At 42.3% G+C, this 57,671-nt stretch carries 37 protein-coding genes (1 of these 37 only partly in view); 16 read left to right on the top strand and 21 right to left on the bottom strand.

All coding sequences use genetic code 11. The annotated features are described in order from the left end of the window. Together PQO05_RS20365 and PQO05_RS20360 are read right to left on the bottom strand one after the other, a co-directional pair. Positions 1-851: the beginning of a response regulator gene (locus PQO05_RS20365; RefSeq protein ID WP_273629287.1), read on the bottom strand. 1,504 nt of this gene lie to the left of the window's left edge; the window shows 851 of its 2,355 coding nt (coding positions 1-851); the start codon lies at positions 849-851; its stop codon lies beyond the left edge, outside the window. Positions 852-856: 5 nt separating this feature from the next. Further along, the gene (locus tag PQO05_RS20360; RefSeq protein WP_273629286.1) at positions 857-1,444 is read right to left on the bottom strand and encodes a DUF6436 domain-containing protein; all 588 of its coding nucleotides are present in this window, start codon (positions 1,442-1,444) and stop codon (positions 857-859) included. A gap of 473 nt (positions 1,445-1,917) precedes the next feature. Here PQO05_RS20360 and PQO05_RS20355 point away from each other — a divergent pair, with 473 nt between their 5' ends. The 4 genes from PQO05_RS20355 to PQO05_RS20340 all read left to right on the top strand — a co-directional run bounded on the left by PQO05_RS20355 (position 1,918) and on the right by PQO05_RS20340 (position 8,874). Beyond that, positions 1,918-2,505 (top strand): RNA polymerase sigma factor, encoded by a 588-nt coding sequence (locus PQO05_RS20355; RefSeq protein ID WP_273629285.1) that lies wholly within the window; start codon positions 1,918-1,920, stop codon positions 2,503-2,505. Between the two features lie 166 nt (positions 2,506-2,671). Further along, on the top strand, positions 2,672-3,661 hold the full coding sequence (locus PQO05_RS20350) for a FecR family protein (RefSeq protein ID WP_273629284.1): 990 nt from the start codon (positions 2,672-2,674) through the stop codon (positions 3,659-3,661). A gap of 145 nt (positions 3,662-3,806) precedes the next feature. Next, positions 3,807-7,226 carry a SusC/RagA family TonB-linked outer membrane protein gene (locus PQO05_RS20345; RefSeq protein ID WP_273629283.1) on the top strand — a complete coding sequence of 1,140 codons (3,420 nt, stop codon included), beginning with the start codon at positions 3,807-3,809 and terminating at the stop codon, positions 7,224-7,226. A 25-nt stretch (positions 7,227-7,251) separates the two neighbouring features. After that, positions 7,252-8,874 carry a SusD/RagB family nutrient-binding outer membrane lipoprotein gene (locus tag PQO05_RS20340; protein WP_273629282.1) on the top strand — a complete coding sequence of 541 codons (1,623 nt, stop codon included), beginning with the start codon at positions 7,252-7,254 and terminating at the stop codon, positions 8,872-8,874. A gap of 187 nt (positions 8,875-9,061) precedes the next feature. On the opposite strand, the gene PQO05_RS20335 is transcribed toward PQO05_RS20340, so the two are convergent. From PQO05_RS20335 to PQO05_RS20320, 4 genes are all read right to left on the bottom strand, one after another. Further along, a complete protein-coding gene (locus PQO05_RS20335) occupies positions 9,062-9,418 on the bottom strand; it encodes a hypothetical protein (RefSeq protein WP_273629281.1) in 357 nt (118 codons plus the stop codon). Positions 9,419-9,481: 63 nt separating this feature from the next. Continuing rightward, on the bottom strand, positions 9,482-10,633 hold the full coding sequence (locus PQO05_RS20330) for a PepSY-associated TM helix domain-containing protein (protein WP_273629280.1): 1,152 nt from the start codon (positions 10,631-10,633) through the stop codon (positions 9,482-9,484). Between the two features lie 36 nt (positions 10,634-10,669). Next, a complete protein-coding gene (locus PQO05_RS20325; protein ID WP_273629279.1) occupies positions 10,670-13,075 on the bottom strand; it encodes a TonB-dependent receptor in 2,406 nt (801 codons plus the stop codon). Between the two features lie 279 nt (positions 13,076-13,354). Beyond that, entirely contained in the window at positions 13,355-14,218 is an 864-nt protein-coding gene (locus PQO05_RS20320) for a hypothetical protein (protein ID WP_273629278.1), read from the bottom strand. Positions 14,219-14,399: 181 nt separating this feature from the next. Here PQO05_RS20320 and PQO05_RS20315 point away from each other — a divergent pair, with 181 nt between their 5' ends. Next, positions 14,400-16,442 (top strand): beta-L-arabinofuranosidase domain-containing protein, encoded by a 2,043-nt coding sequence (locus PQO05_RS20315; protein WP_273629277.1) that lies wholly within the window; start codon positions 14,400-14,402, stop codon positions 16,440-16,442. A 172-nt stretch (positions 16,443-16,614) separates the two neighbouring features. Here the strand turns inward: PQO05_RS20315 and PQO05_RS20310 are convergent, their stop codons facing one another. From PQO05_RS20310 to PQO05_RS20290, 5 genes are all read right to left on the bottom strand, one after another. Beyond that, positions 16,615-17,988 carry a di-heme oxidoreductase family protein gene (locus PQO05_RS20310; RefSeq protein ID WP_273629276.1) on the bottom strand — a complete coding sequence of 458 codons (1,374 nt, stop codon included), beginning with the start codon at positions 17,986-17,988 and terminating at the stop codon, positions 16,615-16,617. A gap of 23 nt (positions 17,989-18,011) precedes the next feature. Next, positions 18,012-19,088, bottom strand: coding sequence for an imelysin family protein (locus PQO05_RS20305; RefSeq protein WP_273629275.1), 1,077 nt, complete (start codon positions 19,086-19,088; stop codon positions 18,012-18,014). 5 nt (positions 19,089-19,093) lie between these two features. Then, the gene (locus PQO05_RS20300; protein WP_273629274.1) at positions 19,094-19,516 is read right to left on the bottom strand and encodes a QcrA and Rieske domain-containing protein; all 423 of its coding nucleotides are present in this window, start codon (positions 19,514-19,516) and stop codon (positions 19,094-19,096) included. 4 nt (positions 19,517-19,520) lie between these two features. Next, positions 19,521-20,741, bottom strand: a complete 1,221-nt coding sequence (locus tag PQO05_RS20295; protein ID WP_273629273.1) for a hypothetical protein — start codon at positions 20,739-20,741, stop codon at positions 19,521-19,523. Between the two features lie 264 nt (positions 20,742-21,005). Continuing rightward, positions 21,006-22,019, bottom strand: coding sequence for a fatty acid desaturase (locus PQO05_RS20290; protein WP_273629272.1), 1,014 nt, complete (start codon positions 22,017-22,019; stop codon positions 21,006-21,008). A gap of 249 nt (positions 22,020-22,268) precedes the next feature. Here PQO05_RS20290 and PQO05_RS20285 point away from each other — a divergent pair, with 249 nt between their 5' ends. Continuing rightward, positions 22,269-22,841, top strand: a complete 573-nt coding sequence (locus tag PQO05_RS20285) for an NADPH-dependent FMN reductase (RefSeq protein ID WP_273629271.1) — start codon at positions 22,269-22,271, stop codon at positions 22,839-22,841. 106 nt (positions 22,842-22,947) lie between these two features. Here PQO05_RS20285 and PQO05_RS20280 read toward each other — a convergent pair whose 3' ends face one another. The 6 genes from PQO05_RS20280 to PQO05_RS20255 all read right to left on the bottom strand — a co-directional run bounded on the left by PQO05_RS20280 (position 22,948) and on the right by PQO05_RS20255 (position 27,225). Then, on the bottom strand, positions 22,948-24,324 hold the full coding sequence (locus PQO05_RS20280) for an MFS transporter (protein ID WP_273629270.1): 1,377 nt from the start codon (positions 24,322-24,324) through the stop codon (positions 22,948-22,950). Between the two features lie 3 nt (positions 24,325-24,327). Further along, positions 24,328-24,927 carry an isochorismatase family protein gene (locus tag PQO05_RS20275; RefSeq protein ID WP_273629269.1) on the bottom strand — a complete coding sequence of 200 codons (600 nt, stop codon included), beginning with the start codon at positions 24,925-24,927 and terminating at the stop codon, positions 24,328-24,330. A gap of 21 nt (positions 24,928-24,948) precedes the next feature. After that, complete coding sequence (locus PQO05_RS20270) at positions 24,949-25,377, bottom strand: MarR family winged helix-turn-helix transcriptional regulator (protein WP_273629268.1); 429 nt, start codon at positions 25,375-25,377, stop codon at positions 24,949-24,951. Between the two features lie 354 nt (positions 25,378-25,731). Next, positions 25,732-26,418 (bottom strand): ATP-dependent Clp protease proteolytic subunit, encoded by a 687-nt coding sequence (locus PQO05_RS20265; RefSeq protein ID WP_273629267.1) that lies wholly within the window; start codon positions 26,416-26,418, stop codon positions 25,732-25,734. 11 nt (positions 26,419-26,429) lie between these two features. Then, the gene (locus PQO05_RS20260; RefSeq protein WP_273629265.1) at positions 26,430-26,699 is read right to left on the bottom strand and encodes a hypothetical protein; all 270 of its coding nucleotides are present in this window, start codon (positions 26,697-26,699) and stop codon (positions 26,430-26,432) included. Next, a complete protein-coding gene (locus PQO05_RS20255) occupies positions 26,680-27,225 on the bottom strand; it encodes an RNA polymerase sigma factor (RefSeq protein ID WP_273629264.1) in 546 nt (181 codons plus the stop codon). The genes PQO05_RS20260 and PQO05_RS20255 overlap by 20 nt, the downstream gene beginning before the upstream one ends. A 145-nt stretch (positions 27,226-27,370) precedes the next feature. Here PQO05_RS20255 and PQO05_RS20250 point away from each other — a divergent pair, with 145 nt between their 5' ends. Beyond that, complete coding sequence (locus tag PQO05_RS20250) at positions 27,371-28,489, top strand: carbohydrate-binding family 9-like protein (RefSeq protein WP_273629263.1); 1,119 nt, start codon at positions 27,371-27,373, stop codon at positions 28,487-28,489. 56 nt (positions 28,490-28,545) lie between these two features. Here the strand turns inward: PQO05_RS20250 and PQO05_RS20245 are convergent, their stop codons facing one another. The 3 genes from PQO05_RS20245 to PQO05_RS20235 all read right to left on the bottom strand — a co-directional run bounded on the left by PQO05_RS20245 (position 28,546) and on the right by PQO05_RS20235 (position 32,888). Continuing rightward, positions 28,546-29,370 (bottom strand): DJ-1/PfpI family protein, encoded by an 825-nt coding sequence (locus tag PQO05_RS20245; RefSeq protein WP_273629262.1) that lies wholly within the window; start codon positions 29,368-29,370, stop codon positions 28,546-28,548. 72 nt (positions 29,371-29,442) lie between these two features. Then, a complete protein-coding gene (locus PQO05_RS20240) occupies positions 29,443-30,408 on the bottom strand; it encodes a GlxA family transcriptional regulator (protein ID WP_273629261.1) in 966 nt (321 codons plus the stop codon). Between the two features lie 113 nt (positions 30,409-30,521). Next, a complete protein-coding gene (locus PQO05_RS20235) occupies positions 30,522-32,888 on the bottom strand; it encodes an ABC transporter permease (protein ID WP_273629260.1) in 2,367 nt (788 codons plus the stop codon). Positions 32,889-33,280: 392 nt separating this feature from the next. Between PQO05_RS20235 and PQO05_RS20230 the strand changes: the two genes are divergently transcribed. From PQO05_RS20230 to PQO05_RS20190, 9 genes are all read left to right on the top strand, one after another. Beyond that, entirely contained in the window at positions 33,281-34,810 is a 1,530-nt protein-coding gene (locus PQO05_RS20230; RefSeq protein WP_273629259.1) for a S53 family peptidase, read from the top strand. A 178-nt stretch (positions 34,811-34,988) separates the two neighbouring features. Further along, positions 34,989-39,155: a hybrid sensor histidine kinase/response regulator transcription factor gene (locus PQO05_RS20225; RefSeq protein WP_273629258.1), complete on the top strand. Its 4,167-nt coding sequence runs from the start codon at positions 34,989-34,991 to the stop codon at positions 39,153-39,155. A 313-nt stretch (positions 39,156-39,468) separates the two neighbouring features. Beyond that, complete coding sequence (locus tag PQO05_RS20220) at positions 39,469-42,672, top strand: SusC/RagA family TonB-linked outer membrane protein (RefSeq protein ID WP_273629257.1); 3,204 nt, start codon at positions 39,469-39,471, stop codon at positions 42,670-42,672. A gap of 23 nt (positions 42,673-42,695) precedes the next feature. Then, positions 42,696-44,408 carry a RagB/SusD family nutrient uptake outer membrane protein gene (locus PQO05_RS20215; protein ID WP_273629256.1) on the top strand — a complete coding sequence of 571 codons (1,713 nt, stop codon included), beginning with the start codon at positions 42,696-42,698 and terminating at the stop codon, positions 44,406-44,408. Between the two features lie 204 nt (positions 44,409-44,612). Next, positions 44,613-48,197, top strand: a complete 3,585-nt coding sequence (locus PQO05_RS20210; protein ID WP_273629255.1) for a VCBS repeat-containing protein — start codon at positions 44,613-44,615, stop codon at positions 48,195-48,197. Positions 48,198-48,201: 4 nt separating this feature from the next. Beyond that, entirely contained in the window at positions 48,202-51,078 is a 2,877-nt protein-coding gene (gene galA / locus PQO05_RS20205) for a beta-galactosidase GalA (protein ID WP_273629254.1), read from the top strand. 173 nt (positions 51,079-51,251) lie between these two features. Beyond that, entirely contained in the window at positions 51,252-53,423 is a 2,172-nt protein-coding gene (locus PQO05_RS20200) for a glycoside hydrolase family 3 C-terminal domain-containing protein (RefSeq protein WP_273629253.1), read from the top strand. A 16-nt stretch (positions 53,424-53,439) separates the two neighbouring features. Further along, positions 53,440-55,842, top strand: coding sequence for a glycoside hydrolase family 31 protein (locus tag PQO05_RS20195; protein WP_273629252.1), 2,403 nt, complete (start codon positions 53,440-53,442; stop codon positions 55,840-55,842). A gap of 2 nt (positions 55,843-55,844) precedes the next feature. Continuing rightward, on the top strand, positions 55,845-57,422 hold the full coding sequence (locus PQO05_RS20190) for an alpha-L-fucosidase (protein ID WP_273629251.1): 1,578 nt from the start codon (positions 55,845-55,847) through the stop codon (positions 57,420-57,422). Positions 57,423-57,485: 63 nt separating this feature from the next. On the opposite strand, the gene PQO05_RS20185 is transcribed toward PQO05_RS20190, so the two are convergent. After that, positions 57,486-57,671: a hypothetical protein gene (locus tag PQO05_RS20185; RefSeq protein WP_273629250.1), complete on the bottom strand. Its 186-nt coding sequence runs from the start codon at positions 57,669-57,671 to the stop codon at positions 57,486-57,488.

Genomic DNA, 57,671 nt, shown 5'->3' with positions numbered 1-57,671 from the left:
GGCGTACGGATCTCGTGGCTCATGGTAGCCAGAAAAGTACTTTTGGCCTGGTTGGCGCGTTCGGCTTCGAGCAGGGCTTTTTCTGTTTGGCGGTGGGCATGCTCTTCGGCTTCGCGGGCGCTTTCTGCATCCAGGCGGCTTTGCTCCGCCAGCGATTTAGAAACCATCAGTTCGTTGTTAATCTTTTCGAGATCCTGCATGTAGGCTTTCATTGCATCTTCGTTGCGTTTCCTTTCCTCGTGCAATTCGGCCTCTTTCTGGAAATTACTGATCTTAATGGTTTGGCGAATTTGTATATCACCATACTTATCTAACTGATACGCCCACAAAGCGCATATAAAATAAATACATACCGTAAGTACCAGGTGGATAACCAGCGTGCCGAAATCATAATAAGGCAATTGTGAAAAATAAACTCCCTCAACCCCAATATGCTGCAGATAGCTAAACAAAATATGATGTATGGATACCACAATAAGCATGGGTAGTTGCAGTTTCCAGTTTTGATAGGTGATGAGCACAGCACTGCCTATAAAAGCAAAGAAGTGCATCTCTGACATGCCGTGCATCTGGTATATAAACAAGGCCATAAAAAAACCCAGCACAGCGCTCATTACATACTGGTACAGGTCTGATTTTGGTAAAGCAAGTTTTACAGAGTAATAAGCCAGCAGCAAAATGCCGCTAACCGATAAAGCCATAAACCAGGTTTCATAAAATATAGCGAAAAACAAGGCTGCTACAGTGTAGGCAACCAGGAAGTAATCCATCAGCTTGTCAGAGCGTTTGTTGACCTGTTGTCTGAGACGCTGTTTTTGTAGTAGAAAGTCGGGGTCCAGGTTGTTTGTCATATTCGTTATTCAGAAAGTTGGCATCCGTATGCCGTTGTAGCTAAAAAATCTGTAATGCTGTTTGCACGTTTATTTAACAGGTCGTCAATGGCCTGGCGCGCATAAGCAGTTTGCGTATCTGTACAATATCTGCTGCGATTATAGTTACCCCTGTAAAATAGCCTTCCTTCACTATTTATAATCACAGCCTGTGGTGTTGAATATACCCCACATAAAACAGCTAACGCCGGATTATGTATAACAGGTATATTCAGCTCAAATTTACGTTGAATTGCTGTAGCATCAAACGGTTGATGCGATATTACGATAATTGCAAAATTGGCCCTGTTACCATATTGCTCAACAATTTCTTTAAAATGCCTGATATTAAACCGCGAGCATGGGCAATCGGGATTAAAGAAATGCAGGAAGGTGGGTTTGTTATTATTAAATTGTAAACCTTTATCTAATTTAATGTAACGGCCGTTGGCAATTCTTTTATAATGGATAGGTATAGGAGTGGGCAGATTATACCGATATTCATTATACCAAAATAAGCCACACAACATCACACACAATGCTATCAACCAGGTGGCAACAAAAACTTTTCTCATTTATTTCTTCGCAGGAAAATTTTATTCACAGAAATAAACCCTTAATGCCTGATTAAGAGTACTCTGTATTATATTAATAGTTAAAATTTGCTTTTTATTTTTTTGTAAAAAGCTGGTAATCAATCGCAAGTCTTAAAATTATTAAAAACAATGCTCTTAATAAATGTTGGAGTGACGATTAAACACATGGGTTGTGAAGTAATTTATTAGCAGGATGTTTACGATGGTTTGCTTTGCTAAATGGTGTTAGCTTGCCTAAAATTTGCTATTATGGATACTATATGCAATTTGCTTTGGGAAAACAAGGTTGAATGCAAATTAAGTATTTAGTTAGGCGGGGATGAGGTATTTGATATTATTTTGATAAAAGTTGGGGGTACTTTATAAAATATTTAAAAAAGTTTTACAACTTAGTACTTTATATATACTAACCTATGTTAATTTTACATAAATTTAGCTTAAATTCTTAAACAGTGAACGCTATTCATTTATTTAATGATGATGAATTAACCTCTCTCTTACAAAGCGGTAATGAAGGGGCGTTTACGGAAATTTATAACCGTTACTGGGATAAACTATATTATATAGCTTATAAACTTTTAAAAGATACCAATGCGGCTGAGGAAATTGTGCAGGAGGTTTTCCTTACGTTATGGAAAAAAAGGACTACGCTAATTATCCAGTCCCTGCCGCAATACCTGGCTGCTATGGCACGCTATAGTGTGTATCATTATATAGCCAATGAAAAGAAATGTAAGGTGAAAGAAGATAATGCGGCACTAATTAATGTGGCAGGCATATCCGAAATTAATGTAGATCATAAAATACTGTTGCAAATTATTACCGAGCTCTCCAATAAACTTCCCGAAAAGTGCAGGCTCGTTTTTCAATACAATAAACTTCACGATCAATCTTTATCAGACGTTGCCCAGCGATTAAATATGTCGCAGAAAACTGCCGAAGGTCATTTAACCAAAGCTTTGCGAATTATTCGCACAAACCTGGGTGTAACGAGCGAGTTTTTAACTCTTTTTGTTTGTTTTCTTCTTTTTAAGCACTAATTCGACTTTAATTTTTTCTCTTTTTTAAGATTACTATTGTTTTCTTGAAATTTTTCTGTGTATTTCGTACACTAATTAAAAATAATTCAACTTTTTTATAAATAGGGCAAGGGTAAATGCCGGTAACAATACTCTTAATAAGTGTAATTAGGGGATAATAATTTCAATGGGAGTAAATGAACTAAAGCTACTGGCAAAAAGATACCTCAACGGTACGGCAACTACCGAAGAAAAGGAGCGACTTAACCGGTGGTACGAAGCAATACATACAGGCGGTATCGAAGAAATAGATTCGACAGGAGATGAAACCGAAGCGCAGGTAAAACAAAGGATATTTGAGAATATCCAGAAGAGAATGAATGCAGGCGAAGCAGATACAATGGTAGCAGCCCCAAAGCATAATGTAAAGCAACTGTGGCTGAAGGTAGCTTCGGTAGCGGCAGTTTTGGCCATTGTTTGTTATGCCGTATGGCCTGCTGTTAAAGTAACGGTAAGCGAGCGCGACAAAAAAGTGATAAATGTACCAACCAACAGGGTTTTACACATTATGTTGCCCGATAGTTCGAAGGTTTGGCTAAATGCTGGTGCCGAGTTTAAGTATCCAAAAAGCTTCAACGGTAAAACCCGTGTAGTTGAATTGGTAAAGGGGCGGGCGTTTTTTGATATTAAACATCAAAGCAAGCATCCGTTCATAGTTAAAACGCCTAATATGAATATCACTGTGCTGGGTACATCATTTGATGTTAATACTGATGAGAAGGCATGTATGACCAGTGTAAGTGTGGTTACCGGTAAGGTTGGCATCACCATGGCAAACAACAAAATTAAGCGTGCGCCAATAATGTTACTGCCACAGCAGCAAGCCGTATTGTGCTATGCGAGTAACCAGCTGGTAACGCAGCCTATACGCGAACCGTCTGTTAATGCCTGGTGCAAAAACAACTTTGTATTTGAGCAGGAAAAGCTGGATAACGTATTTAAGGCCCTTGAAAAAGAATACAATACCAAAATAACTGTAGAAAACAAAAAGCTACTTGATGAGCGCATTTCAATAAAGTTAGGCAATCAGCATTTAGATACGATAATGGAAATACTAAGCTTCACTAAACACTTTAAATATCAGATAGCGAATGATAGCACAGTAGTTGTAAAATAAATATTCTTTGGCTTAGCAGCTAAGCGGGAAAAAAAGCCGGAAACACTGCGAATGTTCCCGGCAATAAGATTAGCCACACTGTACACATGCTTGAGACCCATATACAGTTGGCTCAGTTTAACTATGACATTAAACCCATACAAATATGATAAATTTTTACGGCAAAGTATTGCCCATACTCCGAAAATGCATGCGCATTTCTACAATAATTATTGGCATACAAATATGTTGTACTTCGCTCTTAATGGCCACAGGCACAAGGGCTCAGGAAGTAAACTTGAACCTCACAAAGGCCAGTATCAAACAAGTTTTTAAAACCATAGAACAGCAGGCAAAAGTGACCTTTGTTTATGACGAACAAGTGATCAATGCATTGCCTTCTGTTACCCTTCACGTAAAAAACGAGCAGCTGCCCGTTGTGATAAACCAACTGCAAAACAAAACCCAGCTACAGTTTAAAGTAGTAGGTAATTATATAGGCGTGGCACAAAACGCTGCCGATATGCCCCAGATAGACCAGGCACAAACAAGCGATGTTAACGTTGCCAAAATTGGCGGTACAGTAAAAGATGCTGCCGGCCAGCCATTGGTTGGTGTTACGGTTACTGTTAAAGGTACTCAAAAAGGTGTTACTACCGATGCAAACGGTGGTTTTAGCATTGATGCCAATGTTGGCGATGTACTTGTTTTCAACTACATCGGCTACGCTAAAAAAGAATTGCCTGTAGCAGGTAATGCCATGAATGTAGTACTTGCTGAAGATTCTAAGCAACTGGGCGAGGTTGTTGTAACAGCGTTAGGTATTAAAAAATCAGAAAAATCATTAACCTACGCAACTCAGCAGGTTGCAGGCAGCGAGCTTACCCGTGTAAAAAGCGATAACTTAATGAACTCATTAAGCGGTAAAGTTGCCGGTGTAACTATCTCTCCAAGCGCATCGGGCGTAGGTGGATCTGCCAAAGTAATTTTACGCGGTAACAAATCTGCCGGTGGTAATAACCAGCCTTTATACGTTATTGATGGTATTCCAATCTCTAACGGATCAAACGCAAACGGCCAGCCAAACAGTACTTATGGTACAACAGTAGGCCAGGGTGGTAGCTCTATGGCGGCTAACACTAACCAGGATGGCGGCGATGGTATATCAAACCTTAACCCCGAGGATATCGAAAGCATCTCTGTGTTAAAAGGTGCGTCTGCATCTGCATTATATGGTAGCCAGGCACAAAATGGTGTAATCTTAATCACTACCAAAAAAGGTAAAGCAGGTAAAACACAGGTTAACTATAACTCATCATTCACAATTAACAAAATTGCTGATAAACCAGAGTTTCAAAATAGCTATGGGCAAACAGCTCCGGGTGCTACTTACAGCTGGGGTGCGCCAATAAGCGGTGCTCATGATAACCTGTCTGATTTTTATCAAACAGGCAGAAACTGGACTAATTCTGTAAACATGTCGGGTGGTAACGAAGTGGCGCAAACCTACTTCTCTTACGCAAATACCGATGCCCGCGGTATTGAGCCAACCAACAAATTAGTACGTAACAACTTTAACTTACGTGAAACGGCTAAGTTTTTCAACAACAAATTAACTGTTGACGGAAACGTTAACTACATTGATCAGAAGATTAATAACGCACCTGGCTTAGGTTTATACTTAAACCCATTAACAGGTTTGTATTTATTCCCTCGCGGTCTGGATATCCTTCCGTACAAAAACAACTTCGAAATACCGCCGGTAATGGGTGGCAATGGTGCACCAACTCAAAACTGGGCATTTAACGAAGACGTTCAGCAAAACCCTTGGTGGACAATTAACCGCGACCCTTCTGTTGCCCAGCGTAACCGCTTGTTAATTAACGGAAGCTTGAAATATGAGTTTACGAACTGGTTAAGCTTACAGGTTAGGGGTAATTTAGACCGCACAACTGATGTTTACGAACAAGACCTGTACGCCAGCACTAATCCGGTTTATGCAAGGGCAAACGGACAGTTCTTACTTTCTAACCAAACAACTGAGCAAAAATACGGCGATGCGTTATTAACCTTTAGCGTGCCAATGAAATCTGACTTTAAAGTTGACGGAGTATTGGGCGCGAGTGTAACAGACGCTATAACCAGCGGTACAAGCATTGGCCCCGATGTTAATAATAATTATGCCGGTACCGGTTTATTAGTACCAAACGTATTTATCCCAGAAAACCTTACATCGGCAGCTGGCGCTCCGCCGGTTACTACTTTACAGGCAAACCACAACCAAATACAATCATTATTTGGTAATGCCAACATCTCTTATAAAAACTGGGCTTATTTAACCTTAACCGCCAGAAACGACTGGTCGTCTAACTTAGCATTTACACCTAACGGATCATATTTCTATCCATCAGCAGGTTTATCTTTCATCCTGAACCAAATGTTCAGTTTACCGAAAGAGATTACTTACGCTAAGATCAGAGGTACTTATGCGCAGGTAGGTAACACCGTGCCAAACTATGTTACTGCACCATTAACTCACTTTGGTACAGGTGGTAGCGTTAACTTAAACTCTGTAGCTCCATTCCCTCAGTTAAAACCTGAAAGAACAAAATCATACGAGTTTGGTACCGATCTGCGTTTCTTCGACGACAGGTTAAGTGCAAGCTTCACTTATTACAAATCAAACACCAGGAACCAGTTCTTCAAAATCGCCCCATCTGTTGTAACTACTTATGGTGCAGGTTATGTAAATGCGGGTAATATCCAAAACTCGGGTATTGAGTTTGTAGTTGGATACGATGTATTAAGAGGCGATAAATTAAACTGGAATACTTCATTCAACGGTTCAACTTTCAACAACAAGGTAATTGATGTTGACTCTAAAGATGGTATCAGTCAATTTATCTTAACACCAAGCTTAAACAATAGCTACGAGTCTGTTTTAGCTACAGGTGGTTCATTTGGTGATATTTACGGTGTAACCTTACAGCACGATGCACAAGGCCGTGTTATAATCGGTGCCGATGGTACACCACAGGTAAACAGCGGCTTCACTAAAATTGGTAACCCTAACCCTAAATTCCAATTAGGCTGGAATAACAGTTTCACTTATCACAAAGTTACTTTCAGTTTCCTGGTTGATGGTAAATTTGGTGGCCAGGTGTTATCATTAACCCAAGCCATGATGGATAAATACGGTGTGTCAAAAGCAACCGGTGATGCACGTGCTGCGGGTGGTGTAGCGGTAAATGGCGTAAGCCCTACCGGCCAGCCTGTATCAACTGTTGATCCTCAGAAATGGTATAATACAATTGGTGGCCGTGATGGTGTGAGCGGCGAATATATGTACAGCGCAACCGTGGTAAGATTACGTGAGGCTGCCCTTGGTTATACATTCCCAATAAAAGACAGCTTTTTTAAGAGCCTGAGATTATCATTAACCGGAAGGAACCTGATCTATTTCTATAAGAAAGCTCCTTACGATCCTGAGGTTACCATGTCAACCGGAAACGGCCTTTCGGGTGTAGACGTATTTAACCAGCCGGCGACACGCAATTTTGGTTTAAACCTTAATGTTGCGCTATAATTATTCACTCTTTAAATTAAAAGCAATGAAAAAACATTATAAAACAATGGTAGATACCGGCTATAAATACGGTATTGTAATCCTCCTTGCATTTGGCATATTAGGGTTGAACAGTTGTAAAAAGAATTTCGAAAAATACGATACAGATAATACGGGTGTAAAAAGCTATGATCCGGGGCTGGTATTTCCAGGTATCCAAACTGCTTTATTTGGCGAAGAGGGTAACTACCAGTTAGATCAAAACTTAAATGCCGATTGCTATTCTGGCTATATGATGTCGCCCGATCCATTTCGTGGTAACGTTAGTAACTTAACCTACAGCTTGGTTGATGGCTGGAACCAGCAGATCTTTATTGATGGATACACCACATCATTATTCGCTATTAATGATATTGCCAAAAAAGGTACCAAAGCTTCTGCACCTGATAAATGGGCTATTGCCTTAATATTAAAGGTAGAAACCATGCACCGCATCACCGACAAATACGGCCCGATTGCTTATAGTGCAGCAGGTAAAACGCTTATAAACACGCCTTATGACGATCAGAAAAGTGTTTACAACCAGTTTTTCTTACAGTTAGATACAGCAGTTACTGCACTTAACACTTTCATTAAAGCAAACCCTGGTCAAAAGCCATTTACTGCTTATGATTTAGTTTACGGCGGCGATTACACTAAATGGCTTAAACTGGCAAACTCTTTAAGATTACGTTTAGCTATGCACATTGTAAAGGTTGATGCAGCTACAGCACAAACGCAGGCAGTTAAAGCGCTTGACCCAGCCAATGGTGGTGTATTAACCACTAATGATGATAACGCAGGTATTGCAGGAGGCAGCTACCATAACCCGCTTAACGTAATCAGCACCAGCTGGTCTGATATTTCATTGGGTGCACCAATGGAGTCTTACCTGGTGGGGTATAATGATCCGCGCCTGAAAACTATGGCTTCACCGGCTACAGATTCCCGTTTTGCAGGTACTTATAAAGGTATCCGCATTGGTTCTGCAATTACTTCTAAACCAGGGTATAGCGGTTATTCTATATTGAATATCAATACGGATATTACCAGCACAAGAACCGGTTTTGCGCCAGGTTCGCCAATGTTGTTTATGACTGCAGGCGAAGTTTGGTTCCTGAAAGCTGAAGCTGCTTTACGTGGCTGGGCTAATGCAGGTGATGTAGCTACAGACTATAATACAGGTATTGCAACATCAATGGCACAATGGGGTGTAAATGCCGGTAACTATGCCAGCGATGCTACCAGCAAACCAATAGCTTATGTTGATCCTACTAATGCAGCTAATAACTCTCCGGCGTTGTCAACAATTACAGTTGCATGGGATGCCGGTGCAACTAACGAGCAAAAATTAGAACGTATCATCACTCAAAAATGGATCGCCATGTTCCCGGAAGGCCAGGAAGCGTGGACTGAATATCGCCGCACTGGTTATCCAAAACTGTTCCCTGTTGTAATTAACAACAGCAACGGTACAATTGATACCCAAATCCAGATCCGCAGGTTAGCATACCCGGCCAGCGAGTATACCACCAACGGTGCCGAAGTACAAAAAGCAGTACAATTATTAGGCGGACCTGATAATGGCGGTACCCGTGTATGGTGGGATACAGGTAAAGCTAACTTTTAATGGTATATCCTAAATTATTTAACAACGCGCTCCGCCCACAATTGCTCATGTTTATACAAGGGAAATAGTTAGTAGTTAAATTGTTAGATTGTTTAGTTGAAATCCCCGCCCCGGCGGGGATTTTTTCGTTCATAAAAAAAGAGCACCCTAAATTGGATGCTCTTTTTTTATTATAGTAGTAAGATTATTAAGATTTATTGGCGGCTTTTTTCTTTGCCTTTTCTTCTTTTTTCTCAGCTTTCAAAGCTTCGTAAGTTTTTTTCTGGCTGGCGGTTAAAACAGCGCTTACCTTCTCGTCAGCTTGCTTTTTGATGGCATCTTTTTGTTGCTTATCAGCTTTGCCTTTTTTTAGTTTAGCTTCCTGAGTGTCTTTGTCCAGTAAAATCGCTTTTACTTTAGTGGTTTGGTCGGCAGTCAGGTTCAGTTTTTTCTTCAGCTTTTCTGTTTGTTCGGTAGCTTTTTGGGTAGGGGTTTTGTCGCCCTTGGCGTATGTTAAAGTACTTAGTCCGGTGGCAAGCAATGCTATTAAAATAAGTTTTTTCATGTTGTTTATTTTTATTATGAACATCAACTGCTCATTAAGGTTTAACAAACAAGCATTTATTTGTTACACCGCTGCCTGTACCGCTCTGGCAGGCCTGCTGTTTTTCTTACCCTTCTTCCGTTTACCCAACCATATTAAAAAGCCTGATATTGGTAAGCTGGCGGTAAATAGGGCTACCAATAAAGCCAGTACCTTGCCCGGCCAGCCCAGCAAACTACCTGTATGTGCAGGCGTTATCATCTTACGTAATTTAGCACCCAGCGTTAGTTTTTCAAAAGGAACCTTTTTAATAAGGCTGCCGTTTTTACCATCGAAATAGGCTATGTCTGATGATGCAACCATCGCGTTTGTATTTTCTTTGGTTACGGTTATAGCTTGCGATGGTTTAGCAGGCACAACAAAAGCAACAAAGCCATCACCACTGTAAATCTGGTTGGTTTGTTGTAAAACATCCTGGTAAATACCCGCTTTAATTTCTTTGCCCTTTGATGGGCTTTTTACTTTGGCTTCTTTTGCTTGTTTGCCATCAGCTATTTTAAGGAAGGTATCTTCCAGCCAATCGTAGCTCATCAATAAGCCCGTAAAAGTAACAACCAATAAGAATATCGACAGGTAAAAGCCTGTTACGGCATGCAGATCCCAGTTAAGGCGTTTGCCCGATGCGTTCCATTTAATTTTGAAACGCTGTTTCATGGCCGTCTTATTAGCAGGCCACCATAATACAAGCCCGCTAATTGTTAAAAAGAAACAGATTGAACATGAGATACCGGTGATTATTTTACCTGTATCGCCCAACAATAAAAACCTGTGCAGACTACGCACTTGCTGAAAAAACTTTTTAGTATAAACGCCCTTATAAAGTATCTGCCCATTATAGGGGTTAACATACACTAATTTAGCACCTTTATTATTTTCGCCTTTGGTACCTACCCGTACCTCAACACTACGGTTTGCTTCGGCATGTACAATAATGCGGCTTGCTTTTTGGCCCTCGTAAACATTCTGCGCGAGCGTTACTACACTATCCAGAGATAATCGCTGGCCAACCGGATCTACGATATGGTAATGTTTAAATAAAACAGGTTCCAGATCGGCTTCAAAAGCCAGCAAGCTGCCGGTTAGGGCAACTATGATAAGGACGGTACCCGATGCCAGTCCTAACCAAAGGTGCAACCAATTGGTGATGGATTTAAAGGTGTTTTTTTTAACGCTCATTTTGATAATCAGTGTGGGCTTGATTAATCTTGTTGACTATTTAATTTTAAAGTTCATGCTAATCGAAACGCGGGTTGGGTTTTGTGGCGCCAAACGGAACGACCAGTATTTTTGATTAGTAAGGTTATCAACCTTAACACCTATGCGATATTTTGGGCGATCGTAAAACGCGGTAGCATCAATAAGTGTATAGGCAGGTATTACAAATTTAAAGGTTTGCGTATTGGTTTGGTACGATTGGCTGCCGTGGTTAGCACCTGCGCCAAATCCTAAACCTTTAACCTGCCCGTCCATAAACTGGTAGCTCATCCATAAGTTAAGCATGCGGTCTGGGCCTGATGCGGCAGGGCGTAAGCCTAAAATACTGGCATCACCGGCGGTATACTTACTGTTATTATAAGCATAACCTGCTACGATATTAAGCCCGGTAAGCGGATTGGCCAACAATTCGGCCTCCACGCCCTTGCTTAGCTGGGTACCATCCTGGATGCTAAAAGCTGCATTATTCGGGTCTTGTCTTGTCGTGTTTGTTACTGAAATATCGTAATAGCTAATGGTTGAGCTAATACGGTGCTGCCATAAATCGAGTTTTACACCACCTTCCCATTGGTTGGCTTGCGAAGGTTTAAAAGTACCGCCATTAACATCGGTACCACCGTTATTGCTGAAACCGTTCATGTAGTTTCCAAATAACGATACTTTATCTTTTATTACCTGGTAAACGAGTCCGAATTTGGGGGCTAAAGCAGTTTGTCCGTATTTGCCTGCAGTCGAGTCATTGTAGGCATAGTAAGTACCTTTGTTTTCAAAACGGTCTACACGTAAACTTACCATCGCGCTTAATTGATCTGTAAAGTTAATCACGTCAGATGCATAGGCAGCATAAGTACTTTGATTAGTTTGGGTGTAATTTGTCGCCGTGAGCGGAGCAGCGGCCATCAATGCCGATACTTTATCCGGGTTAAAGTTATTGTAGGCAAGGCCTGGCTTTGTGAAATTGATGATTGGCATATTAACGCTAACCTGCGCCCAGTTACTTTTTTGGTTGTAATAATCGCCGCCAATAACCAATCTGTTACGTAATTTTCCGATCTTGAAATCGCCGATGAAATTTTGCTGAACATCAACGCCGTAATAAGGGAAATCTTCTTTAATAACATTGCGCCTAATTCCCGTATCGCTGGTTAATGCAAACTGGGTTACGTAACCATTGGTAGTTGAATAGGTTTTAACAAATGAAGTTTGTGATCTCCACTGGTCAGAAATTTTGTAATTAATGTTCCCAAATATGTCGTATTGCTTCGAGGTATAATTAAGGTTGTTATTAGCGAAAGAACGGTCGTAATCAATCGGCAGATCTTTGATGTTATGATATTTGCTCTTGGCATAAGGTGCCAGGCGGTAGGCTGATGTAGCGCCATAGTTGCTCAACTCGGCTTCCAGGGAAATATCAAGCCTGTCGTTTACTTTAAAAACAAAACTTGGTGCTAAAAAAACACTGCGTGTATAGCCTGCATCCTGGAAACTGTGTTCGCTGTGCAAAGCAGTATTAACACGAAGCAAAATAGATTTGTCGGCAGTTAGCGGCGTATTAATATCAGCAGTTAAGCGGCTTAAATCAAAACCACCGCCTGTGTAACCAATATTGCCCCCAAAGGTATCGTAAGGTTTTTTGGTGATACGATTAAACAAGCCGCCAAAAGAAGTAACAGTACTGTTGAATAATGTACCGGATGGCCCTTTAATGGCTTCAATTTTTTCGAGATTGGCAGGATCAACGGAGTTGTAATCGAAGCCCGAAATACTGTTGCGAACCAGGTTTGGTGTAGTAAAACCACGCGATAATTGTGAGCTACGGCCATTATTGTAAACCAACGGGATGCCGGCACCCGGGATGTTTTTGAAAGCGTCGTTATAGTTACTTACAATTTGTTCTTGCATTAGCTCATTGGTAACCACGGTGTAAACCTGTGGGTTTTCGAGGTTTTTTAACGGGAGCTTAGCAATGTCGTCTGTTTCTTTACGTAGAAATTTGTTGGCTTTATAGTCTTTAACATAAACTTCTTCCAATTGCTTTTTATCTTCAGTAAGGATAAAATCTAATATGGTTGTTTCGCCTGCGGTAACGTTAATCTGCTTGGTTTGGGTATTTAACCCTACAAAGCTTGCCGAAATGGTATAACTACCCGGCGCAATATTCTTTAAAGTATAATGACCTTCGCTGTTAACCGTTGTGCCATAAGAGGTGCCTTTTAGGGCGATGGTCACAAACTCGGCAGGTGTGCCGTCAGATGCTTTTACCGAACCTTTAATTATACCTGTTGCCATTTGTTGTGCCTGGGCAAAGTTTGCAGTTAAAATAAGCAATAGCATAACTATTACTGTAAAATAGGGGAGTTTAGTTATTACACGAGAAAGCGTAAATTTTCTTTCAAATTGCATAGTTTTGGTTAAATGATAGTTTGATGCAAAATCAATATTATTTGCCCGGTGTGAAGTTTGCCGACCGAATACCGGGTTTTTTGTGCAAAGTTATCTTTATTTAGAATAAGTCCAAATAAATGAAATATTATAATTAACTACATCGTTGTAGTTATTATGAATGATATGAGTAAAAGAGAGCAGTTTGGGACAGGAAATAATAGTTTATATATAAAACAAAATGGGTGAACAGTTTAATACTGTCCACCCATTTTTGTATAGATAGGTAGTGTAGGGCGTTTATAGTGCTGCTGTATCGCTGTTTACAACTTTCCAGATGCCCGCACCAGCGGTAGGGAAATTTACACCGAAAGTATTGCCGCGAATGGCTTTATCATTGGCAAAAGCATAAAGCGGGTGCCCTTTATAAGTTACCTGTGTTTTACCAAATACGGTAATAACATCAAACTGTGTTTTATCCAAAATTGAAGGAATGCTTTGTATGCCGGCACTCAAACTTAATATCGGCCATAATGCATCATGTGTAGCATCCCCGGTCGAAAAATTATTTTTTGCATGCGCGTCTTTGGCAAACTGGTAAAGCGTAAGGCCGTTAGCATCGGTTAGGTATTGCGAAACACCCGTGCCGGCAACACCTGTGGCAAGGTATGGGTTGCCATCACCGCCAATTAACTGGGCGTTGGCAATCATTACCGTATAATCGGCTTTGGCTACAAACCATGTTTTACCAACTCCGTCGCCATTTACAGTGCCGGTTTGGGTATCCTGGGCATAGTAGTAAAGCGGCCAGCCTTTGTAAGCTGTTTGCATAGAGCCATCTGTACGGGTAATGGTAGTAAAATCAGCGGCATTTAAACCTGTGCCAATAGTAGGGCTGGCCTTGTAAAAAGGTTTCCATAACACTGCGCAACCGCCATCACAGCCCGATTTTCCGTTAGCATCTATCGCAAAAAAGTAAAGTGTTTGGTTGTTATTATCTGTAATGATGTTGCCAAATTTACTATTGGCCGATAGTTGCACACCCGTAACAGCGGGAGGAGTTGGTGCGGCATTGTCTGATTTGCTTTTGCTGCACGACGCTACCATGAACGTGAAAATCATCGCTGCTGCGATAATTAAAAGATTTTGTTTTTTAGGTTTCATTGAAGATGTTGTTAGTTAAAAAATTATTGGTTTTGTAGTCATTACGCAGGTAATTAGGTAGGGGATGCCTCGGTATAGAAATAAATATTTCTGTCGTTTTTACAGTTATTTAACTAAATCCTTTTAATGTTGGTTAGTAGGTTTTATCTTGCGAAGTATTCATTTACAACCAACATTACCTATGAGAAAGCTTGTTTCTGCTAAAACAATCGTTTTAGCATTCTTAACCAACGTGTGTTTGGCCCAGCCGAAAGCCCAATTTGTAAAGCCCGTTAATGCGGATATTAATAAGTATTATATTACTAATCAGGAACCTCTGCAACCGCAATATTTTACCAAATTACCGGTGGGTAGTGTTAAGCCCGGAGGATGGCTGCTTAAAAACCTGCAATTGCAACGGGCAGGCCTAACAGGCAATTTAGGGGAGATAAGTGTATGGCTCGGCAAAAAGGATAATGCCTGGCTGGCCAAAGATGGTAAGGGTAAATATGGCTGGGAAGAGTTACCTTACTGGCTAAAGGGTTATGCTGATATCGGGTACGTGCTTAACGACCCTAAGATGATTAAAGAAGCACGGTTTTGGATTGAAGCCGTGCTGAACAATCAGCGACCTGATGGCGATTTTGGCCCCGCAGTATTGAAGAAAGGTAAACGCGATCTGTGGACTAATATGCCAATGCTATGGTGCCTGCAATCGTACTACGAATACAGCAATGATAAGCGTGTACTGGCATTCATGACCAGATACTTTAAATGGGAACTGAGTGTACCCGATGAAGATTTTCTGAAAGATTACTGGGAACAAAGCCGTGGTGGTGATAATATGCTGAGCGTATACTGGTTGTATAACCATACCGGCGATAAATTTCTGCTGGACCTGGCTACTAAGATTGATAAAAATACGGCCGACTGGCGACAGGCTGATAACCTGCCCAACTGGCATAATGTAAACATTGCCGAAAGTTTCCGCGAACCGGCTACCTATTTTGAGCAAAGCAAAAAGAAAACAGATCTGGCGGCTACTTATAACGATTTTATACTGGTGCGCCAGCTTTACGGCCAGGTACCGGGCGGCATGTTTGGCGCTGATGAAAACGCACGCAAAGGCTACAGTGACCCCCGCCAGGCTGTTGAGACCTGTGGTATGGTAGAGCAAATGACATCAGACCAGGTATTGTTGAACTATACCGGCGATACCTTTTGGGCCGAGAATTGCGAAGATGTAGCCTTCAATACGTTCCCGGCGGCATTTATGCCCGATTATAAATCGCTTAGGTATTTAACTGCACCTAACATGGTTTTAAATGATGGTAAAAATCATTCGCCGGGTATTGATAATTCTGGTCCGTTTTTAATGATGAACCCTTTCAGTAGCCGGTGCTGCCAGCACAACCATGCGGCAGGCTGGGTTTATTATGACGAAAACTCCTGGGCTGCCACACCCGATAATGGCCTTGCCGCGCAGCTATATACCGAAGGTACTGTAAGTGCTAAAATTGCCAATGGCTCAATTGTGAAAATTATAGAAAGCACACATTATCCATTTGATGATAAAATTCGGTTTATCGTTCAGACTACTGGATCTATTGGGTTCCCTCTTTATCTAAGGGTTCCGAAATGGTGCAGTGCGCCTGTGGTTGCAGTAAATGGCCGTACTGTTGATATTAAAGGCAGCAACGCCACTTACATCAAACTCGACAATAACTGGAAAAATGGCGACCAGATCACTTTGCAACTACCAATGAAACTGGCGGTGAAAGAGTGGGACCGGAATAAAAACAGTGTAAGTATAAGCTACGGCCCATTAACTTATTCGCTATTGATACAGGAAACTTACGTGAAAGAAAGCAGCAAAAAAACAGCAATGGGCGATTCGGGCTGGCAAACGGGAGCCGATGAAAAGAAATGGCCTTCGTATGAAATTCATCCAGCCTCGGCATGGAATTATGGTTTGCTGGTAGATGCAGATCATCCCGAAAAATCATTTATTGTGGTTAAAAAGAAATGGCCAGTTGATAATAATCCTTTCACCAATAACACAGCTCCCCTACAAATTAAGGCAACCGGCAAGCTGATCCCAAGCTGGACGATAGATCAGTATGGCCTTTGCGGCGTGTTGCCCCAAAGCCCCGTAAAGGTTGATGGGCAGGTGGCTAATTTAACGCTCGTACCAAGGGGTGGCGCAAGGTTAAGGATTTCATCGTTCCCGGTTATTAAAGAGTAAAAAGTTGTTGGTGACAACACCAATAACGGCGCAGGATGGGTCGCGCGCAGAGTCCAGCCCACCATGCTTCGACGGAGCTCAGCATGACAACCCGCTTTTTGTCGTTTAAAATAAAAAGTCCCTGCTGGTAAACCTGCAGGGACTTTTTGATAGATATAGGGTCAGTAATTTTTTATAATGATTTCAGGAACGTCAGCATCGCATTCCGATCAGCTGTCGACAGGTGCGAGAAGTAAGCTTTTGATGATTCGGCCTCACCGCCATGCCACATAATGGCTTCAATTAAAGTACGGGCGCGGCCATCATGTAAGTAATAGCCGGGGCTGTTAATGGTTTCATATAAACCTAATCCCCATAATGGTGCGGTACGCCAGTCTTGTCCTCCGGCTAAATAATCGGGGCGGTTATCGGCTAAGCCGGGTCCCATATCATGCACCAGCATATCGGTATACGGGTGTATAACCTGGCTCGATAAATACGGACGGGTTACATCTACAGCAGTGGTAAAGGTTTGCTTATGGCAGTTAACGCATTTACCCAATGCAAATAATTGTTCGCCGCGTTTAACGGCAATATCCGTTGTATTTCTGCGGGCGGGTACACACAATGTCTGTGCATAAAATTTAACCGCATTTACAATCGTATCAGCAACCTCGGGGTCATCTTTTAAACCATCGTATTGCGGCTGGCCAAAGCTGCTTTCTACGGGCAGTATGCTGGTAGTTAAACCCATATCCTGGTTAAAAGCGGTTACAATCTGTGTTATAATGGTTGCTGTATTGGCTTTCCATCCAAAACGGCCTATCATTTTTGTTTTGGTATTGGCATCATATACATAGTTGGCGCGGCCTTTAATACCATCATTATTGGCATCACTAGGATCGGCGCCGGCTACGATCTGGCTTTCGGGTATGGCTTCCAGTAAGCCTAAACCAATCATTGGCGGGGCCAAACGCGGCGATAACATATAGTTTGTTGCTATAGGCGTGTACAGGTTACTTAATGTATAAGTAGGCGTACGCAGCTCATAAGGTGTACCATCATCAAGTGTGGCGGTGGTGTAAGTATAGCTGATGTTAACTTTACATTCGGGCAGTTTGCCAAAAATAGCTTTATCCTGTAACTGTAAGCCATAACCAGGTACAGCAAGCGGGCCGCCATTGGCATCGGTGCCGGGCTGGCTTATGCGCACCAGTAATGATGATTGCGATTCGCCCGCTGTAGGCAAACCAATACCATCGTTATGATGGCATGATATGCAGGATACGTTATTGTACAGTGCACCCAAGCCACTATTGATAGGGGCCGGGGCTGTTACAAATGAACGGCTGAATACATCATCGCCAACCGAATGCACATGCTCATCATAAATGCCCATGTTGGTAAACATCTGGCTAAAAGCATGACTGGTGGCGTTAAAAACAGTTTCTAACCCTCCAGAAAGGCGATCATCATAATCCTCAGCAGGTAGCGTTGATGATTTCTGGCACTGCACCATCAAAATCATCAGCGCTAATAAAATACCTATAACCTTAATCTTTCTCACGTATGTGTGCCTCTGTGGCTTAATTAGTCTTTAATGTTGGTAGTTACAAAAGTCTTCAGGTCGCCATCAAGCGAATCATGTAAGGTATTGATGGTTGCCTGTACTGCTTTTACCTGCGATTGCTGGGTGTAAATAGCTTTTTCGTAAGTAGTGGTAATGGTGCTGAATGATGCTATAGCCGCTTTCATTTGTGTTTGCAGTTTAAGATCTAACGATGCGTTTTTGGCAGCTACGATCTGGTTTAACCCTGTACCTGTTGCGCCATTGTAAGTACACATATAGGCATTATAAATACCGGTAATGTTGTTTTTAAAATCGGCAATGGAGTTGTGCGAGAAAGCAGACTCATCCTGTAAAGAATCCTGTGCTAACAGTGGCGTTTGCATTTTCGAAGCAGATACTTCATCACAGATATCGGCCATTGAGCCAACCAGGGCAACAAATAAAGCCTGGCGGGTTGCAAAAGTTGTGCTGCCACTACCTGCTGTAGTTACTTGTTTGGTGTAGTTACCACCCGATGCAGCCCAGCTGTTTACCAGTTGTTGTGTGGTGTTATATAAGCTTTGAGTAAGCGAGGTTAAATATGTTTTTTGGCGGGCGGTAATATTAGCCGCTTTTTGTGTACCACCTAAGCCGAAAATAATATACTCGATAGCGTGGAAGCCTTTCTGAGTTTCTGATAAACTACTAATATCGCTAACACCTAAAGGGTTATTGCTGGCTAACAAAGCATCAAGTTCGTTTTTATCAACCGGCCAGCTATCCATAGTTGGGTCATAGTTATTATCCTCAACCGGGCCGAACAAGAAACCTTCGCAAGCTTCCCATGGTGCGCGGGTGTTTTTCCAGGCAGTTTGTGCAGCAAGCAGGTTGGCATCAGTAGGGGTGGCAACAAATGTAGCTACAGAAGTATTTAAAATAGCCGCTTTAGTTTGCAGGTCTACATAATCCGGATTAGCCAAAACGTTAGCAAAATCAGTGATCACCTTTACTTCTAAAGCAGCATCGTTGGTTTGTACATCGTCTTTGTTCGATTTTGAACAGCTGGTTAAGGCGAATATAGAAGCGCCGATTAGTACCGGGAGTAATTTATGTTTCATATTATTTAAGATAAGTGGATGATTATTTGTCCGTTATTAATTTCTGTTGGATACTTGTGCAGTGGTTTTTCTGCCGGCCCCATAGTTACCTGGCCTTCCTGATCGAAAGTGCTGCCATGAAGGCTGCATTTAAAGCCATTACCTGTGGTTTGTAACTGGTTATCGGCATGGGTACAACGCAGCAGTAACGCAGTATAGTTACCATCGCTTTCTTTTTTAAGCGCTATGTTGTAATAGAGATTTTTAGGCTGAATGATTTGCAGATTGCCTTTATCAAAAAGCGATACAGGTACTATCACCTGCTGATTGTTGATAGCAGTTTGATAAACCGGCAATGTTGAACATGATGCCAGGCTGCCCAGCGCTATACCTGCGCCGGCTATCATACACAGCGAGCAGGTTTGCTTTAAAAAATCTCTTCTTTCCATAATTTTAAAATGAAAAAGCCATCCCCAGGTTAATGAGGTTATTATTCTGCTGATACGGCAATGCGGCCGGATTAGGGTTGATAATCAGACTAGGGTTTTGCTCGCCGGTGTGCACAATACGTACATCGGCCTTTAAAGCTATGTTACGGATAGGCAGGTAAGTTAAACCTGTAACCACATAGTTTTGATCTAAAGTGCCATCAATTACGCCGTTCGACGGGATCTTGGCATTCATATCCAGTTTCTCATCGCGCACAAACAGGATCAGTTGTTGCGGGTGTTTGTGGTGGATAAGGGCGTAAAGCAAATCGTATCCAACTTCGGCATAAGCACCGTATTCGGTTTCGGGCGTGTTATTGGCGTAGGCGCGGTTAATGCTCTGGGCATCTTTAATAGAAACGATGGTGCCTAAAGCTTTAGCTGAAAAGCCATTGTGGGCATATTGTAAATCGGCTTCGCCTAAGGCAACCGGTGCAGCAAATGTGCCCGAGTTTAGGCCAAGGCTATCTGCTTTTCTTTTGCTTACACCTACAGTTCCGCCGTAGTAGCCAGATACCTGTGCTTTTAAATCACCCACATAATACTGTAGTGATGCCGTAACCGCAAGGTTATTTGCCGATGCGTTGCGGCCTTCGAAACGGCCATCAATTAAACCAGTGCCATGTGTAAAAGCTCCGGAGTTTAGTCCGTTCATAATCCCTACTGTATAATTGATAGGCAGGCTGTTGAGGCTACCGTATAAACTTACACCCAATTCGCGCCAGGTAGCGGGGATAATAAAGGTTTCTACATAGTTACGCTCGTTACCGTTAAAGGTATTGGGCAAGTGATTTTCATTCAAAATACCAATGCGTGGGATAAATAAACCGGCAACGATGTATTGGTTGGCATTCAAGTTAAACTTTAAATAAAGTTGTTCGAAACTTACTTCGCCACCGTTTTGGCCACCAGCTACCTTGGCATCTTCAATTTCCAGCTCAGAGAAAAAAGAGATCTGGTTGTTGAATTTATGGCCGAAGAATAGCACACCACGCTCCAGGTCCATACGGGATGTTCCTAAGTTGGAATTACGCTGATAAAATGCGTTACCATAACCACCAATAGTGGTAGAGGTTTTTGACAAGTTACGTGATAATGAATCTTCCGAAGTTGTTGCAACCGGTTGTTGGGCAAACACACTAAACGAAGAAAATAAGAGCAGGATGAGAGTAAATATTTTTTGCATCGAAAAAATTTGATCGAGCAAAAGTATGCATATTTGGATTAAATCCAAATAAGAATAGCATGATGATGAAGTGATTTACAGACGTATACGTCATTTAATTGAAATTAGCCTGTTAAAAATGCCTCGCAGGAATATGATATGCAATTCTGAAGAAACTCTGAATTTTTAGATTTAATTTATATCGATTTAAAAAAAATAATGCAATAAAAAAGGCCATGCTCAATGCACGGCCTTTTTATTTATCGTTTAAATGAAAGGTTGTATTTAAGCTACAGCCTCAGCTTTGGTTAACTCCAGATCGGGTTTAGATACATCGGTTAATGCAACCTTACCACGTTCTTTCCGCAAAATACGGTTGAACATTGAGATTTCTTTGTCAAACAAAAAGCGGAAAAATAACATCGTCCATGATTTATGGTAGAACAACGTATCGTAATAGCCTGGTGCTGTTTTCTTAATTTTCGGTAAACGATTCCATGGGATAGAAGGGAAATCGTGGTGCTCATTGTGAAAGCCTACGTTAAAGGCCACCAGGTTTAAGCCGCCGTAATAGCTGTAAGTTTCCTGCTCCTCGGTATGTGTCAGGTAATGCTCCTGGATCCAGCGTGCGCCAAGTGGGTGCAAACCTACAGAGAATGAAAAGCTCAATAATAAGAAAACGATGGAGTGCCAGCCCATGAAATAATAAATAGCGCCTACAAATACAATTTGTACTAAGTAGTTTGCCGCAACCCATTTATCAAATGCTTTAATTTCTTTTAAACGCGACAAGCGGGTTAATTGAAAGAATGGGAAGAATAACAACCATAAAGCTTTACCTAAAAATGAGTTATTAATCAACTTGGCTTCCCAGTGGTTCGGTAAATCGGCATCTAACTCGTGTACGCCCTGAAAAGAGTGGTGTTTAATGTGATAATATTCGAACGAGATTGAACTCGGGAAAATTTGAGGAATGTTAGCTAGGATACCGGCCCAACGATTGGCCGAACGGTTTTTGAAAAGCAAATGGTGAGCACACTCGTGTATTAAAACAAACAAAGCGTGATCTGCAAATGCACCTAAGCAGTAGGCTGCCAAAAATACTACCCAATATGATTGATCACGTACTAACCAAGCCAAAGCAACCATAAAGGCAACCACGCCAATAATAGCAAAGATGGTGTACGGATTTTTGCCAATAAGCTCGCGGATATGCGGGAACTCCTTCAGCATTTTTTTCGTTCGGATACGGTGTGGTTCAGACTCTGATGAGTAAATGAAATCTGTTTTCTTCGTCATAAATTATTAGAAATTACCGCAAAATAAACTTTTATACCTGTTTTTTATGAATTTTTAATGAAATAAATATTTATCCGCAGTAAAAATTTTACTTAAAATGTTACGTTACTGTCAATTTATTAAGCAACGGGTTAAAGTTAAACCTAAACTTTGGATTTTTATTGTAGCAAATCTGTTGTATTTATATTAATAGAAATATACCGACAGATTAAGCTTATATATTTGCTGGCACTCAATCACACACAAAACATGTATAAATTAAAAGTAATATCAGCTACCGTACGCCCGGGCCGAAAAGGACCGCTAATTGGCCAATGGATTACCGACGAAGTAAATAAATACGGCGCTTTTGAAGCGGAACTGTTAGACCTAGGCGAGGTAAACCTGCCGCTAATGAATGAGGCCATCCACCCGGTAATGCGCAAGTACGAGCACGAACACACCAAACAATGGAGCGCCAAAATTGGAGAAGCTGATGCTTTTATTTTTGTAACTGCCGAATACGATTACAGCTACCCGGCATCATTAAAAAATGCATTAGAATATTTGGTACACGAATGGGCGTTTAAACCTGCCGGTATGGTAAGTTACTCTATCGGCCCGTTTGCAGGGGTAAGAGCGGTATCGAGCCTGAAGGCCGATCTGCTATCGTTAAAAGTGGTGTCATTATCAGAAATGGTGAACATCCCATCATTAAATGATTTCTTAAATGAAGAAGGCGCTTTTATGCCTAACGAACGGGTAATAGGCAACGCCAAAATTATGTTAGACCAATTAGTACGCTGGACTAAGGGTTTAAAAACCATCAAAGAGGATAAGTAATTAAATCTAATATCGAACACTGAATATCCAATATTGAATAATGAAGGAAAACTTCGATGTTAGATATTCAAAATTCATTATTCGATATTATAAAAAAGGTTGTAGCTTAAGCTACAACCTTTGCTTCGTTGCGCAGGCGCAACCATAGGGGTATCAATAATATAATCAGTGCAGCACATGAGTAAAGCACGGTATAGCCGATAATGTGGAAACTGTAATCAGTTACACCATTATGAAAAAGAGATTTGATCTGCGAGCCCGAAATGATAGCGCCGAGATACCCGAACGTTCTCGATAAACCAAATGACACGCCTTTTTGCGCCAGCGGGGCTTCTTTATTTAAAAGCGCCTGGTTGGCAATTATATTGATGCCTTCGGCCGTACCCATCACCAGCGTAACCAGGAAAATATAGATAACGCTGCTCTGTGTATTTAAGGTAAGCCAGCAAATGCAGGTAGCGAGCATAATCAATACTCCCCACAAATTTTGCCTGAAGGCTTTATTGCTTTTAGATACCAGGTAGCCCATTAACATGGCCATGGCCGATTCGGGCAGCATAATCAATCCCGTATTTGCAGGACTGAAATTCTTAACGGCTTCCAACCATTGCGGCATGGCATAAAGTACCTGGTATAAAACATAAGTAGTTGCCAGTGTGCGGATATAAACCAACATTAAGGCAGGATTGCTAGCCAGTAACCTTACATCAATAAATGGCGATTGTTGGCTGCGTTCCCAAAGTATCAGGGCAATTAAAAGAGCAATAGGAGGGATAATAAATAATGGTGCGAAATTATCGCCCATTAATACATATAGTAGCGACAATAAAAATGCACTGAAGATTATAATTCCTACAACATCCAGCCTTTTAAACAAACTGATGCTGCGATCTGCCGGGGCAGAACCATAATCGGGAATAGCTCGTGATAGCAAAAGCGCTATCAATACCCAGGGGATATTGATAAAGAAGATACCCCGCCAGCCAAACCATTGTGCTAGTAAACCACCCAGTACAGGTCCCAATACCATGCTGATTTGGGCAGATACTGCTATAATGCCCAAAACCTTGCCCGGCACAGGTTTGCCCTCTAATGCATATTTTTTGCTGATAAGTGCCATTGCCGAAGGATAAGCAGCCGAAGTACCCAGGCCCAGCATAATCCTCGATAAAATCAAAAACGGAAAACTTGGAGCAAAAACACCAATCAATGCGGCTAACATCACCAGGCCGAAACCTAATAGGTTGATCTTCTTCGCACTAAAAATGTCAGCCAGCCGCCCCATAAGCGGCTGGGCAATCATGGCGGTTACATAAAGCGAAGTAATGAGTATAGCGCCTTGACCAACCGTCACCTTAAATGAATTACATAAGGTAAGTAATGCCGTTGCCAGCATGGTTGAGTTAAGGGGGTTCATCATGGTGCCCAAAACAAGGGGCAACATAAATGGGTACGATACTTCTTCTTTCGCCTCGGTAGCCATCAATTAGTTTTTTTGTAATGTACTGATCACATCAGCAGTAGTACCAAGCTCACCAATACGAGGGAAGATGCTTTTTAAGCTGTTTTCGTGGGCAGATAAGTGCATGTCGGTCATGGCATCTTCTACAAAAGTGATGTTATAGCCATGTTCGCTGGCGTTACGGGCAGTGCCTTCAACACCAATGCTGGTTGCTACACCGGCCAGTACAATACCGGTAATATCTAACTTCTGCAGAATTTCGTGCAGCGGAGTGTTGTAAAAAGCGCTCCATGTATTTTTGGTAATTAAAATATCATCGGGTTGTACATCAAGCTGAGGTACCAGGTCAAAAAAGCCGCTTGCCTCCATAGCAAGGCGTGCTTGTTCAATAGCTTCTTCACCTTTAGGTGCGGTCGATTGTTCAACACGGGCTTGTGTCCATTTAGCGCCAAGGGGATTAACATTCACAAACACAATCGGCAGGTTTTTGCTGCGGAAAGCTTTAATTAGTTCGATTGATTTTTCCAGAACTTGCTCAGTCGAGTGGGCCGTAGGTAAACCCATTATTCCTTTTTGAAGGTCAATTAATACAAGCGCTGTTTTAGCGTCAATTGCAGTTATCATATTATTTGTTTTTAGATGTTATTATTTATAGTCGGCCAGCTTGTTCATTAGCACCACTGCGTCTTGTAGTATTTTCTTTTCAGTGGGCGATAGGTTTTGCTCAATCGCATTGTCCATCCATTCATCGCGCTCGTAACGGGTTTGCTCAACCATTTGCTTACCATAAGCGGTTAGGGAGATAGCAACTTTTCTTTTATCAGTTTCGGAAGGTGTTTTGGTGATGATCTCCAGCTCTTCGAGATGGGTGATAATCTGCGACATCGACTGCGCTTTCACCATCGTTGCTTCGGCCAGTTCAGATGGATACATCGAACCATTGGTGTACAGATATGAAAGTGTGGTGATCTCGGTCAGTGAAAGATTATCAGCCGACTTTACTTCACGTCTAAGCCGCTTATGCATCCGGGATACAATGTCTCTGAGGGAGGATGCCAATTCGCTGTTTTTCATAACTCATAAGGTAAACTACTAAGTTTACCTTACAAAATTACAAATTGTTATTTGAGATGCACAAATAAAAGCCCGGAATATTTATTCCGGGCTGATGAGATGACAATAAGATGTCGGTTGGGTTTAAATTTCCTCCCCTTAAGACCACGTATACCAACAAGTCTGATCTACCTAATTTCTACCCCTTATTAACGCTGTTGCAAATTGTACAGACAGTAGTGTTCCCCTAATTTAGGGGAATGCAATGACAGTGCTACCACTTCTAACGTTAATAAGGGGTAGAAACGAGATGTGAGTACACCGTATTGCTAAGAGAAAGAATTTTGCAACATAATTTTGAGACGAATTTTACATTTACTCGCCCAATATCTCATCAACAATACCAAACTCCTTGGCTTCGGTACCAACCATCCAAAAATCGCGGTCTGATACTTCGTGGACTTTCTCATAAGTTTGGCCGCTGTGTTCGGAGATGATGGTATAAATTTCCTTTTTAACTTTCAATACTTCGCGGGCAGTAATTTCAATATCAGAAGCCTGGCCCTGCACACCACCCAGCGGTTGGTGCAGCATTACCCGCGAGTGTTTTAAAGCCGCGCGTTTGCCGGGCGCACCGGCGCAAAGCAGCACCGAAGCCATGGACGCGGCCAGGCCGGTACATATAGTAGCCACATCGGGATTCACAAACTGCATGGTATCATAAATACCAAAACCAGCATAAACTGAACCGCCCGGCGAATTAATGTAGATCTGGATATCGCGTTTTTCATCTATCGATTGCAAAAACAGTAATTGTGCCTGGATAATGTTGGCCATCTGGTCTTCAATGGCAGTCCCCATAAAGATGATACGGTCCATCATCAGGCGCGAGAAAACATCCATTTGGGTAATGTTTAACTGGCGCTCTTCCATAATGTGTGGTGTCATGGCTGTGGGTATAACTGTATTGTTTACCTGCGCTATAAAGCGATCTACATGTAAACTTTGGACATGGCGATGCCCCACCGCGTATTTGCGGAACTCATTTTTATCGGTATACATAAATTGTTGGTTTACTTTTTAAACAGGCTCAGTATTTTATCGACGAAAGTTTGATGCGCCGTATTGCTGAATATTTGCTGATGCACAGCCTCTATTTCGGCCTTTAATTGTTTACGGCCATATTGCTGTACAAGCGTGTAGGTGCGTTGCTGCAGCAATACATTGCTGCGCAAATTGGTGTCCAGGATCATTTTGGCTGCGAAGAGTAAAGTATCATCCGGAGGACTTAACCTCAACAGATGATCCTCTATCTGTTTAAGCTCATTTAAGGAAGTCCTCATAAGTCAATGATTTTTGTTTAACAGTATCGCGTACCTTTTCCAGGCATTTATATTTCTGCACTGTAGCCGAGTGGGTGCTGGTATAGCCAAACAGGTCGGCCAGCTTTTTTACCGGTAGATTATCGTAGTAAAAGGACTTTAATAGTTCCATACACTTTTGCCCGGCAGTTTCGAGATAGTGCATCAGCTTTTCTGTTGCGGGCTCGTTGGCATCTTCAAAAGCTGTATCAATGTCAGCACTGTCGAAAGGAACGTTTGGCCTGTCTTCGCGATATTTTTGCATCCACAGGTTTTTGGTGATGCCCAGCAGGTAAGCCTTTTCATTAACATGGATGGCAATTTGGTTGCTTACTGCTTTTTCGTAATAAATCACCAGTGCATCCTGAAATACGTCTTTGGCTTCATCAAAGCTTCCACCCATTTTGCTTACATACTTTGCGGCAGCGGGGAAGGCTTTTTGATACAATGCTATAAAAAGTGCCTCACGGGTTGCTTTGGTATTTCCGGAAATCATTAATGCTTCCATAAATAATGCTTTTAATAACAAGTGTAAATTATCGGCAATATATCACCCGTAAAATTAAGATTTTATTTTGCAGCAATTTTTACAAGGGTAAATACGCTTATATTACCTCTATAATATTACGATCAACCTTAAAATAACGTACAAATTGAAGTCATCATATCGCCTTTTATTGGCTTTTACGCGAAAAGTTACACCTGGCTTTTTTCTGCTTTTTAGTTTTTCATCATTAAAGGCGCAAAATGTTTTTAATGGTTTAGAACCATTGTTTACCACGCCTAAAAGTTATGTAATACAGCACACCGATGCAGTGCCGAACATTGATGGCAACCTTGATGATGCCGCCTGGCAAAAAGCGCAGTGGACCGAAGATTTTGTTGATATTGAAGGCTCCCTGAAACCTTTGCCCACTTTCCGCACGCAGGTAAAAATGCTTTGGGATGATTCGACCCTGTTTATTGCTGCAAAATTGCAGGAACCAAATGTTTGGGCCATACAAACCCACCATGATGATATTATTTTTAAGGATAACGATTTCGAGATATTTATCGACCCTAATAACACCACACATCAGTATGATGAAATAGAGGTGAATGCTTTTAATAAAATATTCGATCTGTTTTTGTCGAAATCTTATCGTAACCAGGGCAACCCCTTTATAGGTTGGGATGTAAGCGGGCTGCAATCTGCAGTAAAAATTGATGGCACATTAAACAATGCCGGGGATGAAGACAAAGGCTGGACGATAGAAATGGCCATACCATTAAAATCAATCCGTACGGGTTTTACAAAAACGGTTAAAGAAGGTGAATTATGGCGCATCAATTTCTCGCGCGTAGAATGGGATACGAAGGTAGTAAACGGTAAATACGTAAAACTTACAGATGTTAAAGGTAAAAACCTGCCCGAGCATAATTGGGTATGGTCGCCGCAGGGAATTATTGATATGCATTACCCGGAACGTTGGGGATACCTGCTATTTACAAGAAAGGAAAATACACAGTTTAGCCTTCCGGATGAAGAGTCACAACGCCAGTATTTGTGGCTTATCTACTATCGGCAAAAGGAGTATCAGAGAAAGAACGGGAAATATGCGCTTGCTTTAAATGACCTGGGCAGCAACCCCAAACAAACCGTTAAAGGAAAAGATGTGCGCTTAGCAATGCAGGCTACAGAGCGCCAGTTTACCGCAACGGTTGCTATTGATGGGCAGTATGTAATACTGATTAACGATGAAGGGCTTATCAAAAGCACAGTAAATAAATAAAGCCGCTCGTTTACCGGGTGGCTTTGGTGGAATGATGCTGATTAAGTTAATTGTTATCAAGGTGTAGCAGCAACAGGCTTCATAACCAAACCTTGTGCAGGTACCCATTTATCGTACTCCATATATTTAGCAATTTGTACGGCAACATCACGGCCGCGTATTTTTTCTACCAGGTGCAAAGCACCATCAATGCCCGCCGAAATACCTGCAGTGGTTATTACCTTTCCGTTATCAACAAACCGCACGTTTGATAGTACTTTGGCTTTGGGTACATCATGCTGTAAACCCTCAATACTTTCGTGAAATGTGGTTACGGTTAAACCATCGAGCATGCCTGCTTTGCCTAGTATAAAAGCACCCGTACAAACCGAAAAATAGTACTGTGGCTTAGGCGCATCCTGCACCCACTTAATTACCGACGGTTCTTTAACAGCATTCCACGCGCTGCCACCAAAAAAGGCCAGGATATCTGCAGCTGGTGCATCATTGATACTGTACTGTGGTATTATTTTTAGTACCCCCTGTGCAACAATTGGGTCTTTGGTTTTAGATACAACGGCTACATCGAAGCCCGCGTATGAAAATACTTCCATTGGTCCGGCAAAATCTAAAACTTCTACGCCATCCTGCAGGTAGAAAAGTACTTTTAATCGTTTTAAGTTCATGTTTTTTTCGTGAGTGGCTACATCTTGCAAGGTGAGGGTCATACCGCAATGCGGGCATTTGCCGGGTTTATCGAAAGCAATTTTGTCGCAATCGTTACCGCAGGGATCGCAGAAATAAGCGGTTTTGGCTTTAGCCGCCGTTTTAGTTTGAGAAGAAGCTGGTTGTACGGTAACCACACTTAACAGTATTAATAAACAACAGAATAATATTTTCATAGCTAATAGTTTTGCTCAAATCTATAGACTACAAAGAATCAAATAAGGACAACAGCAGGCAGTATCAGGCCATTATTTCTGTCCAACCAAGTGCTGATTATTGAGTAATTGCCGCAGACTGTTCACGCTTTTTAAGCCGCAGTGCAATGCTGTAGCTTGTAAAGAGTGCCCTTCGTTTATCAGTTGTTCGGCACGTTCGGTGCGTAGCTTATCAAGGTATTCACCGATGGTTATCTGGGTAGTTTTCTTAAACGAACGGGTGAGGTTACGGGGGCTCATATTTACCTCAGCAGCGAGTTCATCAATAGATAATTTACGATCGAGCGATTGGGATAAAACATCCTGCACATGGTGGACCCGGTCATCCAAATGGTTGCGGTATTGGGTGAAGACGCTCAACTGCGGGTCGTCAATGGTCCTGCGGAAATAGATCACCACTTCTTTGGCTATCTGCGCAGCAAAATGTGCACCCCAGATCTGCTCAATAAGATAAAGTGCCAGATCAATTCCCGACGATACGCCGGCGCTGGTGTAAATATTATCTTCCTTTACAAACAGGCGGTTGGTTTGCAGCCGGGCTTTGGGATGTATTTGTTTGAAACGTTCGGCGTATTTCCAGTGGGTGGTACATTCGCGGTTATCAAGCAATTCCGCGGCAGCCAGTAAAAATGTGCCCGTGCATACCGAGCAAATAGTTACACCTTTTTGATGCTGTGCTTTTAGCCAGTATTGAAAAGAGCGGGTAGCCTCAATAAACTGATTGTCGAGCAATAATGCACTATCCAGGCCGGGCACAAACACCAGATCACCGGGATTTAAACTAAGCTGATCAAACGGTGTAAGCTGATGAAACGCCAATGCACTGCTGCTCACAGATTCGCTCTGATTGGTAATAATACTGCTGAAAAGCGAAGTTACCGGTGCACCGTAGCAAGCGGCCTCGTAAAAAATGTGAGCAGGCCCGGTAATATCAAGCAAATGCACTTTGGGTGGTATCATAAACACCGCTTGTAATTGATTTTGCTTGTTGATTTGCATAATTGAAATTAGAACAATTAGATTATATGAATAATCATTTGTTTCAAATGATATACAAAAAAAGACGTTCCTTGTTGAAAGAACGTCTTCGATAACATAAATAAGGTTTGATTTTACTCGCTTCTCAGGCTCTTAACCGGGTTAGCCATCGCTGCCTTAATAGCCTGAAAACTTACGGTTAATATGGTAATCAATAGGATGGAAGTCCCCGAAATTATAAATACACCCGGGTCAATGCTGATGCGGTAGGCAAAACCCTGCAGCCACTGGTACATTACCCACCAGGCTATCGGGAAGGCAATGGCTACGGCTATGAATACCAGTTTCAGAAAATCTTTAGCGAGCATAATAGTAATGCCGTTAACCGAAGCGCCGATTACTTTACGCACGCCAATTTCTTTCTGGCGTTTTTGTGCAGTAAAGGCTACCAGTCCGAACAAACCAAGGCATGAGATTAGTATAGCGAGGAATGAAAAATATTGAGCTATTGTAGAAACCCGTGCTTCGGTTTCGTATTGCTTTTGATAAGCTTCATCCAAAAAGTTATAAGAGAATGGGAAACCGGGATTAAAGCTTTCGTATAAATGCTGGATCCGTGCAATGGTTTCTTTTTGATCCGCACCTTTGATTCGTACCATAATTTTATACCAGGGGCTATTGTCAACAGCAAGTTCAATATATGATGGTGTAACTGCCTGGTGTAACGATTCGTAATGGAAATCTTTTACCACGCCGATAACCTGTAAAGGCTGGTTAAAAATTTTTATCGTTTTACCTACCGGGTTGGTAAGGTGCATAGCGGCAACAGCGGTTTCATTAAGTAAAACCTTATTGCTCTCATCGCCATAGTTTTTAGAGAAAGCCCTGCCCGCGGCCATTTGCATGCCCATGGTTTCCACAAACTTATAGCCGCCGTAAAAACCTTCAAAATAGGTTGTTTGGTCATTGTTGCCCTCCCAACTTACTACAGCTGTGCCAAAATTGCGGCCTACTAAATTGTGCTGGGTAAAGCTGGCATCTACCACGCCGGGTATGGTGCGTAGTTCGGCTGTGAAAGTTTCTTCATTGCCCAGGAGTTTGCCTTCCGAATCGAACCTGATCACATTATCTTTATTATAACCCGGTTTGGTTGACTGGATATATTGAATTTGCTTATAAACTACCAGCACAGCTACAATCAACATAACCGAAAGCGTGAACTGAAATACCACCAAGCCTTTACGCGCTAATAATTCTGAAAATGAAGAAGTGAATTTGCCTTTTAAAATGGCTAAAGGTTTAAACTTAGACAGATATAAAGCCGGATAACTCCCAGCTGCTAAACCTGTGAAAATGGTAATGCCGATTAGCATCAGTATTAATTGAGCATCAAAGTGCAGTTGAATTTGCTTGCCCGTTAACTGGTTAAACTGTGGTAATAACAACCAGGCAATGCCAATAGCAATGATCATAGTAAAGATGGCCATCAGCAGGGATTCGGACAGGAACTGGATAATCAACTGAATGCGCGGCGCACCAACCACTTTTTTAATGCCAACTTCTTTCATTCGCCCAGATGCTTTGGCGGTAGAAAGGTTCATGAAATTAATACAGGCAATAACTAATATAAATATGGCAACCAATGAGAAGAGTTTAACATACTCGGCCCGGCCGCTTACCCGCGAGCCGTGAATGAAGGTGTTTTGTAAGTAATTATCAGAAAAACGGGTAACAAAGGTAGTCCTCGCGGTATCTTTGCTGTTTTTGGTTACCAGGCTGGCAATTTTTTTATTAAAAGCATCAATGTCTGTGCCTTTTTTCAACATTACAAAGTTGTGCGGGCCGCCGTTTTCCCAGCTTTTAACCCATTGCTGTCCGGGTACTTCGGCCAGATAATCGAACGACAGCGTAAAATCAAATTGTTGGGATGAATGCGCAGGTAATTTTTCGAACACACCCGATACATAGAAATATTTATCCTGCTGAAACTTGATGGGTTTGCCAATCGCATTATCCGTAGTACCGAACAGCTTTTTCGCTAATTCATCAGAAATTACAATGCCGTTTTTATTGTTGAGCACTTTACCTCGTTCACCCTGCAGCATTTTAAAAGAGAAAATGTTGAAATAATCCTTCCCCGCGTACTGACCAACGGCCTTGATGTTTTTATCACCATTGCTCAAGGTAAATTTCTGAAACCAATCCGGCGGGGCAATTGCAGCGGCATATTGCACTTCTGGGTTTTGCAGTTTTAGTACTTCGCTCACTAAACCTGATGATTCATCCGTTAATTGCTGGTTGCCACCTTTACGGTGCTCCATTACCTGGTAAATCTGGTCGTTTTTGTCAAAAAACTTGTCGTAGCTTACCTCATCGTGCACCCACAAATAAATAAGCAGGGTGCAGGCTAAGCCGGCAGAAAGGCCTAATACATTAAGCAGGGTAAATTGCTTGTCTTTAACGAGGTTACGCCAGGCAATTTTTAGGTAATTTCTGATCATGATACTGCGCTTTAGGGAAAACAAAATTGGATTTTACGCTGTAATATGTTTAAATATTATGCCTGTTTTATAATGTATTGATTATTAGTATTTTAATTGATGTTTCTATTTCTGAGTGTATCGAAACCGAACACTCAACGTTCGGTTTTAACACTACAGCGCATCCAGATAGATTTATAAGTATTATTTGTGTCTAAATTTTAATAATAATATATTATTTATATAAAATTAACATACTGTGATAATTGGTAGATATTTAAATAGTTGCGTTTGTAAACTATATATGCTGTTTTTGCACTTTAGAGAAGGCTTGTGAATTATCTTATTATTTTTTATATAATAAGATAATAATAAGTCTATATTAGATTATTGGTTTAGATAATCTTAATATTATGGAAAAGAAATCGAATGTTAAACTGGCTGGTAGTTATAAGGCGTTACCCCAGGCCAAAAAGCTTAAAGAAGCAGATCAGGAACAGACAGTTGAGGTAACTGTGCGCTTACGCCGTAAAAAGAAATTACCTGCCGATGCTATTATGGGTAAGCACCTTACCCGTAAAGAATATGAAACCGATTACGCCGCCGAGCAAAGCGATGCAGACAAAGTTGAAGCCTTTGCTCATGCTCACAATTTAACCACAGTTGATGTTAACCTGGCACGCCGGAGCGTAATATTGAGTGGCAAGATCAGCGACTTACAAACTGCGTTTAATGTTACCGTTAAAACTTACAGAAAAGCATCAACTAATTACCGCACTCTAACCGGGGAGATCCACGTGCCTGATGATTTGCAGGATATTGTTGCCGGTGTGTTTGGGTTAGATAATCACCCTATTGCACGGCCAATGTTTCAAACTCCTAAAGGTGGGATAGTTTCACATGCAGCGGCTCCGCAATCATTTACCCCAAATCAATTGGCTAAAATATATGGTTTCCCAACCGGCGTAACAGGTAAAGGGCAGTGTATAGCCATTATTGAACTGGGCGGAGGGTTCAGGACTACCGATATCACCAATTATTTTAAAGGCTTAAAAATCACCACACCTACAGTAAAAGCAATTGCAGTAGATGGCGGCAAAAACAGCCCATCAACAGCCAATGGACCGGATGGCGAAGTAATGCTGGATATTGAAGTAGCTGGTGCCGTAGCACCCGGTGCAACTTTGGCCGTATATTTTACGCCCAATACCGATAAAGGTTTCCTGGATGCCATAACCAAAGCCATTCACGATACACAGAATAAGCCATCCGTAATATCTATCAGCTGGGGGTCGGCAGAAGTTAACTGGACCCAACAGGCTTTGGATAATTTTAACGAATCATTTAAAACAGCATCAGCTTTGGGTATCACCATCTGTGTAGCAGCAGGTGATAGTGGCTCGCGCGACGATGAAACCGATGGTAAAGTTCACGTTGATTTCCCGGCATCAAGCCCTTATGTACTGGCATGCGGTGGTACTAAGCTAACAGTTAACGGCACAAAAATTACAAATGAAGTGGTATGGCACGAGTCTACCAGTTCGGCTTCCGGCGGTGGTGTAAGTAATTATTTCCCACTGCCCGATTATCAGACAAAAGCTAACGTGCCACTGGCGCTCGATACCAAATTTAAAGGCCGCGGCCTGCCCGATGTTGCCGGTAACGCCGACCCTAATACAGGCTACCAGGTACTGGTTGATGGGCAGCAAATGGTTATTGGCGGTACAAGTGCTGTTGCACCGTTAATGGCCGGTTTAATAGCCTTACTTAACGAGCAGAAAAAGAAACCCGCCGGCTTTATTAATCCAACCCTGTATTCAACGCCTAATTTGTGCCGCGATATTACATCGGGCGATAATAAGACCACCAGTAAAAAAACAGGTTATACCGCAGCCATTGGCTGGGATGCCTGTACAGGTTGGGGCGTGTTATCAAAATTATAATATCGATAGCTAAAATATCCGGTATTAATAAGCCCTGCATATTACATGCAGGGCTTATTTTTTATAACCTGAATAGTTAAATAAATAAACTAATGAATTTAAATTGTATGATTAACATTTATTCATAACTTAGCGTAAGCAGTAACTCTCAATGCTGCCAAACCAATTATAAATATTTATGCGTGCCAAAAGTTTACTTTTAATAGCGGTATTTGCTGTTATTCTGCAATCCATTGCATATTCGCAAAACGATAAATATCAGTTCTCTCATCTGGATATTAATAATGGTTTATCAAGTAACCAGATCAACTGCATTTTTAAAGATTCGAAAGGGTTTATGTGGTTCGGTACTACTTCGGGACTAAACAGGTACGATGGGTATAAATTCAGGGTGTTTAAAAATGAGAGCAAAGACACCTCCTCTATATCAGATAACTACGTTTCGCGTATTTATGAAGGGCCGGGAAAAAAGATGTGGGTATATACACATAATAATTACAGCATTTATGATCCTGCAACCGAAAAATTTTACAACAATATAAATCCCGAACTAGCCCGGCTGCAGATACTAACTAACGATCTGGGCTTTATTAAAAAAGATTCAAGAGGTAACTACTGGTTCTCAACCAGCGAGAAAGGTCTTTATTGTTATCACGAAGCGAGCAATACCACCACTTACTATAGTCAGTCATTCGCATCAAAACCTACCCTGCATTCTAACTGGGTTATGGATATGGTTGATTGCGGCAATGGTAATGTTTGGTTGATTTATAGCGACGGGGTGTTCGAAAAATTGGATGTTGCGCATCATAAAATTGTAGACAGGGCTGCATTGCCAGCCTCAATCTGCCAGAACAAAGCCCCGGTAAATTTTTCAATACAGCTTGATAACGACCGGAAACTATGGATCTGGGCGGCTGCCAAATCGGTAGGGGTTTATTCATACAACACCGGCAGTAAAACGCTTAAACATTATTCAAAAGAAACTCCCGGTAGCCTGCTTAATTCAAATATTATCAACAGTGTAATTATTGGCGATGATCACAAAATATGGATAGGTACAGACCATGGAGGTATTAATGTTATAGACCCCAAAACTGATAAAGTGACTTACCTTTTGCCTCATGAAGACGACCCCAAATCGTTAATGGGTGATAACGTGGTGTTGTATAAGGATCAGGATGGGATTATCTGGGCGGGTACTTATAAACAAGGGATCAGTTATTATCATAAAGGGATTTTTCAGTTCCCTGTAATCAGGCGTTTTCCATCGGATAAAGCAAGTTTACCTGCCGAAGATGTGGATTGTTTTGAAGAAGACCACAAAGGCAATTTATGGGTGGGCACCAACGGCGGCGGTTTAATTTATTACGATCAAAACAAGCATCAGTTTACCAATTATAAACATAACCCCAATAATATAAATAGTTTAACAGGTGATGTAGTAGTTAGTTTATGCATCGATCATGAAGGGAAGCTTTGGATAGGTACTTATTTTGGCGGCCTGGATTGTTTTGATGGTAAAACTTTTACCCATTACAGGGCCGATGATAAAAATGCAGGCGCTATACTCGACGACCGTATTTATACAATTTTTGAAGACAAGGTTTACAACATCTGGGTGGGGACTTTTGCCGGGGGCGTTAATATTTTCAATCGCAAAACGCAAACATTTTCTGCCCCTTATAACAAAGCTTTAAATTCGAGATATATAGGTGTGCTATATCCCGATAAAAAGGGTAATGTTTGGGTAGGCGAAGACAAAGGACTCGATTTTATTAATACTCAAACCCATAAGGTAACCCATTATATCCATAATGCACATAATGCCAATAGCCTGGTTGCAAGGGATGTGAATTGCCTTATTGAAGACCGCCGGCAATTGGTATGGATTGGCACTAAAGGCGGGTTAAGTATTTTAAACCCGGTTACCAATCAATTTACAAACCTCGATGGTGAAAAAGGCTTGCCAGCCAATAATATAGTTAATATACTGGAAGATAAACAAGGCCGTATATGGTGCAGCACAACCAGGGGGGTAACATGCATTACTTTAACAGGTGCAGCCAATAATTACAAATTCGATATTAAAAATTTCGACGAAAGCGATGGTTTGCAGGGGAGGGAGTTTAACGTAAACGCTGCCTTTAAAACCCGCGAAGGGAAGTTGATATTTGGTGGGGCGCATGGCTTTAACCTGTTCGATCCGGCACAGATTGGCATCTCTTCACACAAACCTCCGCTTGTATTTACCGATTTGCAATTATTTAACAAGAGTGTTGTTGTGGGCGATACCATTAAGGGAAGTGTTGTTTTAGAAAAATCCATCTCAGATACAAAGGCTATCGTTTTTAACCATAGTCAAAACGTATTTAGCTTAGAATTTGCCGCCTGCGATTTCTTTAACCCTAACAAGGTTCAGTATCAATATCAGTTAGAGGGTTTTGATAAAACCTGGCTTAGCACATCGGCCAATACCCGGCGCGCTACCTATACCAATCTTGATGCAGGCGATTATATTTTTAAAGTAAAAGCATTCAATAGCAATAATGTTAAAAACGCAAGTTATATAAACCTGAAAATTACCGTGTTGCCGCCATTCTGGAAATCACCATTGGCTTACCTGTTATACTTCCTTGGTTTTGTGGCTTCCTTATTTTACATCAGGCATCGCGGTATTTTAAAACTAAAAACAGAGTTTGCCGCCCAACAGCATCAGCTCGAGATCGAACGCAAAGCAGCACACGAAGTTCTGGAAGCTCGTCGCATGCACGAGTTGGATTTAATGAAGATCAAATTCTTTACCAATGTAAGTCATGAGTTCCGCACGCCGTTATCGCTCATACTATCACCAATTGAACAACTGATAAAAATTAACGAAAAGCCCGAGCAACAGCAACAATTGCAAATGATTAAGAGGAACGGCCGGCGTCTGTTAAACCTGGTTAACCAGTTGCTCGATTTCAGGAAGATGGAGTTTAAGGAACTGAAACTAAGCCTTACAAGGGGTGATATTGTTGCTTTCGTTAAAGAGATTTCGTGTTCGTTTACCGATATCGCGCAGCAGAAGAATTTACGCTATGTGTTTGATTCTGAAATAGAAACTTTGATAACCGAATTTGACCATGATAAACTGGAACGCATCCTTTTCAACCTGCTCTCAAACGCATTTAAGTTTACACCATCAGGGGGCCACATTTGTATTTTGCTTAGCCTGAATAAAAACGAAAGCACCGAAAAACAGCAAATGCTGGAGATTAAGGTAATAGATACAGGTATTGGTATTACTACCGATAAACAGGATAAGATCTTCGAACGTTTCTTCCAGGATGATATGCCGCAGAACCTGTTAAACCAGGGGAGTGGGATAGGGCTGTCCATTACCCGCGAATTTGTTAAAATGCATGGCGGGGAAATTAGCGTGGAGAGTGAACCCAATCATGGTAGCTGCTTTACCATACTGCTGCCTGTAGTTGCAGAAAGTAATTTGTTGGCAGAACCAACTGTAATTGGCACCGAACCCGAAGCTAAGAGAATTAAAGAAGACATACTGCGTTCAAATAAAAAACCGGTGGTATTGCTGATCGAGGATAATGATGATATGCGTTTTTATCTGAAGGATAACCTGAAACATCAGTTTACCATTATTGAGGCCTGCAACGGAAAAGAGGGCTGGCAAAAAACACTGGCTATCCACCCTAACCTGGTAGTGAGCGACATTAGCATGCCCGAAATGAATGGCATTGAGCTAAGCAAGAAGATTAAGGCTGACAGCAGGACAACACATATCCCGATTATACTGCTTACTGCCTTAAACGAGCCTGAAGATCAACTTTTGGGGCTCGAAAGTGGTGCGAACGATTATATCACCAAGCCGTTTAACTTCGAGATCCTATTATCAAAAATTAAGAACCTGTTGCTTTTACAGGAAACATTGAAGAAGACCTACCAGAAACAGCAGGACGTTAAAGTAGAGCAGATTGAAGTGGCATCAGAGGATGATAAGTTTATCAAGAATGCTGTTAAAATAGTAGAAGCCAACATCACCAATGCCAATTTCTCGGTAGAAGAATTGAGCAGGTTGATGTTGTTAAGCCGTGTATCGCTGTATAAAAAACTGCTTACGCTTACCGGCAAAACACCGGTTGATTTTATCAGGAATATCCGTCTCGAAAAAGCAGTACAGCTATTAGAAAAAAGCAAGCTTAACATAGCCAACGTAGCTTACGAAGTTGGCTTTGCCAACCCTACCTATTTCGCCAAAGTTTTCCGCGAAGAGTATGGCATGTTACCATCAGAATATATTCTCCAATTAAAGAAAAAGGAAATTTTAGATACGGTATAGTATTTCTCCGCATTTTCACTCCCATTAACCAGAAGCCCGATAAGGGCTTTTGGCGTATTATTTGCCCCCTTAGTGTTATTTATACAATGCTATTTTTGTTAATTATAGCATCAAAAAATCCGTATAAACCCGCTTATTTTCTCTTATAAGGCGTTTTTTAGTCCCTTAACATTTGTTGCATAAACATTAACAATACTGTTACACTTCGATTTGGCAGGCACATAAATTTATACTCCAATTATAAACGTGCTTTTTACAGTTAAAGTTAAACGCTCCATATCTATATAAACCAATTTCTCACTTTAATTAAATTATGATAAGACAATTACAAATTAAAAACCTTGTGCTTTTATTTGGAACGCTGTTATTGCTACTTACAATAACAACTCCCGGTTTGGCACAAAACGGTAAGGTTAGCGGTAAAGTTACCGATACCGAAAAAGGCCAGCCCTTACCCGGCGTAACTGTTAAAGTACAGGGAACCAATGATGGTACCGTTACAGATGTTAACGGAAATTACTCAATCAAAGCTGCTGCGGGCAGTAATCTCGTTTTCAGCTTTGTTGGTTTTAATGCACAAACTATTACCGTAGGTGGCTCTAATACAGTTAACGTAAAACTAGCTCCGGATAACAAGTCATTATCAGAAGTGGTTGTAGTTGGTTACGGTACTACTAAACGTAAAGATTTAACCGGTTCTGTAGCATCAGTATCTGCAGCACAGATTGAGCAGGTGCCTGTTACCTCTGTAGATCAGGCTTTGCAAGGCCGTGCAGCAGGTGTTCAGGTTGTTAATAATGATGGTTCACCAGGTAATGGTGTAACTGTGGTTATCAGGGGCGTGGGCAGCTTTGGCAGCAGCGACCCTTTATATGTTGTTGATGGTTACCCTATTACAGGTGGTTTAAACAATATCAACCCAAGCGATATCGCTTCTATCGATGTATTGAAAGATGCATCAGCCACTGCCATATATGGTGTGCGTGCAGCAAACGGTGTTGTAATTGTAACTACCAAAAAAGGTAAAAAAGACGGTGTGCAGGTTGCCTTTGATTCTTATGGATCTGTACAGGCTAAACCTAAAAAATATAAAGTATTAAATGCACAGCAATGGGCTACCCTAGCTAACGAAGACCATGCCACCGAGGGCACTTTCACAGAATTACCAGAGTGGAGCAACCCATCGGCATTAACCAATGTTGACTGGCAGGATGAGGTTTACCGCACCGGTTTAAAACAGAACTATAACCTGGCTATCCGTGGTGGTAATGAGAAAGTGCAGTCGGCTGTTTCATTAGGTTATTACGACCAGAAAGGTATTGTACTGGGCTCGTACTACAAAAGGTTTAACCTAAGCACCAATGTTGATTATACTGCCACTAAATGGTTAAAATCATCAACCAGTGCCAAATACTCAAGGCAAGATCAAAGCAACCCATTCGGTACCGGTTCATTACAGCAATTAACTGAGTTAATACCTACCATTACAGGTAATAAATTAACCAACCTGGCTAAAGATGCCAATGGTAATTATGGTTTTTATAACCCGATAAACATCTACACAAAAAGCTGGAATAACCCGCTTTACACCATCGAACAAAACGATTATAAAAACCTGAACAACTATTTCTTAGGTAATACATCATTAGAAGCTACGATCATAGACGGTTTAAAGATTAAAACTAATGCCGGTATCAACGTAAGCGATTATTCAGGCTATTTCTTCCAGCCTGAGGATGACCGTTCGAGCGACCAGTATGGTTTAGGTGGTGCTAACCAGTTGAGCCAATATTCGCAAAGCGCAAACAATACTTTCGAGTGGCTTTGGGAAAACACGATCTCTTACGATAAAACCTTTGGTAAACACGCCATCAGTTTTGTAGGTGGTGTTTCTGAGCAGGAAAACACTTACAGGATAGTGGGCGGTGCCGGTAATAACCTGCCAAGTAACGGTATCAGGGATTTGGGCCAGGTGCAAAATTTAACAGCTTATGGTAGCCAGCAAACTTACTCTCTGGCGTCTCAATTTGCCCGTTTAAGTTACAAGTTTGATGACAGGTATTTAATTACAGGTACGGTAAGAAGAGACGGCTCATCGAAATTTGATGATGGCCATAAATATGGTGTATTCCCTTCTGCAGCTGTAGCATGGAGAGCTAAACAAGAATCTTTCTTGAAAAATGTTGACTGGCTGTCTGATCTGAAATTCAGAGGCGGCTGGGGCGAAGTTGGTAACCAGGGAAATATTAACTTATTTCAATATGCAGCATTATACAGCTCGGGAGGTGGTGCCAGTACCTCAACAAACGTAGGTTATCCGTTCGGTAAAATTTATCAGCCGGGTGTTGCGCTTACCCAACTGGAAAACCCTAATTTAAAATGGGAAACAGATCAGCAAACTGATATAGGTATGGATATCGCCTTCTTACATGGCGACCTGACCTTAACTGCTGATTACTATAACAAAAAATCGAAAGATTTCCTTTTAGCAGTTTTAACGCCTAACCAAACCGGTTTCCCTTATCAAACCCAAAACGTTGGCAGTATTGATAATAAAGGTTTTGAGTTCAGTTTAAACTATCACAAACAGCTTAATAAAGATTTTAACTTCGGTGCAGGCCTAAACATTACCACAGTTAATAACAAATTGTTAAGCGTAAGCAGGGCCTCTACTTATGTAGATAACCTGGTTACCTTAACAGGTTTGGCAGCTACAGGCTGGAGTAACTTTAGCCGTACAAACATTGGCCAGCCTATCGGTGAGTTCTTTGGTTACAAATCACTTGGTATTTTCCAATCTCAGGCACAAATTAATGCTTTAAATGCAAGTGCTGCGGCTAAGAATCCAAGTAATCCTTATTACCAAAACAGCACTACCCAACCCGGCGACCGTTATTTTGCCGACACCAATGGCGATGGGCAGGTTACCGCATCAGACCGTGTGAGCTTAGGCAGCCCGCTACCTAAGTTTTATGGTGGCTTTACTTTAGATGCTTCTTACAAAGCATTTGATTTTAACGCCTACTTCTACGGAACCTATGGTAACAAAATCTTTAATTACCAGGAACGCATGCTGGAGAGCTTCCAGGCGCCAGGCTTTGTTGGTGTTGAAAACGTTGGTCTTGACTACTATCAAAACCACTGGACACCTGCCAATCCATCAAACCGTTATGCCCGTGTAACTTATAATGATGATGTAAGCGGTAACAACGTAGCATCGAGCGTGTATGTTGAAAATGGTAGCTACCTGCGTTTAAAAAACTTAACAGTTGGCTATACGCTACCATCAGCCCTTGTTAAAAAACTCACCTTAACTAAGGTGAGGTTCTACGTATCAGCCCAAAACCTGTTCACTATCACAGGATACTCAGGCCTTGATCCGGAAATTGGTTCGGCAAGTGGTACCAACCCAACAACCGGCGCTACACAGCAAATCAGTGCAACAGCATCAGGTATTGATCAGGGTAATTATGCTAACACCAAATTTTATACACTGGGTGTTAACGTAACATTTTAATGAGATTGATAAATATTAAAGACATGAAATTAAAAAAACTAAATATCCTCATCGTTTCCATGGCTGCGGCAATGATGATTCCTATAGGCTGTAAGAAGGGTTTTCTGGATCAGACAAGTACTTCTCAGTTTACAGCCGATTCGTACTTCCAGAAAGCTTCTGATGGCGTGGCGCTCGTAAACGCAATTTATGATACCTATCAGAATGCCGATCTGTTAAAAAAATCGATCTGGTATTATGCAAATTTCCAGACGCATGATTTTTACAACTGGGGGGCCGACCGTTTCTATAATAACTACTCTATCCCGGTTGATTTTGCACCGATCGAGGTGTTCTGGGCCCGCGCTTACGTGGGTATAGCCCGTGCTAACTCTGCACTGCCTGTTATTGCTGAGATGCAGGCAAAGGGTATTCTTACAAAAGCATTGGGCGACCGTTTAACCGGTGAGATCTACTACCTGCGTGGCATGACCTACTATTATTTGGCAGCAAGTTTTGGCGGTGTACCTTTAGAGTTAAAAACAGGAGCCAACGCCGGTTTAACACCAAGAAGCAGCCAGGACGAGGTTTTTAAGCAAGTAGTATCAGACATGACAACTGCAGCAGGTTTATTAACCTGGAAAGAAGACCTGCCTACCACAGAAGTTGGCCGTGCTACCAAAGGAGCAGCTTACGCTTACCTGGGTGCAGCACAAATGTGGCTTAAAGATTATAAAGATGCGCTGACCGCCTTTAACATGTTAAACGGACACTACACTTTATTGCCGAAATTTATTGATGTAAACGAGTACGATCACCAAAATAGCGATGAGTCTGTTTTTGAAGTACAGTTTGAAGTTGCGGGTACCCAAAGCTGGGGCGCAGGTAACGAAGTTGCCTGGATCTCTGACTTTAGCTGGCCCGAAGAAATATCAAACTTTGGTTATGATTATGCTAACCCGGGTTTATATTATTCTTTCCAGGCAGGGGATACGCGTAAACTGGCAACCGTTATTGGTCCTGGTGATCAAAACGTTAGTCCGGGCATAATTGGCAGGGGCGGTATTGCCGGTTACCCATTAGTGGTAGCAGGTTTTGGCAGCAAAGATCCGCGTTATATCGGCACTGATGGTAAAGCGATTAATACTTGCGGTACAATAGCTTTGCCTTGGTATGGATCGGACAAAGGCCGTACAGGTTTCTATTGCTCTAAAATGTGGAGAGACCCTACGCTGGATGCTAACTCAGGTTCGTCGACCATATTTGGTGCGCAAAACCAGATCCTGATGCGTTATGCCGAAGTTTTATTAAGCAAAGCAGAATGCCAGATCCAGACAGGCGATGTGAGCGGCGGTTTAGCTACCCTTAAAATAGTGAGAGACCGTGCCTTCGGAGGCAGTGCCCCGGCCATAATGCAGGATGGCGCTAAATACGATGGTACACCGGCAAGCCCGATAACAGATCCGTTGCAAATGGTTTATAGCGAGTACCGTCACGAGCTTTCGGGCGAGTACTCTACCTTCTATGATCTTCGCCGTGCGGGTGTTGCAGCAGCATTTATTAAGGCAGCTTATGGTACTGTTGATAACAGCACTAATCCGGTAGCCAATCCGAATAAACTGGATCCAAGTAATGATGGTGGTATACATGGTTTGTATAATACATCATTACCGACCGGGCGCGATTTATACCCAATTCCGCAGGTTGAGCGTGGATTGAACCCTAACTTAACTCAAAACCCGGCTTACGGGAACTAATGCACCATAACTTAGTATTTGAGTTTGATTAATTGATTGTAAAAAGGGCTTTCTGTAAAAGGAAAGCTCTTTTTATTACACATTATTTAGATAGTTGTATAGCATCATAAAACGTGCTGTGCTGATTTAAATAATTATATTGAAGGCTTATGAATGAAATTTATTTCATGAAAATTACCCGACCAGTTATTATCCTGTTTTGCTATGAATAAGTATTACCTGCTTAGCTTTTTATTGCTTGTTCTGCTATCGTCATCGTGCAAAAAGCATACGTTATTTGAGCAGATCTCTTCTTCGCATTCAGGAATCCATTTTAATAACCAGATTATTGAAACAGATACCATAAACCCTTTAGACGCCGTAAATATTTACAACGGCGGCGGGGTAGGTGTTGGCGATTTTAATAACGACGGCCTGCAGGATCTTTACTTTTCGGGTAATATGGTTTCGAACAAACTATACATCAACAAAGGCGATTTTAAGTTCGAAGATATTACCGATAAAGCAGGTGTGGGCGGCATGGGCCGCTGGGGGCGCGGTGTTGCAGTGGTTGACATTAACAACGACGGCTTAATGGATATATACGTTTGCAATACCTTGTATTCAGACCCGGTTAAGTTGCGTAACCTGTTATATATTAATCAGGGGAATGATAAAGATGGTATCCCTCACTTTAAAGAAATGGCTAAGGCTTATGGATTGGATATCAGTCAGCAATCAACCATGGCAAGCTTTTTTGATTATGATAACGATGGTGATTTGGATATGTACCTTACGGTAAACAGCGCATCGGCCAGTTATAATCCTAATTTATTTGGCCCGGCGGCTGGGCGTACCATGTCTAAAAGCCTGGGTAAACTATATCGCAACGATTGGGATGAGCAATTGCACCACGCCGTGTTTCATGACGTATCTGTACAAGCGGGCATCAACCTCGATGGTTACGGCCACGCAGCCACCACCGTCGATATTAACAACGACGGCTGGAAAGACATTTATGTATCTAACGATTTTGCATCCAACAATATCCTGTACATCAACAACCACGATGGTACTTTTACCAACCGCTCTAACGAGTATTTTAAACATACTTCGTACAATGCCATGGGCCAAGATATTGTTGATATAAACAACGATGGCCTTGCCGATGTGGTAGAGTTGGACATGAACCCCGAGGATAACTACCGTAAAAAAATGATGCTGGGTGCTAACAGCTACGAAACCTTCCAAAACTTTGATGTTTATGGTTATCAGTACCAATATGTGCGCAACACCATGCAAATTAACCAGGGCCCGAGGCTTGGTGAGCATGGACAAATAGGCAGCCCGGTTTTTAGTGAGGTTGGTTTTTTAAGCGGCATTGCCCAAACAGACTGGAGTTGGACACCAATGGTTGTAGACTTTAATAACGATGGGTTCCGCGACCTGATTGTGACCAACGGTTTCCCTAAAGATGTATCTGATCATGATTTTATGACGTACCGGTCGCAGGCTTACGCCGTAACGTCCAAAAAAACGGTACTGGGCCAGATTCCCGAAGTTAAACTGCATAACTATGCATTTATGAATGGCGGCAACCTTGCCTTTCAGGATGTGAGTAAAGATTGGGGGTTGGAATTGCCTACCTTCTCTAACGGGGCCGCCTATGCCGATCTGGATAATGATGGTGCGATGGATATGATCATCAATAACATTAATGATGAAGCATTGGTGTACCGCAATACATCGCGCGATGATAAAAAACTGGCAGATAAAGTCCACTATTTTCAGATTGGTTTTAAGGGCGATAAAAACAATAAAAATGGCCTGGGAGCCATCGCCAATATTTATTACGACCACGGCAAACACCAGGTATACGAGAACGACCCATACCGGGGATATTTATCAAGCGTGCAGGCAATGGCGCATTTTGGTTTGGGTAATGTAAACGTGCTCGATTCGGTAGTGGTTAAATGGCCTGATGGCAAAAAGCAGAAAATGCTGAACGTTAAAGCCGACCAAAAAATTATCGCAGACATTGCTAACGCCAGGGATAATTATTCATCAACCCAACCTCAAATTGATACCAAGGCATTATTTAAAGAAGTAAGCGATTCGTTAGGCATTCATTACAAAAGCAAGGATGCCAATTTTATCGATTTCAATATCCAGAAACTGATGCCGCATAAACTGTCGGAATATACACCGGCGCTGGCCTCGGGCGATATTGATGGGAACGGACTGGATGATATTATTATCGGTGGCGATGCTTATAACCAGGCACAGATCTTTTTTCAACAGGCCGATGGTAAATTCAAGCAACGCGATCTGTTAACCACAAAAACAATAGTTAGCAAAAGATTTACCGATGCCGGTATGATATTGTTTGATGCCAATGGTGATGGCAGCCTTGATTTGTACATTGCCAGCGGGGGATACGAAACACAGGCTAATAGCCCTGAATACCAGGACAGGCTTTATCACAACGATGGCAAAGGCAATTTTACCCTTGCCACAGATGCTATCCCAATAAATTACACCAGCAAGCTATGTGTACGTGCTTGCGATTACAATAAAGACGGAAAACCTGATCTGTTTATATCTGGCAGGGTAGAGCCTTGGAATTATCCTAAACCGGTATCAAGTATTATATTGAGAAACGACAGCGACAACGGCCATGTAAAATTTACCGATGTTACTGCACAGGTAGCTCCGGCCTTAAAAAATATCGGCTTGGTTTGTGATGCCTTGTTTACCGATTTTGACAACGACGGTTGGCCTGATTTGATTATGGCCGGTGAGTGGATGCCTGTAACTTTCCTTAAAAATGAACATGGCAAATTTGTAAATGTAACGCCACAATCGGGCGTTGGCGATAAACAGGGTTGGTGGAACTCATTAGTGGCGGGCGATTTCCGCCACACAGGGCGTACCGATTATATTATAGGTAACCTGGGCGAGAACAGCCTTTTTAAAGCCAGCGACCAATATCCTGTTTACATCACCGCTAAAGATTTTGATAAGAACGGGGCCTACACGGCAATCCCGTCTATTTATCTGCCGGATAAAAATGGTGATAAAAAGGAATTTCCAGTACCGGGCAGGGACGATATTTTAAAGCAGATGATCAGCCTGAAGAAAAAATTTACCAACTATAAATCGTACGCCACGGCCACGATGGACGAGGTGTTTTCGCCCGAACAGATGAAAGGCGCAATAAAGTTAAAGGCCAACCTGCTTAAATCGTGCTTTCTGCGGAACGATGGCAATGGTAAATTTAGCCTAATCCCTTTACCGGTTGAAGCCCAGGTATCGGTATTAAACGGTATGGAAACCGGCGATTTTGATGGAGATGGCAACCTGGATGTAATCATCAACGGCAATGATTTTGGTACCGATGTATCGATAGGCCGTTATGATGCACTTAACGGATTAATGTTAAAAGGCGACGGCAAAGGTGGTTTTAAACCGCTGTCTATTCTGCAAAGTGGAATTTATATCCCGGGCAATGGTAAAGCATTAGTGAAATTGCGTGATAAAAATGGCAACGAACTTTTGGCAGCAAGCCAGAATAAAGACTTCTTAAAGGTGTTTCAATTAAACGGTGCTGCTAAAACTATTTCGGTTAAGCCAACAGATGTTTATGCTTTAATCCAATACAAAAACGGAAAAATCTCTAAGCAGGAGTTTAGTTATGGCAGCTCGTTCCTGTCGCAGTCGGCACGGTACGTTAAGATGGATGAGACCATAAAATGTGTTACTATTTTTGATAACGCCGGCAACAAAAGGGCGGTGATGAATTCGAAATAAGGATATGAATATTAAAAGAATTGGTGTGAAATATAAATTGATAATACTTTTTTGCTGTATTCAGCTATCGGCATGGGCACAGTCAGAAAGACAACATATCTCATTTGATAAAAATTGGAGCTTTGCTTACGGGCATCCTTCAGATACCAAAAAGGATTTTGATACAGGAACAGGCTATTTCTCGTTCTACGCTAAAGCCGGTTATGCCGATGGTGGGGCCGATCCCGAATTTGACGACCGTGCCTGGCGCAAACTGGATCTGCCGCACGACTGGGCTGTTGAACAACCTTTCAGCAAAAAAGGAAGTTTTAGTCACGGGTTTAAAGCCATTGGCCGAAATTTTCCCGATGCCAGTGTGGGCTGGTACCGCAAATCATTCACTATCCCGGCTGCTGATTTAGGCAAGCGCATCCATATTGCTTTTGATGGTGTGTTTCGCAATTCAATAGTGTGGGTTAACGGCCATTACCTCGGCAACGAACTCAGCGGCTACAATGGTTTTGAATACGATATTTCGGAATATTTGAATTATGGCGGCAATAACGTAATTGCCGTGCGGGTTGATGCTACGATGGAAGAGGGCTGGTTTTACGAAGGAGCAGGCATCTACCGTCACGTTTGGCTCAACAAAACCAATGAACTTCACGTACCCACTAACGGTACTTTTGTTACCACTAATGTTAAAGGCCCCAGTGCCGATGTAAAGGCAGTTGTAACGGTAAATAATGATGCTAAGTCGGTCAAAAATTTTAGTATCAGGCAAACGATTATTAATCCGCAGGGGAAAGCATTGGCTCCGGCGACTATTGATAATGTATCACTAAATCCGTTTGAAAACAAAGATTTTACTATCAGTTTACCGGTTGAAAATGCTCAGCTCTGGTCTATAGAAATGCCAACGCTTTATCATTTGCGCACCGAGATACTGGAGGGTGGAAAAGTAATAGATCAATATGATACCCGCTTTGGTATCCGTACTATCCGTTTCGATAATAACGAAGGGTTCTTCTTGAATGGTAAACATGTAAAAATAAAAGGCACCAATAATCACCAGGACCATGCAGGAGTGGGTTCGGCTATGCCGGATGCTTTGCAGATCTTCAGGATAAAAGCTTTAAAGGCACTGGGCTTCAATGCCTACCGCTGCTCGCACAATCCGCCAACTCCCGAATTGCTGGATGCCTGCGATAGCCTGGGCATGGTGGTGATTGACGAAAATAGGTTAATGGGAATCACAGATACACACTTTGGTAACCTGAAATATTTAATCACCAGGGATCGTAACCATCCGAGCATAATCAGCTGGTCGATAGGGAACGAAGAATGGCATATCGAGAATAATATCATCGGTGCACATATTGCTACACAAATGCAAGCTTATGCTAAAAGTATCGATTCAACACGTGCTATAACCGCAGCTTTTAGCGGCGGCTGGGGGCAAGGTTTGTCGGGCGTGATGGATTTGATCGGCTTAAATTATATCGCCCAGGAAGACCCTGATGCGCAGCATAAAAAGTTTCCTGCACAAAAGATTTGGGGCACAGAAGAGGGCTCAACCTTTGCAACTCGTGGCGTTTATTTTACCAATGATAGCCTGCACATGATGGCTGCCTACGATAAAAAGCCACGCCCAAATGCTTACAGTATTGAAGAAGGCTGGAACTATTATGCCAAACGCCCTTTCACAGCCGGCATGTTTATCTGGACAGGCTTTGATTACCGGGGCGAGCCTACGCCTTATGGCTGGCCATCAATCGGTTCATATTTTGGGATGCTGGATCAATGCGGTTTCCCTAAAGATGATGCCTGGTATTTAAGGAGCTGGTGGGGTAACGAAGCTGTTTTACACCTGTTACCGCACTGGAACTGGAAAGGCAAAGAAGGCCAGCCGATTGATGTTTGGGCCTACAGCAATTGCGATGAAGTAGAGTTGTTTTTAAACGGCAAAAGTCAGGGCAAAAAGCCCATGCCGGTTAACGGACATTTGGAGTGGAAGGTAGCCTATGCACCTGGCAAACTGGAAGCTATTGGTTATAAAGCAGGTAAGAAAATTTTGACCGACTTTGTACAAACTACCGGCGAGGTTCAAAATATCAGCCTAAGTGCGGATAAACCAGTTATAGCTGCTGATGGTAAAGATTTAGCCATGATAACGGTATCTGTTAAAGATAAAAAGGGATTGGCTGTACCTACAGCGTCAAACAATGTTTCATTCAGCATCACCGGTCCGGGCAAAATTATTGGTGTGGGTAATGGCGATCCAACTTCGTTAGAGGCTGATAAGTATATAGAAACTATCAAGACCATTGAAATAACCGGATTAAAAGAGAAGGTGGTTGAAGATATCAGCAACCGAGCCGAAACTGCTTTAAACTACGACGACAGCAAATGGGACGCTGCCTTTAAAGCTGAACGTAATGCTGATTTTGGCAAAAGGGTTCACGCCTTGGTTTATCGTGGGAAATTCAATTTAGATGCTGTTGCCGATAAAGATCAGTTGACCTTGTTCTTTAAAAGTATTGGTAAAAATCAATCAGTTTATATCAACGGTCAGCCGGTTGGTGTTAATTTAACGGATACTACAAACCGTAGCGAATTTAAACTGGATAAGAAATTGTTAAAGTCAGGCACTAACGAAATTTCCATTGTATGCAAGCCATTAATTAAGCCCAATGCCTGGACAGAAGTGAACCAATCGCCGGGATTAATCCAAATTTTAACCCCTGCTGCAACCTGGAATAGAAACTTGTTTAACGGTTTGGCTCAGGTTATTATCCAATCGACCGGCGAAGTGGGTGAAATTAAACTTACAGCGGTGGCAAATGATGCAAAAACGGCTGTGTTAAGTATTAAACTTCAGCAGTATCCAAACAATAAATAAATTATATACCAGCTAATAGCTTGATAATAAACGTAATGGTTGTATATGGTACTCGTTTAACATTTATTGCATAGAATTTAACCTTTGTGATAGCGACACAGTTGCCATTAATGATAGTTTTACGGTAAAGAGTATGTTTTAACGTTTGTAAACATTCTATTGCACTTATTATAATGCCACTTCAAAAACTATTTAAGCTAACGTTTACAAAGGCGTGTTGCCTGCTGTTGCTTGCCGTTGGGCAGGTTGCATCTGCGCAATATCGCTACCCGTTTCAAAACCCGGAACTGCCGGTTGAGGACAGGATCACCAACTTGCTTTCATTATTAAATACGGAAGAAAAGATCAACTGTTTGGGTACCAACCCAACTGTCGAGCGCTTAGGTATCAAAGGCACAGGCCATGTAGAAGGACTGCACGGTTTATCAATGGGTGTAATTGGCAATTGGGGCGGCAAAACGCCTGTGCCTACAACTATATTCCCACAAAGTATAGGTTTGGCCGAAACCTGGAGCCCGGAGCTATTGCAGCAGGCTGCAGCCATCGAGGCCAAAGAGACACGATACATTTTCCAATCAGCAAAATATCATAAAGGCGGCCTGGTAGTGCGTGCGCCCAATGCCGATTTGGGCCGCGACCCACGCTGGGGCCGTACCGAAGAAAGCTACGGCGAAGATGCGGTATTTAACGCTACCATGGTGGTAAGCTATATTAAAGGCTTGCAGGGCAACAACTCCAAATACTGGGAAACCGCTGCATTGATGAAACACTTTTTGGCTAATAGTAACGAGAACAGTCGCGATAGCAGTAACTCTGTGTTTGATGACCGTTTATTTAACGAGTATTATGGATATACCTTCCATAAAGGCATTGTGCAGGGTGGTTCGCGGGCATACATGGCATCATACAATAAGGTAAACGGCATACCACAGGCGGTGAACCCGATGCTCAGAAGAATTACCATTGACCAGTGGGGCGAAAATGGTATTATTTGCACAGACGGCGGCGCTTATAAATTATTATTCACAGCGCATCACTACGCCGCAACACCCGAAGAAATAGCGGCAGATTGTATTAAGGCCGGCATCAACCAATTCCTGGATACTTACAAAGCAGGTGTAAAAGGGGCGCTGGATAAAAAGCTAATTACAGAAGCCGAGATCGATCAAAATCTTCGCGGAGTATTCCGGGTGATGATAAAACTGGGGCAGCTGGATCCACCGGAGATGAATCCATACTCATCTATAAAAGATGGACCGGAGCCATGGCTGAGCAGCGAGCATCGTGACTTTGCCAGGTTGATCACCCAAAAATCAATTGTGTTGTTAAAGAACGAGAACAATTTTTTACCACTCGATAAAAATAAGGCAGGCACGGTTGCCATCGTAGGCCCGCGCTCGGCCGAGGTGTTGCAGGATTGGTATAGTGGTACACCGCCTTATAGCGTTAGTCCGCTGGAGGGGATTAAGAATAAAGTATCCAGTCAGGTTAATGTGATCCATACAACTGATAACGCCGTTGCGGTTAGTATGGCAAAATCAGCCGATGTGGTGATTGTATGCGTAGGCAACAATCCATCCGGAAATCTGGGTTGGAAAAAAGTAGATGGCCCAACCGAAGGCCGCGAAGCAGTTGACCGCGAAAGTATCTCGCTCGATTCATTACAGGAAGATCTGATTAAGAAATTGCATGCTGTAAACCCACACATTGTAATGGTACTGGTGAGCAGTTTTCCTTATGCTATTAACTGGGAACAAGAAAACATCCCTGCTATCCTACATATCACCCATTGCAGCCAGGAGTTGGGCAATGCTTTGGCCGATGTTATTTACGGCGATGTAAATCCCGGCGGCCGGCTGGTACAAACCTGGCCAAAATCGCTCGATCAATTGCCGCCGATGATGGATTACAACATCAGGTATGGCCGCACTTACATGTATTTGAAAGATACGCCACTGTATCCCTTTGGTTATGGATTAAGCTATACCACATTTCAGTATGGTAACCTGCAATCGACAAACAAACTAAATGCTAAGGACAGTTTAACCGTAAGTATCGATATAAGTAATACCGGTGCACACGAAGGCGACGAGGTAGTGCAGCTTTACGTAAAGTACCTGAAATCGAAAGTAGAACGACCGATCAAAGAATTAAAAGCCTTCAAACGGATTACCCTGAAAGCAGGCGAAAAGAAAACCGTTCAACTTAAAATAGCGGGAGCAGACCTAGCATACTGGAATACGGGTAAAAACAAATTTGTGGTTGAGAATGAGCCCGTCGAATTGATGGTCGGCAGTTCATCAGCAGATATAAAAGAGACAAAAGTAATCGAGATTAAAAATTAATAAATACATAAAGCCAATGTTTAACCTTTTTAAAAAGAATGCTAAAGGCCTATGCGCTGTTGTAATTGCCACAATGATGTTTGCACAGCATAGCATAGCCGCAGTAAAATCATACACCCAGCAAGCAGATGGGGTAACCTTTAAGCTTGATAAAGGCCTCCTCAAAATTAAGGTTTGCAGCAGTGATATTGTGCAGGTAAAGTATACCGCGCTCAGTTCGTTCGCCCCATTTAATTCATTGGTGGTTAACAATCCTTTTAATGCTAAAGTGAATTTTACTGTTGCGGAAGCTAATGAAAACATTGTGCTGAAAACCAGTAAGCTTTGGATCAGCGTTAACCGTAAAACCAACGCCATTACTTACCTCACCACAGCGGGTAAAGTAATCACATCTGAAAGTGAAAAGGATAACAAAGAAATGCATGCCCAAACTGTTGCGGGCATCGATACCTATAGCATCAGCACTTCATTTAACTCGTCTGCCGATGAAGGTTTGTTTGGGCTGGGCTGTCACCCTACAGATTCATTATCTATCAACTACAAAGGCCGCAACCAGGATATGGCCATTAAGTATATGACCGGCGCCATCCCGGTTTTACTTTCAACCAAAGGTTATGGTTTGATGTGGGATAACTATTCGGCCTCTAACTTCTTTGGTGCCGAGGCTGATAACACACAATTTAAATACGTATCTGAAAGTGGTAAACAAGTTGATTATTATTTCTTCTACGGTCCATCTTTCGATCATATTATCGATTTATACCGCATCGCTACAGGCAAAGCGCCAATGTACCCAAAATGGTCGTTCGGGTTGTTCCAGTCGCAGGACAGGTATTTGAGTCAACAGGAAATTATCGGTGTGAAAAATAATTACCGCAACGCCAATATCCCTGTCGATGTTATTGTGCAGGATTGGTATTACTGGGATCCGTTGCCAATCGGCTCGCATGTAATGAAGCCTGAGCGTTACCCTAACCCCAAAGCTTTGGTTGATGAATTACATCAGGCCAATATCCATGCCATGATCTCGATATGGCCAGTATTTGGTAAGGGCACGCCTAACTATGACGCGCTTGATAAAATGGGCGGCCTAACCAGCATTACCTGGGATAACGTGGTTACCCATACCTTCGATACTTATTACGATGCCCACAACCCTAAAGCCCGCGAGCTATATTGGGACCAGGCCCGCGACAGCCTCATTAAACGTTATGGCTGGGATGCCTGGTGGGTTGACCAGTGCGAGCCTGACAACGGTACTTTGTTAGACGAACGCCGCAAAGCCAATTTCTCAGTCGGTAAAGGCATCAACTATTTCAATACTTATTCACTGGAACATTCAAAAGGGATTTATAAAGGATGGAGAAGAGATATCGCGAACAAGCGTGCCTTCTTTTTGATCAGGCAATCATTTGCGGGTGAGCAACGCAATGCAGCAACACTATGGTCGTCTGATATAAGTTGTACGTTTGCAGCCTTTAAATCGCAGGTTCCGCAGGGTATCAATGCCTGTGTATCGGGTATCCCTTATTGGACTTCAGATATCGGCGGTTACCATTTGAACTGGGGTGCACCGGATTGGTCGAAACCAGAATTCCGCGAGTTATTTACCCGTTGGTTCCAATTCGGTACATTCTCGCCGATCTTCCGCATCCACGGTAAGGGCGAGCGAGCCATCTTCTCCAACAACTGGGATGAAAGAACGCGCGATATCCTGATTAAATACGATAAATTAAGGTATCGTTTGCTGCCGTACATTTACTCTCTTGCAGGCCGCGTAACGCAGGATAACTATACCATTATGCGTTCGATGGCTTTCGATTTCAGGAATGATAGCAAGGTTTACAGCATCCCTGATCAGTATATGTTTGGCCCTGCCTTTATGGTTAACCCGGTAACCGAGCAATTATATACCGGCACTAACGTAGCAGCGGGCAAACATACCCGCGAGGTTTACTTGCCTAAAGCAGCTACCTGGTACGATTTCTGGACCGGCAAAAAATACGAGGGCGGCCAGACTTTAAACCAGGACGTACCGATTGAAACCATGCCTTTATATGTAAAAGCAGGTTCGATAGTACCAATGGGTCCGGTGGTGCAATACGCTACCGAAAAACCATCGAGTGTAATTGAGCTGCGCATTTACCCGGGGGCTAATGGTCAGTTTCAGGTTTATGAGGATGCTAACGATACTTACGGTTACGAAAAAGGTCAGTTTGCAACGTTTAACATTACATGGAACGATCAAAGTCGCCAGTTAACCATATCAAATGTTAAAGGTAGTTTCCCGGGTATGTTAAAACAACGTACTTTTAATGTAGTAGTGGTTAACGGCGCTCATGGTGCCGATTCAGTTCCGGCCGATCATTTCGACAAAACGTTTAAATACAGCGGCAGCGCAGTAACCGTAAAATTATAAGTATGCCTGTATCGAGAAGAAGCGTAATTAAAACCCTTGCCCTGGCTTATCCGGCGCTGAAATTTGCACCGGCTTATGCTAAACAGGGTGTAAAATCAATTTTGGCTCCCGGTCCTTTTCAGGGAACGAGGGAATCATTGAAAGCTTATGAGATCCCTGAGTGGTTTCAGGATGCCAAGTTTGGCATCTGGGCACACTGGGGGCCACAGTCGGCCATTGAGGCCGGTGATTGGTATGCGCGCCGGATGTACATCCAGGGCGAAAAGCAGTATGATTATCACGTTAAAACTTATGGGCCGCAATCGAAATTTGGTTATAAGGACACTATTCCGCTTTGGAAGGCTGAGAAGTTTGACCCTGATTACCTGGTAGGCTTATACAAAAAAGCAGGTGCCAAATACTTTATGAGTATGGGTACGCACCACGATAACTTCGACCTGTGGAACTCGAAAGATAACCGGTGGAACTCGGTAAACATGGGTCCGAAGAAAGACATAGTCGGCTTGTTCCGCGCTGCTGCCAAAAAGCACGACCTGCGGTTTGGCATTAGCGACCATCTTTGGATTTCGCCTAAATGGTTTTCGGTAAGTAAGGGTAGTGATAAAACCGGGCCCTTAGCAGGTGTGCCTTATGATGGTGCAAACCCCACCTTTGCCGATATGTACGGCGATTCGGAAAAGATCTATACCGACCTGCCCTGGAACGAGGATGGCATTTCTGAAGCATGGAAAAAGAAATGGGTGGAACGCATGTTCGACCTGATTGATAAATACGAGCCGGATATGATTTATAACGATGGCCATATCCCGTTTGAAGAGCATGGTTTAAGTGTGCTGGCACATCTGTATAATAAAAGCGCGGCTATACATGGCGGCAAAACGCAAGCCTGTTACACCAGCAAACGCCCGCAGGACTCGGAAGTAGGAACCTGTGTGTTTGAGGTAGAGCGTGGCGTGGTTGATAACATCTGGCCCCGCCCGTGGCAAACCGACACCTGTATTGGCGACTGGCATTACAACCGCGAAACCGTTGGCCATTATAAATCGGCCAAGACGGTTGTGGATATGCTGGTTGATATTGTGAGCCGTAACGGTAACCTGATGCTCAACTTCCCGCTACCCGCAAGCGGTATGCTAGATAGCGACGAACTGGTAATCCTTGACGGCATAACCAAATGGATGGCCACCAACAGCGAAGCCATTTACAGCACCCGCCCCTGGAAAATATTTGGTACCGGGCCAAAAACACAGGTAACCAAAGATGCCAATGGAACAAATTCGGCAGAACAATTTAATGAGCAAAACCGCAAGGCTTTTACTTATGAAGATGTTAGGTTTACCACCAAACACGGCAACCTGTACGCCTTTTTTATGGGTTGGCCGCCAAATGGCGAGGTAACTATAAATGCGCTATCAACCACCACCGGGCAAAAGATTGGCAGCATAGACCATGTTGAACTCTTGGGCTTCGGCAAAGTGAAGTTCGATAGGGGAGCAGAAGGCTTAAAAGTCAACCTACCCAACCAAAAGCCAAGTGAGCATGCTTGTGTGTTGAAGATATTTGGCAGGGATTTGGTGTAAAAATATTAGTAGATAATAGGAAGCCCTTTCGATATTCTCGGAAGGGCTTTTGATTTTACCCGATTAACTAACAAAATGGGTAAATGCTGGTGTTGACCCTGCCTTGTTATATATGCCCTCTACGTGGTGAGTCTGTCCGGATTCAATATCGTCCGTATTGATCATTTCAACATCTGGAGTCAGCCATGCTTTTTTTACAGGTGTGTTTTTATCTCCTAAATCCTCACCCGATTCATTTAAAGTAATCAT

Source organism: Mucilaginibacter jinjuensis (assembly GCF_028596025.1).
GTDB classification, from domain to species: domain Bacteria; phylum Bacteroidota; class Bacteroidia; order Sphingobacteriales; family Sphingobacteriaceae; genus Mucilaginibacter; species Mucilaginibacter jinjuensis.
This window is presented reverse-complemented; position numbering and strand designations above follow the sequence as displayed.

What these genes read in the sequence shown, in the direction of transcription:
- PQO05_RS20360 (WP_273629286.1), bottom strand. Translation starts at nt 1,444, where the DNA reads ATGAGAAAAGTTTTTGTTGCCACCTGGTTGATAGCATTGTGTGTGATG.
- PQO05_RS20350 (WP_273629284.1), top strand. Translation starts at nt 2,672, where the DNA reads ATGGGAGTAAATGAACTAAAGCTACTGGCAAAAAGATACCTCAACGGT.
- PQO05_RS20345 (WP_273629283.1), top strand. Translation starts at nt 3,807, where the DNA reads ATGATAAATTTTTACGGCAAAGTATTGCCCATACTCCGAAAATGCATG.
- PQO05_RS20340 (WP_273629282.1), top strand. Translation starts at nt 7,252, where the DNA reads ATGAAAAAACATTATAAAACAATGGTAGATACCGGCTATAAATACGGT.
- PQO05_RS20335 (WP_273629281.1), bottom strand. Translation starts at nt 9,418, where the DNA reads ATGAAAAAACTTATTTTAATAGCATTGCTTGCCACCGGACTAAGTACT.
- PQO05_RS20330 (WP_273629280.1), bottom strand. Translation starts at nt 10,633, where the DNA reads ATGAGCGTTAAAAAAAACACCTTTAAATCCATCACCAATTGGTTGCAC.
- PQO05_RS20325 (WP_273629279.1), bottom strand. Translation starts at nt 13,075, where the DNA reads ATGCAATTTGAAAGAAAATTTACGCTTTCTCGTGTAATAACTAAACTC.
- PQO05_RS20320 (WP_273629278.1), bottom strand. Translation starts at nt 14,218, where the DNA reads ATGAAACCTAAAAAACAAAATCTTTTAATTATCGCAGCAGCGATGATT.
- PQO05_RS20315 (WP_273629277.1), top strand. Translation starts at nt 14,400, where the DNA reads ATGAGAAAGCTTGTTTCTGCTAAAACAATCGTTTTAGCATTCTTAACC.
- PQO05_RS20305 (WP_273629275.1), bottom strand. Translation starts at nt 19,088, where the DNA reads ATGAAACATAAATTACTCCCGGTACTAATCGGCGCTTCTATATTCGCC.
- PQO05_RS20300 (WP_273629274.1), bottom strand. Translation starts at nt 19,516, where the DNA reads ATGGAAAGAAGAGATTTTTTAAAGCAAACCTGCTCGCTGTGTATGATA.
- PQO05_RS20295 (WP_273629273.1), bottom strand. Translation starts at nt 20,741, where the DNA reads ATGCAAAAAATATTTACTCTCATCCTGCTCTTATTTTCTTCGTTTAGT.
- PQO05_RS20290 (WP_273629272.1), bottom strand. Translation starts at nt 22,019, where the DNA reads ATGACGAAGAAAACAGATTTCATTTACTCATCAGAGTCTGAACCACAC.
- PQO05_RS20285 (WP_273629271.1), top strand. Translation starts at nt 22,269, where the DNA reads ATGTATAAATTAAAAGTAATATCAGCTACCGTACGCCCGGGCCGAAAA.
- PQO05_RS20280 (WP_273629270.1), bottom strand. Translation starts at nt 24,324, where the DNA reads ATGGCTACCGAGGCGAAAGAAGAAGTATCGTACCCATTTATGTTGCCC.
- PQO05_RS20275 (WP_273629269.1), bottom strand. Translation starts at nt 24,927, where the DNA reads ATGATAACTGCAATTGACGCTAAAACAGCGCTTGTATTAATTGACCTT.
- PQO05_RS20270 (WP_273629268.1), bottom strand. Translation starts at nt 25,377, where the DNA reads ATGAAAAACAGCGAATTGGCATCCTCCCTCAGAGACATTGTATCCCGG.
- PQO05_RS20265 (WP_273629267.1), bottom strand. Translation starts at nt 26,418, where the DNA reads ATGTATACCGATAAAAATGAGTTCCGCAAATACGCGGTGGGGCATCGC.
- PQO05_RS20260 (WP_273629265.1), bottom strand. Translation starts at nt 26,699, where the DNA reads ATGAGGACTTCCTTAAATGAGCTTAAACAGATAGAGGATCATCTGTTG.
- PQO05_RS20255 (WP_273629264.1), bottom strand. Translation starts at nt 27,225, where the DNA reads ATGGAAGCATTAATGATTTCCGGAAATACCAAAGCAACCCGTGAGGCA.
- PQO05_RS20245 (WP_273629262.1), bottom strand. Translation starts at nt 29,370, where the DNA reads ATGAAAATATTATTCTGTTGTTTATTAATACTGTTAAGTGTGGTTACC.
- PQO05_RS20240 (WP_273629261.1), bottom strand. Translation starts at nt 30,408, where the DNA reads ATGCAAATCAACAAGCAAAATCAATTACAAGCGGTGTTTATGATACCA.
- PQO05_RS20235 (WP_273629260.1), bottom strand. Translation starts at nt 32,888, where the DNA reads ATGATCAGAAATTACCTAAAAATTGCCTGGCGTAACCTCGTTAAAGAC.
- PQO05_RS20230 (WP_273629259.1), top strand. Translation starts at nt 33,281, where the DNA reads ATGGAAAAGAAATCGAATGTTAAACTGGCTGGTAGTTATAAGGCGTTA.
- PQO05_RS20225 (WP_273629258.1), top strand. Translation starts at nt 34,989, where the DNA reads ATGCGTGCCAAAAGTTTACTTTTAATAGCGGTATTTGCTGTTATTCTG.
- PQO05_RS20220 (WP_273629257.1), top strand. Translation starts at nt 39,469, where the DNA reads ATGATAAGACAATTACAAATTAAAAACCTTGTGCTTTTATTTGGAACG.
- PQO05_RS20215 (WP_273629256.1), top strand. Translation starts at nt 42,696, where the DNA reads ATGAAATTAAAAAAACTAAATATCCTCATCGTTTCCATGGCTGCGGCA.
- PQO05_RS20210 (WP_273629255.1), top strand. Translation starts at nt 44,613, where the DNA reads ATGAATAAGTATTACCTGCTTAGCTTTTTATTGCTTGTTCTGCTATCG.
- galA (WP_273629254.1), top strand. Translation starts at nt 48,202, where the DNA reads ATGAATATTAAAAGAATTGGTGTGAAATATAAATTGATAATACTTTTT.
- PQO05_RS20200 (WP_273629253.1), top strand. Translation starts at nt 51,252, where the DNA reads ATGCCACTTCAAAAACTATTTAAGCTAACGTTTACAAAGGCGTGTTGC.
- PQO05_RS20195 (WP_273629252.1), top strand. Translation starts at nt 53,440, where the DNA reads ATGTTTAACCTTTTTAAAAAGAATGCTAAAGGCCTATGCGCTGTTGTA.
- PQO05_RS20190 (WP_273629251.1), top strand. Translation starts at nt 55,845, where the DNA reads ATGCCTGTATCGAGAAGAAGCGTAATTAAAACCCTTGCCCTGGCTTAT.
- PQO05_RS20185 (WP_273629250.1), bottom strand. Translation starts at nt 57,671, where the DNA reads ATGATTACTTTAAATGAATCGGGTGAGGATTTAGGAGATAAAAACACA.